Consider the following 57671-nt stretch of genomic DNA (forward strand, 5'->3'; position numbering starts at 1 on the left):
GTGCTGATGGAGCTGGACGACGGGGTGCTGATCCAGCGCCTGCTGAGCCGGGGCCGCACGGACGACAACGAGGAGGTGATCCGCCACCGGCTCGACGTCTACCGGGAACAGACCGCCCCGCTGATCGACTTCTACCGCCAGAAGGGGTTGCTGCAGTCGGTGGAGGCTGACGGCCCGGTGGAGGCGATAGCCGAGCGGATCGTCGCCCTGCTGGAGGGCTGATCGAGCCGAAGGCGTTGACTGCTGTGATACGGTGGCGGTTTGCAAATTCGGAGAGCACAACGCCCATGAAGGTGCGTGCCTCAGTCAAGAAGATGTGCGACAAGTGCCGGGTGATCCGTCGCCATGGCCGGGTGATGGTGATCTGCACCAACCCCAAGCACAAGCAGCGCCAGGGCTGATCCGCCCCACCCGGCAGGTTCACACCTCCACCGGAGTGCTGCCCACCCGCTGACCGCGGGTCTCTTGCCGGGTCCCCAACGCTTGGGGCCCGACTCCCAGCCCCCCACCGCGCGGGGGCCCACCTGACCCCTGAATCGTTTTCCCACGTGGCTCGGATTGCCGGCGTCGATATCCCTCGCGACAAGCGGGTTGAGATCGCTCTCACCTACGTCTATGGCATCGGGCTCACCCGTGCCCAGAAAATCCTCGCCAAGACCGGGGTGAGCCCTGACATCCGGGTGAAGGACCTCAGCGACGCCGACGTGCAGAAACTGCGCGGCGCTGCCGAGAGCTTCACCCTCGAAGGTGACCTGCGCCGCCAGGAGGGCATGGCCCTCAAGCGCCTGCAGGACATCGGCTGCCTGCGGGGCCGTCGCCACCGCATGGGTCTGCCCGTGCGCGGCCAGCGCACCCGCACCAACGCCCGCACCCGGCGCGGTGCCCGCAAAACCGTGGCCGGCAAGAAGAAGTAATTCTTCCTGCGGCCCTATCCCGCGGCTCACGACCCTGCCGAAGGACGGCGTCCCGTCGCACGACGACGCCAGCCTCCCTCGTCACCAGGGTCCTCCCACGTCCCCCGATCACCTCCTGCACCCGCAGGCCTCCACACCATGGCGAAGCCAGCCAAGAAGACAGGCCCCAAGAAGGCCAAGCGCAACGTCCCCAACGGCGTGGCCCACATCCAGAGCACCTTCAACAACACCATCGTGTCGATCACCGACACGGCCGGTGAGGTGATTTCCTGGAGTTCTGCCGGTGCCAGCGGCTTCAAGGGGGCCCGCAAGGGAACCCCGTTCGCCGCCCAGACCGCCGCGGAAGCGGCGGCCCGCCGGGCTCTGGAGCAGGGAATGCGCCAGATCGAGGTGCTGGTGCGAGGTCCGGGTTCCGGCCGTGAAACGGCCATCCGTGCCCTCCAGGTGGCCGGACTGGAGATCACCCTGATCCGCGATGTGACTCCCCTGCCCCACAACGGCTGCCGGCGTTCCAAGCGTCGCCGCGTCTGATTCGACGTCCCGCCCCGACGTCCGGGCCCCTCGCCATCCTTCCCACCCTTCAGACCGTGCTGCATTACCAAATCGACCGGACCGAGCACCTGGTGGCTGAAGACCGCTCCCAGACGGCGGTCTTCGTGATCGGCCCCCTCGATCGGGGCCAGGCCACCACCCTGGGCAATGCCCTTCGTCGCGTGCTGATCGGCGGCCTCGAGGGCAGCGCCATCACTGCCGTCCGCATCTCCGGTGTCAATCACGAGTACGCCACCGTTCCCGGTGTGCGGGAAGACGTGCTCGACATCCTGCTGAACTGCAAGCAGATCGCCGTCAACAGCCGCAGCCGCGAGCTCGAGATCGGCCGGCTGGTGGTCAACGGTCCCGCCACCGTCACCGCCGCCGACCTGCAGTTCTCCTCCCAGGTGCAGGTGATCGATCCGGATCGCCTGATCGCCACGGTGGCCGAAGGGCACGGCCTCGAGATGGAAGTGCACGTGGAGCGGGGCATCGGCTACCGCCCGGTGGACCGCCACACCGAGGACACCAGCGCCATCGATCTCCTCCAGATCGACGCCGTGTTCAAGCCCGTCAAGCGGGTCAACTACACCGTCGACGAGACCGCGGTGGGCGAGGGTGGATCCGCCCGGGAGCGCCTCCGGCTCGAAATCGAGACCAACGGCAGCGTCACTCCGGACGACGCCATGGCCCAGGCGGCCAACCAGCTGATCGCCCTGTTCCAGCCCCTCGCCACCCTCAGCGTGGTTGAAGAACCCGGTCTGGAACCCGAGCCCTCGGCCGAAGCCCAGATTCCCCTTGAGGAACTGAATCTCTCGGTGCGGGCCTACAACTGTCTGAAGCGCGCCCAGGTCAACTCCGTGTCCGACCTGATGGGCTTCAGCTATGAAGATCTGCTGGAGATCAAGAACTTCGGCTCCAAGTCAGCCGATGAGGTGATCGAGGCGCTCGAGCGCATCGGCATCACCCTGCCCCAAAGCCGCACCAGCGCCTGATCGGCGGCTCACGTCATTCCCCTAGGAGCACCCGCACGATGCGTCACCAATGCCGAGTCCCGATGCTGGGACGCCCCGCCGACCAACGCAAGGCCATGCTGCGTGGACTGACCACCCAGCTGATTCGCGAAGGTCGCGTCACCACCACCAAGGCCCGCGCCAAGGCCCTGCGGGACGAGGCTGAGCGGATGATCAGCCTGGCCAAGGACGGCACCCTCGCCGCCCGTCGCCGCGCCATTGGCTACATCTACGACAAGCAGCTGGTGCACGCCCTGTTCGACAAGGCCCAGGAGCGCTACGGCGATCGCCAGGGTGGCTACACCCGCATCATCCGCACCGTCCCCCGTCGCGGCGACAACGCCGAAATGGCGATCATCGAGCTGGTCTGAGCCAACCCGCTCTGCACGTCCAGCCCCCGGCTGAACCGCCTGTCCCGACCGCGGTGGATCCTTCCACCGCGGTTTTCTGCTGAGGCCCCGATGGCGACGAGGTCCCGATGAGCGGTCCCCAGCAGGCCCCCCCGGGGGTGCCCGACGCTCCAGTGCCAGCCCGGCGGCGGATCGCCCTCTGCCTCCAGTACGACGGCTCGGGCTACAGGGGATGGCAGCGCCAGAGCCATGGGCCGAGTGTGCAGGCAACCCTGGAAGGGGCGATCGCCGAGCTGCTGCCGGCTGGGCAGGGCCTGCCCCCGCCGCGAACCGTGGCGGCAGGGCGCACCGACACCGGCGTGCATGCCGCAGCCCAGGTGGTGCATTTCGATGCCGGGGGGCCCATTCCCGCCGAGCGCTGGCCCAAGGCCCTGAACGGGCGCCTGCCGTCGACCATCCGGGTGTGTGCCGCCCGGGAGGTGCCTCCCACGTGGCATGCCTGCTTCTCGGCCACCTACAGGCGCTACCGCTACACCCTCTACAACGGCCGCGTCCCCAACCTGTTTCTGGGCCCCTGGAGCTGGCACCGCTACCGGTGCCGGCTCGATGAGCTGCTGATGCGGCAGGCCCTGGAAGGAATGCTCGGCGAGCATGACTTCTCGGCCTTCCAGCGCTCCGGCAGCCGGCGCCGCCACGCCCGCACCACCCTGCAGGAGGTGCTGGTGGAGCGCGAGGGCGACCTGCTGCGCTTCGAACTGCAGGCCAGTGGCTTCCTCTACGGGATGGTGCGTCTGGTGATGGGGCAGCTGGTGGCCGTGGGCGAGGGCCGCCTGGCTCCGGAGAGCTTCGCGCAGCGCTGGCGGCACCAGCGGCGCAGCGAGGTCAAGGAGGCCGCCCCTCCGCAGGGACTCTGCCTGCTGCGGGTGGGCTACCCAGAGCCGATCTTCCCCAGAGCCGCCTGGTATGATTGCCAACCGCGGTATCAGCTGGCGACCACCGACCCTCCGGGGCTCCCAGCTGGCCAATCCGTTGTTCCGCAGGGCCCCAACCGGCCAAGCGGTATGGTCACTTGAATGCGCGGATGCCCCTCCGCCATGACGACCACCAGCCCAGCCCTCTACGGCCTGCCGGTGCCTGACCAGGCGATATGAACAAGACTCCCCTGCCCTCGATTGATTCCCTCGACCGCCAGTGGTACGTGGTCGATGCCGAGAATCAGACCCTCGGTCGCCTGGCGAGCGAAGTGGCCTCCGTGCTCCGCGGCAAGAACAAGCCCTGTTACACCCCCCACCTCGATGCCGGTGACTTCGTCATCGTCATCAACGCCGACAAGGTGCGGGTGAGCGGCAACAAGGCCACCCAGAAGATCTACCGCCGCCACTCCGGTCGCCCCGGTGGCATGAAGACCGAGACCTTCGCCCATCTCCAGGCCCGGCTCCCCGAGCGGATCGTCGAAAAGGCCATCAAGGGGATGCTCCCCCACAACGCCCTGGGCCGTCAGCTGTTCCGCAAGCTCAAGGTCTACAAGGGCACGGAGCACCCGCACGCCGCCCAGAAACCCCAGCCCCTCGCCCTCGATCCCGCCGCCGCCGCCCAATGAGCACCTCCAAAGTCGTCTACTGGGGAACCGGTCGCCGCAAGACCGCCGTGGCCCGTGTCCGCGTTGTTCCCGGCAGTGGCACGGTCACGATCAACGGCCGTCCGGGCGACAACTACCTCAACTACAACCCCGTCTATCTGGCTGCCGTCAAGGCTCCCCTCAACACCCTGGGCCTGGCCACCGAGTACGACCTGCTCGTCAATGTTCGCGGGGGTGGTCTGACCGGTCAGGCCGACGCCATCAAGCAGGGTGCTGCGCGCGCCCTCTGTGAGCTGTCACCCGACAACCGCAAGCCGCTCAAGACCGAAGGGCACCTGAGCCGGGATCCCCGCGCCAAGGAGCGCCGCAAGTACGGCCTCAAGAAAGCCCGGAAGGCTCCCCAGTTCTCCAAGCGCTGATCGCGAAGCGCTCTTCCCTCTGTCCACCCGCCGACCGATCCCGCCATGCCGAAGGCCGACATCCATCCCACCTGGTATCCCGATGCCAAGGTGATCTGCAATGGAGAGGTGGTGATGACCACCGGATCCACCTCACCCGAAATCCACGTGGATGTGTGGAGTGGCAACCACCCCTTCTACACCGGTACCCAGAAGATCCTCGACACCGAGGGCCGCGTGGATCGTTTCATGCGCAAGTACGGCATGGGCGGCGCCGATTCCGCCTCCGGAGCCAAGACAGCGGCCAAGGCGGACGCTCCTGCCGAAGCCGAGGCCTCAGCCTGATTGGCTGCTCAGCCCTCCCAATCTGACGACCAGAGCCGGGTGCTGTTGGCATCCGGCTTTTTGTTGTCCGCTCTGACCCGTTCTGACGGCCCGGGGCCGTCCGGCTGATGGATCCCTCCCTGTTGCACGAGCGCCTGGAAGCGGCCCGGCGAACCTTTGAGACGCTGGAGCGGCAGCTGGCCGATCCCGCCGTGGCCGGCAACCCCAGCCAACTGCAGGCCATCGCCCGGGAGCGCGCCCGCCTCGAGCCCCTGGTGCTGGATCAGCAGCGCCTCCGCACGCTGCAGGATCAGGAGGCCGAAGCCCGCGAACTGCTGCGGGAGTCGCGGGGGGATGCGGCGATGGAGGAGCTGGCCAACGATGAACTGGCGCGCCTGGCCTCAGAGATCAGCGACCTGCGCCAGGCGCTCACCGTGGCCCTGCTGCCCCGCGATCCCCGCGACGAGCGGAGCGTGATGCTGGAGATCAGGGCCGGCGCCGGTGGGGATGAAGCGGCCATCTGGGCCGGTGACCTGGCCCGGATGTACGACCGCTACGCCCAGAGCGTCGGCTGGAAGGTCGAACCCGTCAGCGCCTCCGAGGCCGAACTGGGGGGCTACAAGGAACTGATCCTGGCGATCCGGGGCGAGGGGGTGTATAGCCAGCTCAAGTTCGAAGCCGGGGTGCACCGGGTGCAGCGGGTGCCGGCCACCGAGTCGCAGGGCCGGGTGCACACCTCCACCGCCACGGTGGCCGTGATGCCCGAAGCGGACCCGGTGGAGGTGCAGATCGATCCCGGCGATGTGGAGATCAGCACGGCCCGCTCCGGGGGAGCCGGGGGCCAGAACGTGAACAAGGTGGAGACCGCGGTGGATCTGGTGCACAGACCCACCGGAATACGGGTGTTCTGCACCCAGGAGCGCTCCCAGCTGCAGAACCGGGAGCGGGCGATGGAGATCCTGCGGGCCAAGCTCTATGAGCGGGAGCTGGCCGACGCCAATGCCAAGGAGCGCTCAGCCCGCCTGGCCCAGGTGGGCAGCGGCGACCGCAGTGAAAAGATCCGCACCTACAACTACAAGGACAACCGCGCCACGGATCACCGGCTGGGCCGGAACTTTTCGCTCGAGCCGGTGCTGAACGGCCAGCTGCAGGAGGTGATCGGCGCCTGCATCGCGGCCGATCAAAGCCGTCGACTCGACGAGCTCGCCGCGGAGGTGAGCGCCTGAAGACCACCCTCTGAAGACCACCCTCTGAAGAGCACGCCCCGCCCGGGAGACCTCGGCTCAGGCGACCATCTCCAGACCGATCAGGTACTTGGCCCATTCGTGGTGACGGCCGGCGCGGATGTGGCGGGTCGCCTCGTAGCGCAGGCCGCTGCTGGGGCGGTGGGGCTGGCGGAACAGCACCATGCCCGCCTCGCGTGGGGTGCGGTTGCCCTTGCGCACGTTGCAGGGCAGACAGGCCGTGGTGACGTTCTCCCAGGCATCGCTGCCGCCCCGGCTGCGGGGCACCACGTGATCGACGGAGAGCTTGTCGCCGCTGTAGCCGCAGTACTGGCAGCGGTGGCCATCCCGGTGGAACAGGTTGCGCCGGGTGAGTGGAAGCTGCCGGTAGGGCACCCGGACAAACTGGGTGAGGCGGATGACCGAGGGCAGGAGCAGATCCGGCCGGATTGAACGGTTTTCGTCGTGTTCCAGTCCCTCGGCCTTGCCCTTGAGCAGCATCACCATCGCCCGCTTCCAGGTGGTGATGTTCAGCGGTTCGTAGGACGCATTGAGGACAAGAACGAGCCCCATCGCGACAACCGGGAACGTCAGAATGCTAACGAGGCCGACCGATGGGGTCGGTGTCGTCCACGACCGGGCATGCCGCCGCGACGCCCCGCCCCATGAGCCTTCCCACCCCCCGAGAGCTGGTCGCCCTGCTGGACGGCGAGCTGCGGGGATCACCGGCCGAGCAGCCCCTGCGGGCAGTGGCGATCGACTCGCGGCGGGTGCTGCCGGGCGACCTGTTCGTTGCCCTGGGCGGCCGCCACTGCGACGGCCACGACTTCGTGGAGGCGGCCGAAGCCGCCGGGGCGTCGCTGGTGGTGCTGCGTCGTGACCGCAGCCCCGCCTCCGTTCCGAGCCGGCCGGGCTGTGCCCGCCTGCTGGTGGCCGATCCGCTGCTGGCCCTGCAGCAGCTCGCCGCCTGGTACCGCCGCACCCACATCCGCCGGGTGGTGGCGATCACCGGCAGCAACGGCAAGACCGTGGTCAAGACCGCCCTGACGGCTCTGTTGGCCGGCCGCTTCCGTGTGGCCGCCAGCCCAGGCAGCTGGAACAGCCAGGTGGGCGTGCCCCTGGCGGTGCTCACGGCTCCGCCGGGCACCGAACTGGGGGTGTTCGAGGCCGGCATCTCGGCACCGGGCGAGATGGAGCGGCTGGCGGCGATCCTGGCGCCCGACCATGGCGTGCTGGTGAATGTGGGCCTGGCTCATCTGGGCAGCTTCGGCAGTCGCGAGGTGACGGCCCGCGAGAAGATGCGGCTGTTCCAGACCATCGCGGAGCCGGGCTGGGTGATCGCCCCGGACGACCCGCTGGTGAACGCGCTGCCGCTGCCCTGCCCCCGCATCCATCCCGGTTCCGGGCCGCCGCGGCTGCTGGACCAACGCCCCCAGGGCAGCGGGATGCTGCTGCAGCTCGATCTGGGCGGCAGCCAGGCCCAGGTGGCGGTCCGCACCCGCTCCCAGCCCCTCATCGAGGACCTGGTGATTGCCATGACCGCCGCCCAGCGGCTGGGGGTCCCCGCCGAGGAGATGGTGGCAGTACTGCAGGACTACACCTTCGGACCCACCCGCATGGAGACCTGGCGGACTCCGGAGGGCATCACCATCGTCAACGACACCGCCAGCGACGACCCGCTCTCGGTGCAGACCGCCCTGGCCACGGTGGCCTCCTCCCCCGAGGGCGGCCGGCGCCTGTTTGTGTTCGGCGGGATGGCGGATCTGGGCTCCGGCGAACGGCGGGAACACGAGCTGATCGGGCGGATGGCGGCCGAGCGGGGCTTCGCGGAGCTGCTGCTGCTGCCCCACCCGGCCCGCAGCCACACCGCCGCGGCCTGGAATGCCCGCCATCCAGGCCGCGCAGCCCGGGAACTGGGCGGCACCGCCGCCCTGCGCGCCACGATCCGTCAGCTCGCCGAACCCGGCGACACCGTGCTGCTCAAGGGTGCCGCCCGCCAGGAGCTGAGCGGCGCGGCCCGGGCGATCTGGGAATCGATGGCGCCGCGCCGCCTGCTGGTGGATCTCGACGCCATCCGCGACAACGTCGCCCGCTTCCGCGCCCTCTGCGGCCCCGGGGTGGCGATGCTGGCGGTGCTGAAGGCCTGGGCCTACGGCACCGACCTGCCGCGGCTGGCGGCGGCGCTGCAGGACAGCGGCATCGACTGGATCGGTGTCTCCGCCGCCGACGAGGGTGCCGCCATCCGCCGGGCCGGCGTGCACCGACCGGTGCTGGTGATGCTGATGGACACCGACGAGGTGGACAAGGCGGTGCGCTGGCGGCTGACGCCGGTGGTCTATTCCCTGCCGTTCGCCCGCGCCCTGGTGGCGACGCTGCGGGCGATGGGGGCCTGCCTCGAGGTCCACCTCGAGATCGAGACGGGCATGGGCCGTCTCGGCGTGGCACCGGAGGAGGCCCTGGCCGCCGCCCGGCTGCTGCGTGATTCCGGCGTCGTGACCGTGAGCGGCGTGATGACCCATCTGGCCGGCGCCGATGATCCCGCCGCCGATGGCGACACCACCGCCCAGCTGCGGAGGTTCGAGGCGGTGGTGGACGGGCTGCGCCGAGAGCTGGGCACGCCCCTGCTGGTGCATGCGGCCGCCACCTCCGGCGCCGTGCGCTTCCCCGCGTCCCGATACGACATGGTGCGGCTGGGTCTGGGACTGTTCGGCCTGCATCCCTCGCCGGCCGTGGCCGCCGCGATCGAGCTGGAGCTGGCGGTGGCGTTCATCAGCCGCCTGGTGCAGGTGCGCCACTGCAGCAAGGGCCAGCGCATCGGTTACAACGGCACGTACCAGGTGAGCGCCGAACGTCAGCGCATCGGCATCGTGGCCGCCGGCTACAACGACGGCGTGCCCTGGCGGTTCAGCAACCGCGGCGAGGTGATGATGCAGGGCCGGCGCCTGGCGGTGCTGGGCCGGGTGTCGATGGACTCGATGGCGATCGATCTGGAGCCGCTGCCGGAGGCGGCGGTGGGCGATGAGGTGCTGATCTTCGGGGCGCACGAGGGCCAGGTGCTGCGTCCGGAGCAGGCGGCCATCCAGGCGGGCACGATCCCCTACGACCTGCTGGTGCAGGTCGACGGCCGGCGCGTGCAGCGCATCTTCCGGGGGGGCTGAAGCGGAAGCGCGTGCGCCGCCCCGAAGGGACCGGAGTGTTCAGGTAAGCTCCTGTTGCCGCTGGAGAGGTGGCTGAGTGGTTGAAAGCGGCTCCCTGCTAAGGAGTTACAGGAGGCAACTTCTGTCGAGGGTTCGAATCCCTCCCTCTCCGTTCCAGAGCCCAGGCTGACCGGCCTCCGCCAGTCCCTGGAGCGCTGCGGCCTTCGGGCCATGTGTCCGGGCTGTGTTTCGGGCTGTGTTTCCTGCCCCAGCCCACGTTGCGTGGCCGGGATCAGCGGTGGCAGGCCTCGCACAGCCGCGCGGCGATCTCCGGCAGCAGGCGCGTGTCCTGGGCCGGCTCCTTCCCCTCACTGAACACCACCAGCAGAAAGGGATCGTGGTCCGGCGCCTCGACGTAGGCGGCATCATGCCGGGCCTGGCTCATCCAGCCCGCCTTGCTCCACAGGCTGCTGCCCAGGGGCAGCCCCTCCCCCAGAAAGCCATCCACCTGGTTCTCCGGATCGGCCGCCCGCTCGGCCGGATCGAGGCTGCGCGCCAGCAGCTCGCGCATCCGGGCGGCGGCAGGCGGGGACACCAGGGCTGAAGCCATCACCGCCAGCAGAAGCCTCGCGGTGGCATCGGTGCTCAGCCGGTTGCGGTTCTCCAGGGCAGGGCCGTAGAAGACGCGCTCCCGCCCGTAGGGCCCGTCACCCCAGGTTTTCTGGCAGGCATTGCAGCCGTTGAGTTCCGGCCAGCCCAGCCGGTCGAGCCACTGGTTGACCAGCTGGCGCTGGGCGATCCAAGTCTCCATCCGCTGGGCGGGCAAGGCGGGACCAGCGGTGGTGCCGCTGAGCAGGTCGACCACCAGGGCCGTCGCGTCGTTGCTCGAATCGCGGATCATGTCCGCCAGAGCGCGGCGGAGTTCTGGATCCTCCTCCAGCAGTCCCTCCTGCAGCCAGGCCTCTGCGGCCATCAGGTACACCAGCTTCACCACGCTGGCCGGATAGCGCAGACGGTCCCCCCCCCAGCTGCCCCCGCTCCAGCGCCGCATCCAGAAGGCCGCGGCCTGGCCTTCGGCCGCCTGCGCGACCGGAGCGGCGTCGAACCGCAGCCAGGTGATCGACACCTGCTGGGCCAGTCCCGGACGATCCTCCAGCTCCAGCGCCCTGACCAGGTCCGCCAGCACCTGGTCCATGCCTGGTTCAGGGCTGTAGAACGCCATCACTGCCGGCACACGCTGTGGCGACCTTAGGAACCCCTCCCCAGCCGTTCCTGCCCCCTGGCCAGCCGGCCGCTCCGGAATGGCTGCGGCCGGGCTCGATCTGGCGCCTGGAGGGCGAACTGGACCTCTACAGCAGCCCGCGGGGGGCCGGTCTCGCCACCCAGGCCGCCGGGGGTCGCTGCCTGCAGCTCCTGGAGAGCCCCGGGCAGCCCCGCCTGCGGGTGCGTCTGCTGGAGGACGGCTATCCGGGCTGGATCGCCCCTGAGCAGCTGCTCGGCCGGGCCATCACCGCCAGCCGGCCATCACCACGGCTGCTGGACCGCAGCGCGATCCAGTCCCGCCTGGCGGCGGTGCTGGCGTTCGCCCTGGCGGCCAGCCGCCAGCCGAATGTCTACCTGTGGGGCGGCACCCTGGGGCCCGACTTCGACTGTTCGGGCCTGGTCCAGACCGCCTTCGCCAGCACGGGGATCTGGCTGCCCCGGGACGCCTATCTGCAGGAGCGCTTCTGCCAGCCGGTGGCGGTGCGGCCCGGGGAGACCGACCGCCTGGAACCGGGCGATCTGCTGTTCTTCGGGGCGCCCCGGCGCTGCACCCACGTGGGTCTGCATCTGGGCCAGGGCCGCTACCTGCACAGCTCGGGCCAGGAGCATGGCCGCAACGGCATCGGCGTCGACGACCTCAACCCCCGCAACCGCGACCCGGTGGCGGTGCACTACCGATCCGAACTGCGCGGCGCCGGCCGGGTGATGCGCTGCCATGACGGCAGTCCCCTGCCCGCCTAGGTTCGCCGGCACCGGTGAGGTGACGATGGATCTGTCGGTGGTGGTGCCGCTCTTCAACGAGGAGGAGAGCGTGGCCTTGCTGGTGGAGAAGGTCCTGGCTGCTGTGCGCCCCCTGGGTTTGAGCCATGAGCTGGTGATCGTCGACGACGGCTCCACCGACGGCACCGCCGCGGTGCTGGCCCCGCTGGTGCGGGAGATACCGGAACTGGTGCTGGTCCGGCTGCGGCGCAACTACGGCCAGACCGCCGCGATGGCGGCCGGCTTCGATGCCAGCTGCGGCAAGGTGATCGTGACCCTCGACGGCGACCTGCAGAACGATCCCGCCGACATCCCCCTGCTGCTCGAGCGGCTGAACGAGGGCTACGACCTGGTGAGCGGCTGGCGCCATCAGCGCCAGGATCACGCCCTGGTCCGCCTGCTGCCCAGCCGCATCGCCAACCGGCTGATCGCCCGGGTGACGGGCGTGCGCCTGCACGATTACGGCTGCTCCCTCAAGGCCTATCGCCGCGAGGTGGTGGAGGACCTCAACCTCTACGGCGAGCTGCACCGCTTCCTGCCGGCCCTCGCCTTCATCGAAGGGGCACGGATCAGCGAGGTGATCGTCAACCACCATGCCCGCCGCTACGGCACGAGCAAGTACGGGCTGGATCGCACCTTCCGGGTGCTGATGGACCTGCTGACGGTCTGGTTCATGAAGCGGTTCCTGACCCGCCCCATGCACGTGTTCGGCTTCGGGGGCCTGGCCGCGATCGGTTTCGGCCTGCTGGTCAGCCTGTGGCTGCTGGGCGAGAAGCTGGTGCTGGGAGCCAACATCGGCGACCGACCGCTGCTGCTGGTGGCCCTGATCAGCGTGCTGGCGGGGGTGCAGCTGTTCTGCTTCGGCCTGCTGGCCGAGTTGCAGATGCGCACCTACCACGAAAGCCAGGGCCGGCCGATCTACAGGGTGCGGGAGACGTTGCGGGGCAGGGGGGCGGTGACCGGCGTGGTCGGTTGAGCGTCAGCCAGGCCAGGGCAGCGCCCCCGGAAGCGCTCCAACCCCAGCGCGGCCTCCCGCACCACCGCCAGGTCGGGATCCCGCAGGCCCCGGTGCAGCAGGGGCAGCACCGCCGGATCGCCCCACCGCCGCGCCATGCGCATGGCCTCCAGCCGGGATGGCCCATCACCGGCCAGCTGCTGGCGCAGGCCGGCCAGAAGCACCGTCCGCTGCCGCTGACCCAGGCTGGCCGGCAGAGGACTGACGGCGGTCTCCGGAGCGGCCGGAGCCATCGCCCCCGCCGCCGGATCCGCCACGGGGTCGGGCCCCAGGGCTGCCGCCACGAGCTGGGAGCGGTTCAGGGCCGCCACCGCGCTGGCATCGGTGGAACTGAGCACCACCACGGGGCGACGGCGCCGCAGCCACCAGAGCAGAAGCGCCAGAACCGCCGCTGCGGCACCAAGGGTGGAAGGAGGCATGGATTGAACTTTTATGTCGCCACCAACAGCCCAAGAAAGCTGTCGCGGGAACGATCCTTACAGTACCGGCGGTTGCTACTGGCCTGGCCATGACTGGAGAATTCGCTGCCGCCTGGATGCCCTCGGTGTTCGTACCCCTCGTGGGGATCCTCGGCCCAGCCGTGGCGATGGCCCTGCTGTTCAACGTGATCGAAGCCCGCGACTGAGGCTCCACGGCCCGGAGCCCGGCCAGCCCATTCATCACCATCCCACCCCTACCCATGACCGTGACCCCCGTCGCCGACCCCTGTGTCGGCAATCTGGCCACCCCCGTCAACAGCAGCTACTTCACCAAGGCGTTCCTGAATGCCCTGCCGGCCTACCGGCCGGCCCTGTCCCCGAACCGGCGGGGGCTGGAGGTGGGCATGGCCCATGGCTTCTTCCTGTACGGCCCGTTTGCGATCACCGGTCCCCTGCGCACCACCGACTACGCCACCACCGCCGGCCTTCTGGCCACCATCGGGCTGGTCTCGATCCTGACGGTGTGCCTGTCGATCTACGGCACGGCCGGCAACGGACCGAACGTTCAGCCTGCCGACGCCACGATCGACAACCCCCCCGCCGACCTGTTCACCAAGGCGGGCTGGGCCGAATTCGCCAGCGGCTTCTGGCTGGGCGGCTGCGGCGGTGCCGCCTTCGCCTGGTTCCTGGCGGGAACGGCCGTGGTGGCCCCTCTGGTGAACATTGCCGGTGGTGTGTGGAGCGTCGGCTGAATCCTGCCGATCCATCACCCCGCTCAACCACCGCGTTCAACCCGATCCACCCCGCCTGGCGCGGGGTTTTTTCATGCGCGGCGGTGGGGCAACCTCGCGCCACCGCCATTTCAGCCGCGAGGATCCCGGCCGCGAGGAGCCCAGTTGCGAGGAGAAGATGGAGGCACCGCTGCCCTCAAGCCGATGCGCACCACCTTCAGGACGGCAGGTTGCCCCTCTGCCACCGGCGGCACCCTCGTCCGCAGCCTCGTCCGCACGCTGGCGATCCTGATGGCTGTGCTGCTGGGGAGTTGCGCCAACCGGCCGGGCAGCCAGCCACCTCCGCCCGCAGCACCCTCGCTGCCTCAGAGCGGATCGGGTGGAGCCCAGTCCAGCCTGCCCAAGAGCGGCGCAGGGGCGCAGACGGCCCTGGCCGAGGGAAGCAGCCGCGGGCTGGAGCAGGGCCACAGCGCCACCGTGGACTGTCTGCATGGCGAGCGCGCCCAGACCGACGGCAACGAACTGCGCTGCGAAGACTGGACCTACGTGCAGCAGAACTACCTGCAGGCCCGCTGAACGGGGAGCAGGCTGCGATCAGGGGCGACTGCCCCTCCAGAGGATGGAGCCGAGCCAGGCCCCCAGGGCCACCAGAAGCAGGCCAGCGAGGAGACTCACCAGCAGGATTGCGGCCGACCCCAGCAGATCGCCTGCCGCCAGGCGGCGGGCCAGGACGAGCATCCAGGTGGAAAAGGTGGTGAGACTGCCGCAGAAGCCGATCCCGCCAAGCACATAGAACCTGGCACGACGCGGCGGCAGCACGATCAGCAGGCCGATCAGCAGGCAGCCGCTGAGATTGGCCAGCAGCGAGGCCTGCAGAAGCGGGGCCCAGAACCCGCTCTGGCCCTGGGCCCACGCATCCAGACGCCAGCGCAGCAGAGCTCCGGGGATGGCGCCGGTCGCCAGAAGGGCAAGGTCGGACAGTTCGCGGCGCAGGGAGGCTCTCAAGCGAGACCTCCGATCAGCAGTCCCAGCTGGGCAGCGACCAGGCCCCCCACAACGGAGCCGACAGACAGCAGCCCGGCCTCGAGCCAGTGGCCAGCCCGCAACACGACATAGAGCTCCGCCACCAGGGACGAAAAGGTGCTGAAGCCACCAAGAAAGCCCGTGCCGAGCAACAGCATGGTGCGCTGTCCACCTCCGCCACAGCTCTCCTGAATCGCGGCCAGCAGCCCCAGGGCGAAACAGGCGGCCACGTTGACCCCGAAGGTGCCCCAGTGCTTGCGCGGCAGCATGGGCTCAAGGTGGTTGACCACGCGGAAGCGCAGCCAGGCCCCCGGCAGAACGCCGAGCCCCACCAGGAGAGACGCCGTCGAGGCCGGGATAGGGGTCATGGCGGAGAGGCGGTGCGCTGGGGGCAACCTGGCCGTTGTAGACGGGACAGCCGTCCAGGCAAGAAAAAAACCCCGGCACAGGCCGGGGTTGTGAAGGGGTCCCTCGAGTGAGGCGGGGTTCAGCTGGTCAGCCGAACTTCCCTGAAGTGGAGGCGATCAGGAAGGCCGCATAGGTGAGGAAGTAACCCACGGTGAAGTGAGCCAGACCAACCACACGGGCCTGAACGATCGAGAGAGCCACGGGCTTGTCGCGCCAGCCCACCAGGTTGGCGAGCGGGGTGCGCTGATGGGCCCAGACGATGGTCTCGATCAGTTCCTGCCAGTAACCACGCCAGGAGATCAGGAACATGAAGCCGGTGGCCCAGATCAGGTGACCGAACAGGAACATCCACGACCAGACAGCCAGGTTGTTGGAGCCGGCCGGGTTGTAGCCGTTGATCAGCTGGGAGCTGTTGAGCCAGAGGTAGTCGCGGAACCAGCCCATGAGATAGGTGCTGGACTCGTTGAACTGGGCCACGTTCCCCTGCCAGATGGCGAGGTGCTTCCAGTGCCAGTAGAAGGTGAGCCAACCGACGGTGTTCAGGGCCCAGAAGACAGCCAGATAGAAGGCGTCCCAGGCGCTGATGTCGCAGGTACCACCACGGCCGGGGCCGTCGCAGGGGAAGGAATAGCCGAAGTCCTTCTTGTCGGGCATCAGCTTGGAACCCCGGGCGTCCAGGGCACCCTTCACCAGGATGAGGGTGGTGGTGTGCAGACCCAGAGCGATGGCGTGGTGAACGAGGAAGTCACCAGGGCCGATCTGCAGGAACAGGGAGTTGTCGCCGGCGTTGATGCCATCGAGCCAGCCAGGCAGCCAGACGGCACCGGGACCGGGGGCATTGCTCACCAGGCTGTCGGGGTTGGCCAGCAGCACATTCATGCCGTAGATGGCCTTGCCGCTTGCCGCCTGAACGAACTGGGCGAACACGGGCTCCACCAGGATCTGCTTCTCGGGAGTGCCGAACGCCACGACCACGTCGTTGTGGACGTAGAGGCCGAGGGTGTGGAAACCGAGGAACAGGGAGACCCAGCTCAGGTGGCTGATGATCGCTTCCTTGTGCTCGAGCATCCGGGCCAGAACGTTGTTCTTGTTGGCCTCGGGGTCGTAGTCACGGATGAAGAAGATCGCACCGTGGGCGAAGGCACCGCACATCAGGAAGATGGCGATGTACTGGTGGTGGGTGTAAAGGGCAGCCTGCGTCGTGTAGTCCTTGGCGATGAACGCGTAGGACGGCATCGAATACATGTGCTGCGCCACCAGGCTCGTCACCACACCGAGGGAGGCCAGGGCCAGACCCAGCTGGAAGTGGAGCGAGTTGTTGATGGTGTCGTAGAGGCCCTTGTGGCCGGCACCCAGGTCACCCGGGGTTCCCGGAGGGGGGTTGTGGGCTTCGAGGATCTCGCGGATCGAGTGGCCGATACCGAAGTTCGTCCGGTACATGTGGCCCGCGATCACGAACAGGCAGCCGATCGCCAGATGGTGATGGGCGATGTCGGTGAGCCACAGGGCTTCACTCTGGGGATGGAAACCACCGAGGAAGGTGAGGATCGCCGTGCCTGAACCCTCGGCCGTGCCGAACACCTGGTAGGTGGTGTCGGGATTCTGGGCATAGACCCCCCAGTTGCCGGTGAAGAACGGAGCCAGACCGGCGGGATGGGGCATCACCGAGAGGAAGTTGTCCCAGCCGACGTGCTGTCCCCGGGACTCGGGAATGGCGACGTGGACCAGGTGACCGGTCCAGGCGATGGAGCTGAAGCCGAACAGGACCGCCAGGTGGTGGTTCAGACGGGATTCAGCGTTCTTGAACCAGGCCAGGGAAGGCCGGAACTTGGGCTGGAGATGCAGCCAGCCAGCGAACAGTGCCCAGGCCGAGAGGATCATCATGAAGATGGCCCCTTGGTACAGCTCGGCGTTGGTGCGCATGCCGATCGTGTACCACCAGTGGTACAGACCGGAATAGGCGATGTTCACCGGGGAGGAGGCACCGGCCTGGGTGAAGGCCGCGATGGCCCCCTGGCCGAAGTGGGGATCCCAGATCGCGTGAGCGATGGGACGGATGTGCAGCGGATCGGTGACCCACTGCTCGAAGTTGCCCTGCCAGGCGATATGGAACAGGTTGCCCGAAACCCAGAGGCCAATGATGGCCAGGTGACCGAAGTGGGTGGAGAACAGCTTTTGGTAAAGCCGCTCCTCGGTCATGCCGTCGTGGCTCTCGAAATCGTGAGCCGTGGCGATGCCGTACCAGATACGGCGGGTTGTCGGGTCCTGTGCCAGACCCTGGCTGAACGAAGGAAATTTCGTTGCCATTGGGAAAGGTCAGGAAAGGTCAGCCGACCGCAATGATGCGAGCCAGGAAGAAGGACCAGGTGGTCGCGATGCCGCCCAGCAGGTAATGGGCGACACCCACGGCACGGCCCTGGGTGATGGAGAGAGCGCGCGGCTGGATGGCCGGCGCCACCTTCAGCTTGTTGTGAGCCCAGACGATGGACTCGATGAGCTCCTGCCAGTAGCCGCGGCCGCTGAACAGGAACATCAGGCTGAAGGCCCAGATGAAGTGGGCACCCAGGAACATCAGGCCATAGGCACTGGAGCTCGAGCCATAGCTGTTGATCACCTGCGCGGCCTGAGCCCACAGGAAGTCACGCAGCCAACCATTGATGGTGATGGCGCTCTGGGCAAAGTTGCCGTTGGTGATGTGCTGGACGGTGCCGTCGGCGTTGACGGTGCCCCACACGTCGCTCTGCATCTTCCAGGAGAAGTGGAAGATCACGATCGACAGGGAGTTGTACATCCAGAACAGGCCAAGGAACACGTGGTCCCAGGCCGACACCTGGCAGGTACCGCCACGGCCGGGGCCGTCGCAGGGGAAGCGGAAACCGAGGTTCGCCTTATCAGGGACAAGGCGGGAGCTGCGGGAATACAGCACACCCTTCAGCAGGATCAGCACGGTGACGTGGATCGTGAAGGCGTGGATGTGGTGCACCATGAAGTCCGCCGTTCCCAGGGGGATCGGCGCCGCGGCGACCTTGCCACCCACGGCCACGACGGCACCGTTGAACACTTCGCTCACACCCGCGAGGGCGTTGGGAGCGGTGGTGCCAGCGGCAGCGGCATGGAGACCCTGGATCCACTGCGCGAAGACGGGCTTCAGGGCAATGGCGGAGTCGCTGAACATGTCCTGGGGACGGCCCAGGGCACGCATGGTGTCGTTGTGGATGTAGAGGCCGAAGCTGTGGAAGCCGAGCCAGATGCACACCCAGTTGAGGTGGCTGATCAGGGCATCGCGAGCCTTCAGCACCCGATCGAGCACGTTGTCGATGTGCTTGGCGGGGTCGTAGTCACGCACCATGGCGATGGCGGCGTGAGCACCAGCACCCACGATCAGGAAGCCACCGATCCACATGTGGTGGGTGAACAGTGACAGCTGGGTGGGGTAATCAATCCCGATGTAGGGATAGGGCGGCATCGCATACATGTGATGCGCCACGATGATGGTCAACGAGCCGAGCAGAGCCAGGTTGACACCGAGCTGAGCGTGCCAGCTGGTGGTCATGAACTCGAACAGACCGTCGTGACCCTTGGGAGCCGGGAAGAGCAGGGGGTCGCCCTTCTGACCTTCGAGGATCTCCTTGATGCTGTGGCCGATGCCCCAGTTGGTCCGGTACATGTGACCGGCCACGATGAAGAGCACCGCAATCGCCAGATGGTGATGGGCGATGTCCGTCATCCAGAGGCTGCCGGTCACAGGATTCAGACCACCCTTGAAGGTGAGGAAATCGCTGTAGGCCGCCCAGTTCCCGGAGAAGAAGGCTGAGATGCCAGCGCCGAATCCCGGGAAGATCTGCGCCAGCAGGTCCTGGTTCAGGAACTCGTGGGGCAGGGGGATGTCGGCGTAGGTGGCGATGGTCTTGCCGTTGAGGGCCAGCGGCTGGCCGGCATCAATGGCATCCATCAGGGCCGTGGTGGGCAGGGACACATGCAGGAGGTGACCTGTCCAGGACAGCGAGCCCAGACCAAGCAGACCGGCCAGATGGTGGTTGAGCATCGACTCAACGTTCTGGAACCACTCGAGCTTGGGGGCTGCCTTGTGGTAGTGGAAGACGCCGGCATTGAGCATCAGGCCGGCCATCACCAGCGCGCCGATGGCGGTGGCGAGCAGCTGGGTCTCACTGGTGAAACCCCAGGCCCGCCAGACATGGAAGAGGCCGGAGGTGATCTGAATGCCGTGGAAGCCGGCACCCACATCGCCATTGAGAATTTCCTGGCCGAACACGGGCCAGACCACCTGAGCGGAAGGCTTGACATGCAGGGGGTCTGCCAGCCAGCCGGTGTAGTTGGAGAAGCGGGCGCCGTGGAAGAAGGCACCGCTCAGCCAGATGAAGATGACGGCCAGATGGCCGAAGTGAGCCGAGAAGATCTTGCGAGAAACCTCTTCGAGGTCACTCGTGTGGCTGTCGAAATCGTGAGCGTTGGCGTGGAGGTTCCAAACCCAGGTGGTGGTTTTGGGACCCTTGGCCAGGCTGCGGTCGAAATGCCCGGGCTTTTCGAAAAGCTCGAACGTGGCCGGAACGGGGTTCCGGTCGACCATGGCCTTGGCCTTTTCCCCACGCCCTGGTGGGCTGATGGTCATCGAGACGTTCCTCGAGGGACGGGGTCGAGGTGGTGGTCCACCCCTGTGGGCGAGCTGACGTGCCGAGGCATGCCGGACTCACCGATGGGCCCCATGACCGCCCGGACCGAGGCCCGGAGGGTCATGGGCTCCAGCCGGGACGAGGGAACCGCGAAACCGCGAAACCCCCTGCCATGGCTGGGGCTTTGGGCCCCAGATAGGGGACCGCTCGCGGCACTATAAGGGCCAAAATGAAGCCGTTCGGGGCCCCAGTTACAAAGGTTCAATCCGCTGGCTTCCCAGGCCAGCACTGGCGTCTGCACAGCAGTTAGAGATACACCCCTGGGCGATCTTTTTGCCATTTCAGTACATCTTGATTCCTTAAAGAATCCTGCCGATGAGCCCGGGATCCCAACGTCCCGCCGTGCCAGCAGAATGCGCTGATGGAACCAGGGAGCACGGGCAGGGTGACGGCGGGTCACGCCACGGATCCTCAGGCCAGGTCGGCTCGACTCAGCGGCCGTGCGGGGTGGGCCGGCCCGCTGCGCCGCACGGCTGCCTGGATCGCGCTGCTGCTGCTGGTGCTCATGCCGGCAGGGTGCGGCAGATCATCGCCACGCTCCTCGGCACCGCCAGCGCTGCTGCAGGCCACCGCACCGGCCGGCAGCCTCCAGGAAGTGCCCCCACCCCCGGCCGTACGCCAGCTGGGGGAGGCCCTGAGCCAGCACCACCCCCGCGTGAAGATCCTGGCGCCCGCGCCCGAGAGTCCGCTGCCAGCCGGCCCCTGGAGCATCCGGATCAGCGTGGCCGACTGGCCCCTGGCCGATGCCGGCCCGCTGGGCCTGGGCGCCCACCTGGTGCTGCAGATCGACGACCAGCCCCCCCTCCGGCTGGCAGGCCCCCCTCCCGATCGCCCGCAGGGCGCGATGGCGGCTGAGCGCACAGCGAAGCGCACGGCTGAACTCACCGCCGAGCTCACGGCGGAACTGCCGGAACTCTCCCCCGGCAGCCACCGGATCACCGCCTATGCCGCCCGCCCCTGGGGCGAGGCGGTCAAGGAGCCTGCGGCCCACGACCAGATCCGGGTGCACCGGGTGGCCGCCAACCCCCTGGCCCTGCCGGCCCCGGGGACGCCCCAGCTGATCCCGGTGAGTCCGGCCGGGCTGAGCTCGGCCCAACCGGTGCTGATCGACTGGCTGCTGCTCGATGCCCCCCTGCAGGGCCTGCGGGAAGGGGATGGCAGCTGGCGCCTGCGCCTCACCGTCAACAGCGACAGCTTTCTGGTGGACCAGCAGGAGCCCCTCTGGCTCAAGGGTTGGCGTGACGGCGCGAACAGTGTGGTGATGGAGCTCGTGGATGGGCGGGGCGAACCGCTCAACCCGCCGTTCAACAGCCTGGTGCGTGACGTGACGATCACCCCGGCCGCCCCCGCCCCGCCCTGGCAGGGCCGGGACCTGAGCACGCAGGCCCTGTCCCGTCTGCTGGGCCAGTCCACAGGCCCCGATGAGGCCGAAGAGCCCTCCCTCGATGCAGGAGAACCGGAGGAGCGGGCAGAACCTTCGTCATCGGAACCTGAGCCGGTGAGCTCCCCGCCGGCGCTCCAGGGAGACGAACCACTGGAAGACGAACCACAGGGGGACCAAGAAGAGGGGGACGCAGAACCCGCTCAACCCGAGTCGCCAGAACAGCCCGCAGCGCCCAACGCAGCCCCTCAGGCCGCACAGACCGCACAGCCCCCCCTGGAATCGGAGGCGCCAGAGCCCGCCGAACCGGCCGCTTCAGAGGACCTGCCTGCCGACGCGCCGCCGGCGAGCGGGTCGGTGGAGGAGCCAGCCCGGGAGGAGATCCCAGCACCGCAGGCAGCTTCGCCTCCCCCCCAGGTTCCCGCCGTCCCTGAACGCCTGGCCCCCACCAGCCCCCGGGAGGGTTCCGCCCGGGACCAGGTCCGTGAGGATGGATCCCTGATCCAGCCCAGGGCCGAGGGTCCCCTGGCCAGGCTGCGCCAGCGCTTCGCGCCGTGAGCGTCTCCCCGCCCTGCGGCATCTGGGGCCTGAGTTTCAGTCCGGCGGGTGATCGGCTGATCCAGCAGCTCCTGGCGGCCGGCGGCCTGGACGAGGTGGTCTGCAGCGGTGCCAGCCCGGCGGCCCAGGAGGTGCTGCGCACCCAATGGGGCCAGGCCGAGGGCTTCGTGGTGGCGGGTGCCTGCGGCCTGGTGGTCCGGCTGCTGGCTCCGCTGCTCACGGAGAAAGGGCGGGATCCGGCGGTGGTGGTGATCGATCCGGAGGGACGCTTCGCCGTGCCGCTGCTGGGGGCCCATGCCGCCGGGGGCGACGCCCTCGCCCAGCGCATGGCGGCCCTGCTGGGGGCCCAGGTCGTGGCGACCGGTGCCAGCAGCGCCCGCGGCAGCCTGGCCCTGGACCGCTTCGGCCAGGCCTGGGGCTGGCGCCGCGGGCCGCAGGGCGACTGGAACGCGCTGATGCGGCAGGCGGCGCGGGATCCGCAGCGGCTGAGGATCCACCAGAGCCACGGCACCAGCCGCTGGCAGGAACTCCAGGCCAGCCAGCAGCTGGGCCAGGCCGGAATCACCAGCGGCGCCCAGGCTGCCGCGGGGGCCATGGCGGACCTGGTCATCACGGCGGAGCGGGGTCCGGGCTGCCGCTGGCATCCCCCCTGCCTGTGGCTCGGCCTCGGCTGTGAACGCCACACAAGCCTGTCGCTGCTGGAGCGGCTGGTAGACAGCCGCCTGGAGGAACTGGGCCTGGCCCCTGAAGCCGTGGCGGGCCTGGCCAGCATCGACCGCAAGGCCGACGAGCCGGCCCTGCTGCAGCTGGCCGAGCAGCGGAACTGGCCGGTGCGCTGGCTGACCGCCGACGAGCTGCAGACGGTGGAGGTCCCCAACCCCTCGGCGCTGGTGGCCGCCGCGATGGGCACCGCCAGCGTGGCCGAGGCGGCCGCCCTGGTGGCCGCCGGAGCGGGGAGCAGCCTCCTGGCCGCGAAGACGATCGAACGCGCCGGAGGAGAGGAACGGGGCGCCGCCACCCTGGCGATCGCCGAGGCGGCCGAGCAGTGGGCACCGCGGCGGGGCCAGCTCCACCTGGTGGGCAGCGGCCCGGGCCGGCTGGACCTGCTCACGCCCGAAGCCCGCCGCGCCCTGGCGGACGCGACGGTGTGGGTCGGCTACGGCCTCTACCTGGATCTGCTCGAGCCGTTGCGGCGGCCCGACCAGTTGCGCTGCGACGGCCAGCTCACCGAGGAGAGAGCCCGCTGCAGCCTGGCGCTGGAGCTGGCGAACCAGGGCCTCAACGTGGCGCTGGTGTCCTCGGGGGACAGCGGCATCTACGCCATGGCCGGCCTGGCGCTGGAGCTCTGGCTCAGCCAGCCGCAGCAGGCCCGGCCTGCGTTCTGCGTGCATCCGGGCATCTCGGCGCTGCAGCTGGCGGCGGCGCGGGCCGGGGCGCCGCTGATGCACGATTTCTGCACGGTCAGCCTCAGCGACCGCCTCACCCCCTGGAGCGTGATCGAACGACGCCTGACGGCGGCGGCGGCGGGTGATTTCGTGGTGGCGCTCTACAACCCGCGATCGCGGGATCGTCACTGGCAGCTGGCACGCGCCCGCGAGATCCTGCTGAGCGGCAGGCCAGCGGAGACCCCCGTGGTGATCGCCCGCCAGCTGGGACGCGCCGAAGAGAGCGTGAGCCTCCACACCCTGGGGGATCTGCCGGTGGAGCAGGTGGACATGCTCACGCTGGTGCTGGTGGGGAACAGCAGCAGCCGGGTGCAGGACGGCCGGATGGTCACCCCACGGGGCTATCCGGGGGCCGAACTGAGCTGAAAGTCGGGATGACAGGATTCGAACCTGCGGCCCCTTCGTCCCGAACGAAGTGCGCTACCAAGCTGCGCTACATCCCGATGGGCTGACTGTAGGGGATGGAGGTGGGGCCGCGTTCCAGCCCAGACGGCCCGGGACGCAGCTTTCCACACGCGGCTTTCTACAGTCCTCTTTCCACTGCCTGGCCTGCACGAGCCAGCCCCTGCCGTGCTCAAACCCGACTGGCTGCGCGTCAAGGCTCCCCAGCGGGAACGGATCGGCGAGGTGGCCGACCTGCTGGTGGATCTCAGGCTGAACACCGTCTGCCAGGAGGCCAGCTGCCCCAACATCGGCGAATGCTTCGCCGGCGGAACGGCCACCTTCCTGATCATGGGGCCGGGCTGCACCCGGGCCTGTCCCTACTGCGACATCGACTTCGACAAAAGCGTGCGGGCCCTGGACCCGACCGAGCCGGAACGGCTGGGGGAAGCGGTGGCCCGGCTGGGGCTGAACCACGTGGTGATCACCTCGGTGAACCGTGACGACCTGGCCGACGGCGGCGCCAGCCAGTTCGTGGCCTGCATGGAGCAGGTACGGAAACGCTCCCCGGACACCACGATCGAGCTGCTGATCCCGGATTTCTGCGGCAACTGGGAGGCCCTCGCCAGCGTGATGGCAGGGGCGCCCGATGTGCTGAACCACAACATCGAGACCGTGCCGCGGCTCTACCGCAAGGCCCGCCCCCAGGGGGTTTACTCCCGCTCGCTCGAGCTGCTGCGGCGGGTGCGGGAGGGCTGGCCCCGGACCTACACCAAATCAGGACTGATGGTGGGACTGGGGGAGACGGATGCCGAGGTGCTCGAGGTGATGGCCGACCTGCGCCGGCACGCCGTGGACATCGTGACGATCGGCCAGTACCTCTCGCCGAGCCCGAAGCACCTGCCGGTGGATCGGTTCGTGACACCCGAGCAGTTCGAGACCTTTCGCCGCCATGGCGAGCGGCAGCTGGGGTTTCTGCAGGTGGTGAGCAGCCCGCTGACGCGGAGCAGCTACCACGCGGGCGAGGTGCGGCGGCTGATGCGGGAGCACCCGAAGAGTTTAATGATAGAATGACAGTGTTATTATAGTGGGTTGTTAGCAGTCGCGCCGCCAGGAGCCACCTTTACTCAAGGGATCAACCCTCCAAGCGAAAGCAAGGCTCATCAATCTCAGCCCCCCCCCGAATGCTCGGCAGCAACAGAGCCAGTCAGATCCGTCCGCTTAAAGCCTGGCTTGAAGGGTCCATTTTGGCCATCGAGGCCGTGGACGTCGGAGACCCAACGACAAATGACAGATTGTATGCGCGAAAAGGAACAGCGCTCATTCCATTGATTCCAAGGAGAAAGAGCTGGAAGAGGTTTGAAAATATCACGTCACACAGACAGGTGATTGACCTGATCACGCGAGCAAGCCAAGTCATCAGCATCAACGAGCCAAGCAGGTCAGACACAATTAGCGATGGCAAGATATTAAGAGCCGGCTTGCTTCAAAAGCACGAGCAGCAACTCCGTCATGCCCTGACGATCAAAGTGGAAGTAGGCGGAGGGACCAGCCAATTTCAGACTGACATCTGCCATGTAGCATCTGTTCAAGGCATCACGGGCGACCATATCTTCGAAGCACTCCTGGGGTGCAACGGTAGCGGAGGAACGCTTGAGATCTCAATCTCCACCATCAAACCCTTCCATCGCCACAGGGTGTACAGCGTTTCGTTTGACACATCCTCCCGAGGCGGCCCCGAACTCTCGGATCATCAGCGCGTCCGCATACCGCTGAACATCAACGCAGAAGAAGCAAGCGTCACCCTTCGCGTCCGGGACAACCGCCAAAGTCGAGCCAGCCAAGGCACAGAGACAAATGTTCTCCTGATTTCCAATCCTGTACTCAGGCAGGCCAGGGGCAAGCGAACAGGCGCAACCATCACCATGCCACGGGAAGCGAAGCTGAAGGACAGCAACGGTGCGCCAAGGGATACAGTATTTTTCACAGGAACAGTACCTCCCTTTAGCTCCTCAGAGGATGAGCCACTGTTATTGGAATTGCAAAATACACGGCCATTAGAGTTATTTGCCCCCGACCAGTCAAGTATCACCTTACTGGAAAACTGGCAGCACTCATTCACGGCCAAGGCCAACCGGGACAACCGCTTTAGCCTCTTTGTGAATGGTGAAGCGTGCCAGCTGCTCGAACTTGGCCCAGAACCCAACACGATCAACCTGCCGACTAGGTGGCTGCGAGGCGAGCCTGTGGAGGCGCAGGTGCGGGATCTCTCGGGTAGTCAGATCTATTTATCCTTGCCGATGCTGGCTCCAAGGAGCCTGACCCCTGAAGACGTGCTGCTGCATGAGATTCGACGTCCCTTCCCAACAGATCTCACGGTCCGGGCCAATCATCGGTATCAGGCCTTAAGAGAACATCTCAGACGTCCCATTGCCGGTATCACGCCAGCGATGCTGACACAGGCGCTGGAGACTCTCGACGGCGACTACAGCACAGTTGAGCTGCTTCCCCTGGCCTTCCCCTTCGTGGCTGAACCCGATGTTTCGGTGGTCATCCCCGCCCACGACAAGGTGGAGGTGACGTACTACTCCCTCTGTTCGCTACTGCTCGCTCACAACGCAGCAAGCTTTGAAGTGATCCTCGTGGATGACGGATCTACCGATGAAACCGCAGCCGTGGAAGAGATTGTGAGCGGAATCACCGTCATCCACAACGAAAAGCCAGAGCGATTCATCAAAGCCTGCAACCGAGGAGTGAGAGAAGCGCGAGGTCGTTTCGTGGTGCTGCTCAACAACGACACCGAGGTGACAATGGGGTGGCTGGATGCCCTGGTTGATGCCTTCAGCCGCTTTGAGCGCGTGGGAGCCGTGGGATCCAAGCTGGTGTATCCGGATGGAACGCTTCAAGATGCGGGCGGGATCGTCTGGGGCTCAGGGAATCCATGGAATTACGGCAATGGACATAATCCATGGGATCCACGTTTTTCCTATGCAAGGCAGGCAGACTACTTATCCGGCGCCGCCTTGATGACAACCAAGGAGATCTGGGCAGAGGTAGGTGGACTATCAAGCTACCTGGAGCCAATGTATTTTGAAGACACAGATTTTTCCTTCAAAGTACGCGCGGCAGGTTACAAGACATACTTTGTGCCTGCGTCTGTGGTGTACCACTTTGAAGGAACGACGAGCGGTACCGACAGCTCATCAGGTTTCAAGCAATATCAGGAGGTGAATCGACCGAAATTCAAGCGGCGCTGGGCCAAGGCCTTCGCCAGTCACGGCAAGGAAGGCGAATTCCCTGATCTCGAAAAAGACCGGGGGATTGCGGGAAGAGTTCTTTTCATTGACTACACCACACCTCAAGAAGACAAGGACGCGGGATCCTATGCCGCGATTCGCGAGATCGAACTGGTGCAGGCACTTGGCTACAAGGTGACTTTTCTGCCCCAAAACCTGGCATATTTCGGCCCCTACACCGAGGAGCTGCAACGCAAGGGTGTGGAAGTGATTGTTGCACCATTCCATCGGTCCCTATCCGACTACCTCAAAAAACATGCCAGAGAGTTCGACGCCGTCTACATAACCCGGTATTTTGTGGCTGCCGACACGGTGCATCTGATTCGCGACTACTCGCCGAACACGCGCATCATCCTTAACAATGCAGATTTGCACTTCCTGCGTGAGCTCAGAGCGGCATTGAGCGGAAACGACGAAGCCCGTATGGAAGCGATGCGAGACATCCGCAACGAGGAGCTGGCAATGATGCAGAAGGTGGATCTGGTTCTGAGCTACAACGAAGTTGAGCATACGGTGATCAGCTCCCACACCGATGGCAGGGTGAAGGTGATGACCTGCCCATGGGTAGCGGACAGCCCCCGTGAGGTTGCCCCACTGGTGGGTCGGGAGGGTCTGTCCTTCCTGGGGAGCTTCCGGCACCACCCCAATGCCGAGGGGGTGCAGTGGTTCTGCAGGGAAGTCATGCCACGGCTGGAGCAACAGCAGCTGAAGCTGTCGATCTACGGCTCTGGCATGGTCGACGACATCAAGGCCCTTGCCAGCGACTGGGTCGACCCTGTGGGCTACATCGACGCTGTTGCAGACGCCTACCAGAGGCATCGGGTGTTTGTAGCCCCGCTGCTCAGCGGTGCTGGGATCAAGGGAAAAGTGCTGAATGCCCTGGCCTATGGCATTCCCACGGTGTTGACACCAACAGCAGCCGAGGGCATTGGCCTCCGCCATGGGCATGACTGCCTGATTGCCAAAACCCCTGACGAGTGGGTGGAGGCCATTAGGAAGTTGAATTCCGATGATGATCTGTGGAGCGACATCTCAAGGGCTGCCCGCAGCTATGCCAGCAGCCAGTTTTCGTTTGCGGCGGGGAAGGACAAGATGAAAGCGGCATTTGAGTCTGTGGACCTGTTCAGTCATCTTGACGGATAACTTTCTCCCAAAAGTCTCCCTAGCACAGCGCAGATGAGCTTCTGCGCCCCGGAATCAGAGACACAAAAGAATCTCCAGCAGATTGACGACTACCACCTTTCTAGAAACAGATAGCTGAATGAGCCAGAGACTTTTCTTGCTGCGGTGCCTAGAGACATTGGCAGAACGTAGCAGACACGCGCCGCCACGCACAAGCTTCTCAAGTTTTTATAGTTCGAGCGATCACAACAAAAGGTGCTACTGCCAGAAGTCAGTAAGGTTGAACCCCCGCCCCTCAACCAAATTAAATTGCCGTCAAACACGCTACTGGCAGAGACGCGGTGTGGCAATACACAAGACCTGTCGACACTGGCAAGGACTGCATCCGCTTCACGCTGATGTGGCTCAGGACGCACAAGGCGATGGCGTCCGCTATAAACCCAGCAGAATTGAGCTAGGCGCATTGACCCGAATTCCATTGGCAACAAACTCCTAGACGAACGCAAGGCTGTTTAACAGTTCAACCTCAGTGGCCCTCTCGGCCCAGGATAGAGAGCCACCATCAGCTAGCATAATGCAGATGCAATTGCCAGACTTGAAGCGGACTTGCCTGTGAAGACAGCAGCAGTTATTGGAAATTGCCAAGCCAGAGCCATTGCAGACTATCTTTCCATTCGCTTCCACGATGTATCTTTCGAGACTTTCGGGATTCACCTAATCCCACCGAAGGAAATTCAACGAAAAAGCATAGAATTCTTTGATCGCGCCAGATCATGCTTTAACTTTGTAATCACGGCACCGCTATCTCCCCTTTATGGCGCTCTATTCATAGAAAACCAGGAGGCCGTGCTTGGCCAAGACAAACTGATAAGAATCCCAAGCATCTATTTTTCTGGCCTTCATCCAGACTTGACCTATCTTGGTGGGCCTGGAGGAAGGACCCTCGGCCCACTTGGTGACTACCACAGCAAATTAGCGCTTATCGGATTTCTGTCCGGATATTCCACGCTTGAAACCATTAGATTATTCAATATGGATACATACCTTAAGATGGAATATCACCTTGAGGCAGAGACGTCATTACATCAGCTAAAGCATCGCGAACAGAAGGTTGATGTTCCCGTCTCAAGGATTATTGAAGAGAACTTTCAAAGAGTGCCATGCTTTATGACGGTAAATCATCCAACTTCATTTCTATTCACTGAATACACGGACTCATTGGTCGAGTACATTACATCACGAGGGATTGCTAAGCCTTCTGCTCCAAGCCTAAATTACCACTTTCGACCAAATCCACTTAGCGGGGCAGCAATTTTTCCAATGTATCCCGAGATCGCCGAGATCAACAAGACCGAATACAAAGGAGGGTATCACTTTAAATCGCCAGAACACAAGGGCAAGTCAAGAGTTTTTTCTTTGGAGGAGTTTATAGAAAGCGAGTTTAAGGCCTTCGAAAAGGTTGGCATTGACTACCTTCAATCTGATCCAAAAGCCAAGACTGTCTTTGGTCAATGGAAGTTATTCATGGGAGGCTAAGCCTGTGATAAAAGTATATTTTGGTCTAGGCATCGGATGTCATAGTAGATTTTCATTTATTGATCACAATGAAATTGAGATCAATATTCTGACGCTGTGCCGCCACTCAGCGCCATATTCAGCTGTGGCAAGGAGCGTTATTGCCGAAGTCAAGTCTATTGGCCAATCTCGCAGACTTCCAATTGTTTTTAATCGAAGCTATGAGAGAATTGCAATGCAAGTAAACAAGAATATTTCCGCTTTATCGCTGGAGTTTTCCGACGCATTCAATATCGTACTTGCAGAGCTTGTTGTTGCGTGCAGAGATGAGAGTTATATAGACTATGACACGCCTTGGCAAACTACTTTCTCCAAAAGCGATAAGCGCCATCGAGTGAGATTTGGCTGTGTTGAAATGAGAGTAATCGATTCTTACTTGAGATGTCGAGACAAACTCTTTTCTGTGCTCGAGGATATTTTCAATGCAAAGGATGTACCTGCTCAGGTCCACAGAGATTCAAGGTCAATGTCGTTTCTTAGTTGTGATGATATTGAGTGGTCTTTATTTAGGCTCATGACGAATGCTGGATTCTATTTCTCTTTCGATTCGATCGACGCTGCCAAGAACGACCTTACTAGGTGGTGCAATAGATATCTCTCTAGCATGCTTCGCGGCCACGTAGTGTCGGCTCCCATTGCCTTTCCATTTCTTTTTGGTTGTCAAGTAGCACTATGGAAGTCCAGTGCGCATGCTTTTTCATTGTGCACTTATCCCACATTCGATGAAATATATTCGCTATTCCGTGGGCAAAGCGTGTTTATTGTTTCACCTTTGGCGGATCTAATAAACATGCAAGCCTCTTCGGGGAATCACTTGCGGCTCTTTAATGACTATACAATTCCGGACTATGAGCTACGAGCGCTTAATGCTCCAGTCTCAATATGGCCTAATCGGCCAAGCAATGGCTGGACTGCCTCATTCGAAAAAATCCGAGCAAGGATTGACGCCTATATCTCAGAGCATCATCCTGGTGTTTTTGTGGCGTCCTGTGGCTGCTACGGATTGCCCATATGTGATTATGTTTCGGAACATTATGGATTAAACGTTCTTTACATTGGCAATGCAATCCACGCATTTATGGGCATTCGACAATCCGCTACCAATGGCTTCATGCTTGGACGACGGAATGAAGCTGCGTGGCTCGACAACAATCTAGGCTGCTATCAGAATATTCAGCTTATCGATGGCGGCCGGTATGTGTAGCATTTTATCTTTGTGAGACAAGCATAAAGACCCCTGGGTAGTCACGAGAAACTAGGCCACTTTTTCTGGAGCTAAGAAGCACCATCTCAGTGCTATGCCAAGACTCTTCCTGAAAGGTGTCAAGTATTTCCCATGCAGGAATCTGAAACACAAGTGATCCGCTCTTCGGGTCTACCGGATTACCATGATACTCAGCTTCCATCAAGTACTCAATCTCGCCTTTTGCCGTCAAGCGGGACTTTATAACACTCTCATTTCGGTTCTGAAGAAATGGGAAGGTGCTGAGGAGGACCCCACGAGGGGTAAGTACTCTTCGCAGCTCCGCTATTGACGCGCTTAGATTGGGTAAGTGCTCAAAAACATCGTTGGTGATGCAGATGTCAAAGCTCTCGTCTGGGTAGGTTAGAGCAGCAAGATCTTGATGTTCCACCGGCGCGATGCGAGCTTTTTGTTCGGTAGTCGGAGCGAATTCGCTACCGACAAAGAAAGGAAACCGGTCCTGCAGTTCACATGCGAATGGGGTGATCCCTTCAGCTGCAAAAATCCGCACCTCATGTTCTCGGCCTCGTGTCAATGTAACTAGGGTTTCGAGCACAGCTCTCTGTCTAGGATTGAATCCATTACCTCTTAGGGACTCCCGATAATTCTGACTAGTGCAGGTGACTCTGCCCGATTGAATACGACCAAACCATCTGCTTGAGATACCATTTGCCAAACAGTGTTCTGCAATCTCCCTCTGGGCACCGTGAAACCCAAACCATGGGTTCATGGCCCTCCAGCGTCGCCACTCGTCGAAGGTCCTAAAACTGTAGACGCCAATCTCAAGTGAGGGATCAAACGTTTCTGATTGGATTAGCACAAAAACCCTCAAGGAAGTGATAAATGCGAATAACCGAAGGCCTTGAAGTCTTCAGCATAATAATCATTGATCTTCTCTACAAGGGCATCAGACAATCCAAAGCCTTCAAAAGGAAGGCTTTCAGATATGTTGGCGCAGGGAAGCGTAGCTGGAAGGAGGCTGGCATCGGCCCCACGCAGTATCAGTTCATGCCGAAGTATCTTGATCGCCTTGGCCGCATCCTCAATCCGGAAACAGTGCATGCTGGATGAAGGTTTTCCATCGACCATGATCCAATTGCATTGCGGCAGGAACATATTACTGGGACCAGGATAATGCATGAATATCTCCGACGCCACGAATTCTCGGAAGTCAGCAAAAGACTTTAGCAAGCGGAGCAACTCAGGATTGTAACTTTCCCATTTGCGAAGGAAAGAGAAGATCGATGAAAGACGCGCATATGGGTTGCGCACAAAGGTGAAGACGAACATCTCCCTAGGTGCGCGAGTCATGTTTATAACCCTCTGAGCATCTGCAAGCGTCGAATGCTTTTCTAGCCCATGGCGCTGGATGTAAGCGGCTTGGATTTGCTCTCCAAAAAGGGTGCCGCCAATTTCAAGATCCAGCGGGCCATTGAGTGGTGAGAGGTATTGCATCAAACTAGTCCCGGCCGACTTCGGGATATGAATAAATGCAAAGCCGATCGACTGGTTAATTATCATACCTAAATAGGCTTCGGCATCTGTGGGCAGATTGCCCTCCTATAATGATAGCCTGGCCTGATTCTTGGGAGCCACGCCCGAGTGAATGAGCCCTCGGCGGGCCAGCCTGGGGGCATCCTGGCGAGTGGGGTCATTCCCGAGACGAGACCATGCCCATCTCTGGTTCTGCCACCAGTGAGCTGGCTTGACTGCTTGGCAGAGGTACTGCTGGGGAGTTGATCCCTGAATTGATGCGCCAAGGCTTTAGGAGACTACTGAAAAACTCCCCATGCTCCTGCTCGCGGCACGCGGAAAACCAAGGGAGGAGCGATTTCAACTCGGCCAGGCATTTTGTGAACCTGCGCTTCAGGTGCCAGAACTGTCTGATTCTCAGGATCTCACGCAGGCAACTTGGGCCTGTACAGAGTTTTTCAGCGGCCACTTAGGTGGTTCTCCGGTGGTTTTCCGGCAGCCACTCCACCGGTGAATGCGGCCGCAGTAGGGGCTGCTCGGGGTTCCAAGGACAGAAAGACTTGGGCTTGAGAATGCCCCATCGTCACGCCCAGAACCATTGTAATAACTAGGAACTGGGCGGATTCTGGGGCGTCTAGGCGGTCGCGGCCAGCCGAGGGAGCAAGTTATCGAGAGATAGGAACCGCCTTGCATTCCCAAAGATTAATGCCGAAGCAGAATGTCAGGAATCGCTGAACAGCCTAGGGCTTGAAGGGGTGAAAGCTGGGCGCAGCAAATGAAATAGTTGATTGCGACGCTGAATCCGCTCCTCCGGATCCGCCACCGTGCGGTTCACCTCCAGCAGGGCCTTCAGCACCGGCTCGCTCATCGAGATGTTGGTCCACGGCATCTTGTCGGGCAGTTCTTCCTGATGGGCCCCAGCAGCCATCAACACACGCTGCACCAGATTCTCGGCGGGCTCGTAGGACAGCACATCCACAGCCGTGACGGCAGACCGCAGCTCCGCCTGGATCGGCTCGAAACGCAGGCTGGTGGCCTCCTCCGACAGCCACGCATCGGGGCTGCGGGTTTCGCCCACATAGGGATCCTTCACGGCCTGGTTGTAGAGGGAAGCCGCCCGGCTGAGCAGATCGCGCTCCACGAGCAGCGCCCGGATTCCATCCGGGTCGGCCAGGCCATGCCCCACCAACCACTCCACCAGCCTTGCGGCGCAACCGGTGCTGAGAAACTCGCTGCTGATCAGGAACGCCTGTTGCTGCACATCGGCCAGCTCGCGCTGCAGCTGCTCCAGCAGATCGGCCGCATCCAGCACCTCAGCATCTCCTCGCCTCAGCTCCGGCACCAGGCTAAACACCAGGTTGTGGTGGGAACCATCAGGCCATTGGCCAGTCTTCGGATAGTGAAAGGCGGAAAACACATGATCGCGCAGCACCGCCTGGATCGAACTGGTGCCCGTCTTGTGCGGACCCGCATGCAGGATCAGTCGGCGGGGCTTCATCCAGCCACCACAGCCTCCCGATCCACCAGCCCCACCGTCTCCTTCTCGCTCGACGGCACCAGCACGCGGAAGCGGGCCTTCCAGCTCGGCCAGTCGGCCAGGATCGCGGCGGCCCTGCTGCTGCCTGTGTGCTCCAGATGGGCCTCCAGCAGGGGCTTGAGCAGCCCTTCCTGCTCCGGTGTGGTGAGCTCGCACAGGGCCACCGTCTCGGGATTGAGGCGATCGGCCAGGTTGCCCGCCTCATCGAGCAGGAAGGCCACGCCGCCGGTCATGCCGGCCGCCACGTTGCGGCCTGTGGAGCCCAGCACCACCACCACGCCACCGGTCATGTACTCGCAGCAGTGATCACCGGCACCCTCCACCACGGTGCGGGCGCCGCTGTTGCGCACCGCGAAGCGCTCGCCGGCGCGGCCGAGGGCGAACAGCTCACCACCGGTCGCCCCGTACAGGCAGGTGTTGCCGAGGATCACCTGGCTGCCGGGATCATGGCCACCGGCCGGCGGCACCACGGTGATGCGACCGCCGTTGATGCCCTTGCCCACGTAGTCGTTGGCGTCACCCACCAGCCGCACGTTCATCCCCTGGAGCAGGAAGGCGCCGAAACTCTGGCCGGCGGCCCCTTCGAAGCTGAGGTCCAGCTGGCCCTGGAAACCGGTGTTGCCATGCCGGGCCGCGATCTCGCCGGAGATCCGCGCGCCCACGCTGCGGTCGGTGTTGAGGATCGGCACCGTGCGGGCCAGGCAGCCGTGCGCCTCGATGGCCGCCATCAGGTCGGCATCGGCCAGCAGCTGATCCTCGAGCACCACGCCGTTGCTGTGGGCCTGGGCCTCATGCTGGAGCCAGCTGCGGTCCGCCGCCGCGGGGATCGGGTCGATCAGGCAGGAGAGATCGAGCGTTGGGGTCTTGGCGAGGGGCACCGAGCGGGGACGCAGCAGCTCGGTGCGACCGATCAGCTGATCGAGCCGGGCCACCCCCAGCACGCTCAGCAGCTGCCGCACTTCCTCGGCCACGAACAGGAAGAAGTTCACCACATGCTCGGGAATCCCGGTGAAGCGCTTGCGCAGGGCCTCCTTCTGGGTGGCGACCCCGACCGGGCAGTTGTTGGTGTGACAGACCCGGGCCATGATGCAGCCCTCGGCGATCATCGCCACCGAGCCGAAGCCGTATTCCTCGGCGCCGAGCAGGGCGGCGATGATCACGTCCCAGCCGGTCTTGAGGCCGCCGTCGGCCCGCAGCAGCACCCGGTGGCGCAGGCCGTTGTCCAGCAGGGACCGGTGCACCTCGGTGAGGCCGAGCTCCCAGGGGGTGCCGGCGTGCTTGATCGAGCTCAGCGGTGAGGCGCCGGTGCCGCCGTCGTGCCCGGAGATCTGGATCACGTCGGCATTGGCCTTGGCCACCCCCGCCGCGATCGTGCCGATGCCGATCTCGGCCACCAACTTCACGCTCACCTTGGCGGCGGGATGCACCTGGTGCAGGTCGTGAATCAGCTGGGCCAGGTCCTCGATCGAATAGATGTCGTGGTGCGGCGGCGGCGAGATCAGGGCCACGCCGGCCTTGCTGTTGCGCAGCCAGGCGATGTACGGATCCACCTTCGGGCCGGGCAGCTGGCCGCCCTCGCCGGGCTTGGCCCCCTGGGCCACCTTGATCTCCAGCTGCTTGCCGCTGCGCAGGTATTCGGGCGTCACCCCGAAGCGCCCCGAGGCGATCTGCTTGATGGCGGAGCAGGCGGTGTCACCATTGCGAAGGCCGCCGATGGTGGGCAGGGTGGCGGAACGGCCCTCTCCATCCACATCGTTGAGCACGTGGAATCGGGCCGGATCCTCGCCGCCCTCGCCGCTGTTGCTCTTGCCGCCGATGCGGTTCATCGCCACGGCCAGCACCTCGTGGGCCTCACGGGAGAGGGCCCCCAGGCTCATGCCGCCCGTGCAGAACCGGCTGCAGATGCTCTCCACGCTCTCCACCTGATCCAGCGGCAGGGGCGTGGCGGCGGGGGTGAGCTCGAGCAGATCCCGCAGCGCCGTGACCGGGCGGTTCTCGAGCAGGGTCTTGTAGGTGGCGAAATGGTCGTAGCCGGGGCCGGCCGCGACGGCGGCATGGAGGGCCTTGGCCATCTCCGGGCTGTTGAGGTGGAACTCGCCGCCGGTGCGGTACTGCACGAAGCCCATGAACTCGAGCTTGGTGCGGTTCAGTTCGGGGAAGGCCTTGGCGTGGAAACTGAGCGTTTCGCTGGCCAGATCGGCCAGGCTCAGCCCCGCCACCCGGCTGGTGGTGCCCCGGAAGGCCAGCGCGATCAGGTCGGCGCCGATGCCGATCGCCTCGAAGATCTGGGCGCCGTGGTAACTGGCCAGCAGCGAAATCCCGATCTTGGAGAGGATCTTGCGCAGGCCGTCCTCCAGGGCCTTGCGCACATTGGCCTGCACCAGCTCCGGCGTGAGGGGCGGCAGCTTGCCCCGCTCGATCAGCGACTGGGTCTTGGGCTGGGCCAGCCAGTGGCGGGTGGTCTCCCAGGTGAGCCAGGGACAGACCGCACTGGCGCCGTAGCCGATCAGACAGGCCAGGTGGTGGGTGCTCCAGCACTGGGCCGTGTCCACCACCAGGGAGGTCTGCAGCCGCAGCCCGAGGTTCAGCAGGTGATGGTGCACCGCTCCCACGGCCAGCAGGGGCGGGATGTAGGTGGTGGTGGCGTTGATGCCCCGGTCGGAGAGCACCAGAATCTGGCTGCCTGCGCGCACCGCGGCCTCGGCGTCGCTGCGCAGCCGGGTGATGGCCGCCTCCAGATCGCCTGGCCCCGCGGCGATCGCCACCAGCGTCGACAGTGTGGTGGTGGACAGGCCCTGGCGACCGACCGCCTCCAGCTCCGCCTCATTGAGGATCGGGCTGCTCAGATGCAGCACCGCCGCCGAGGCGGGCTCGGGCCGCAGCGGCGAGCCGCGCTTGCCCAGATGCATCTCCAGGCTCATCACGAGCTTTTCCCGCAGCGGATCGATCGGTGGATTGGTGACCTGGGCGAACCGCTGCTTGAAGTAGTCGTAGAGGAGGTGCGGCTTGGAGGAGAGCACCGCCAGGGGGATGTCGTCCCCCATGCAGTAGGTGGGTTCCTTGGCCGCCCCGGCCATGTCCTCGATCACCAGATCGAAGTCCTCGGCCGTGAAGCCGAAGGCCGTCTGCTGCTGGAGCAGCTCGAGGTCTCCGAGCTGGCGCTCCTGCGTCCAGGGCTGGCTGCCCAGGCTGCGGCGGTGTTCGGCCAGCCAGGCCCCGTAGGGATGGCGCGAGGCCACCTCCTGCTTGACATCCCAGTTGTGCAGCAGGCGGCCGTTCTCGAGATCCACGGCGAGCATCTGGCCGGGACCGAGCCGCCCCTTCTCGAGGATGAGACTCTCCTCGAGTTCCACCACCCCCGTTTCCGAACCCATCACCACGAAGCCATCGCTGGTGATGCAGTAACGGGCCGGGCGCAGGCCGTTGCGGTCCAGGGTCGCGCCGACGCTGCGGCCATCGGCGAACACCAGCAGCGCCGGACCGTCCCAGGGCTCCTGGGTGCAGGCGGAGTACTCGTAGAAGGCCTGGATCTCGGGCCTCTCGGCCAGGTCGGGCTGGTCACGGAAGGCCTCCGGAACCAGGGTAAGCAGGCTTTCGGTGATCGGCCGGCCGCTGCGCACCAGCAGCTCGAGCGTGGCGTCCAGGTTGGCCGAGTCACTGAAGGCCGGATTCACCACCGGGCGCAGGTCGCTGGCGGCTTCCCCCCACACGGCTTCGAGGTTGACCTCGGCGGCCCGGGCCCAGTTGATGTTGCCCAGCAGGGTGTTGATCTCGCCGTTGTGACCCAGCAGGCGCATCGGCTGGGCCAGGGGCCAGCGCGGCAGGGTGTTGGTGCTGAAGCGGCGGTGGTAGACCGCGAAGCTCACCGCGAAACGCTCATCGCGCAGGTCGGCGTAGAAGGCGGCGAGCACCTCCGAGCGCACCATGCCCTTGTAGACGACCGTGCGGTTGCTCAGCGAGGCGAAGTAGAGGTCGGTGGGACCGGGCCCCCACAGGTCGCGGGCCCGGTCGCCGCAGCGGCGGCGCAGGCGGAACAGCAGCCCCTCCAGGGCATCGCCATCCCCATCGGCCCCGAGCAGCCACTGCTCGATGCATGGGGCCGTGGAGCGGGCCATCGGGCCGAGCACGGCCGGGTCCACGGGCACCGTGCGCCACCCCAGCGGGCGCAGCCCGAGGTTGAGGGCCTCCTCGTCGCAGAAGCGACGGGCCGCCTCCCGGCGCTCCGGGTCGGGAGGCAGAAAGACCATGCCCAGCCCGCGGGGGGCGTCACCGGCAGCTGCGGCCGCGGGCCAGACCGCCTCGAGATAGCCCCAGGGAATGCCGCAGAGCACGCCGGCGCCGTCGCCGGAGTCACCGTCGCCGCCGCAGCCGCCGCGATGCTCCATGCAGCCCAGTCCCCGCAGGGACTGCTGCAGCACCCAGTGGCTGGCCTCCCCCTTCAGCGAGGCCAGAAAGCCGACCCCGCAGGCGTCCTTCTCGCCCGCCACGGCAGCCGGCGCGGGGCTGTCGCAATGGGGCCAAACGGGGCGGGTCGGTCGTGGCATAGCCCGATGGTTTCCGGCGATGGTGGTCTGGCAGGCCGGTTCGGTGGCAAACCGGTGGTGCAGAGCCGCGAAGCAGCGTCACCAGGGACAGCTGCAGCCGCAGAACCTCCAATCCTAGAGATCGGGATTCCCTGGGGGTACCGCTAGCGTCAGCGCGCACGCACTGGCGGGATGGCCTTCGTGAGAACGTCCGCCCCCACAACCCTGCCGCGCCGCACTGGGCGGCGGGTGGCGGCCCTGCTGCCGGCAGCCCTCCTGCCAGCCGCCCTGCTCGGCCTGGCGCTGGAGACCGGGGCCTCGGCAGCCCCGCGGCTGCCGCTGCCGGCACCGCCACCGCCTCCACCGGCCGTGCCGGCCCCCAGGACCACGGGCGGCTCGGACCAGGGCAGCTACCACCAGGGCGACCGGATCGTGATCAACGGCCAGAGCCAGCAGGCCCTGTGGCGGTGGCTGGGCCCGCTCGGGAGCCGCCCACGGGAACTGTGGCTGCCGCTCGAGGTCCTGCAGAACCAGCTGGGCGTGAGCAGCCGCAGCCGACCGGACGGCAGCCTCGACCTGGAATGGTTCGGCCGGCCCCTGCTGGTTCCGCCGAACCGCCAGCGCAGCCTTGACGACGAGGTGGCCCTCGATGCCCTGCCGCTGCTGGAGGCCGTCGGGGTGGGCCTTCAGCCCAGCGAACGCAGCCTCAGCCTCACCCTGCCCGAAGCCCGGCTGCTGGGGGTGCGGAGCGCAGCCCAGCCCGCGGCCCAGCGGGTGGTGCTCGATCTCGCGGCACCGGCTCTGGTGCGGAGCAGCGGCTCCGCACTCGTGCTCAACCTCGACGCCAGGCCCGATCAGCTCGCCCAGCTGACCAGCCTGGGGCTGGTCGTGAGCCGGGATCCGGCTGGGCTGGCGCTGCGCCCGCGCAGCGGCCCGGTCAGCCGGATGTTCACGCTGGGGGAGCCCAACCGGGTGGTGATCGACATCCCCGGAGGGGGTGCGACCACCGGACCCAGCGCCGAACCCGGGCCGATCGACCCGGCCGTTCAGGCCCTGATCGGGCGCACCCTCCGCTGGGACCGGCTGACCCGCCAGGGGGTGCGCATCAACGCGGTGCGGATGGATCCCCGCACCGCCCCCCTGCAGCTGCGGCCGCTGGTGCGCCCGGGGGGCATGGAAGGGCTCAACTCCCTGGTGCAGCTGGCCGCCCAGACGAACGCCCGGGTGGCGATCAACGGGGGGTACTTCAACCGGGTGCGGCGTCTCCCCCTCGGCGCCCTCAAGCTGGACGGCCGCTGGATGTCGGGCCCGATCCTCAACCGGGGGGTGGCGGCCTGGAGCGGCCGGGAGCTGCCCCGCTTCGGGCGCCTGAGGCTGGAGGAATGGGTGGCTGGGCCCGACGGTCGGCGCTTCCCGATCGTGGTGAGCAACAGCGGCTACGTGCAGCGGGGCATCAGCCTCTACACCGCGGCCTGGGGGCCGAGCTACCGCGCCCTCAGTGGCTCGGAGACGGCCCTGGTGGTGGAGGCGGACGGCCAGGTGAGCCGTGGCTTCGGCAGCCTGGAGCTGGAGCGCGGGGTGCCCCTGGGCGCCGGCCAGACCCTGCTGGTGGGGCGTGGCGGCGTGCAGCTCCCCTGGCCCAGCGGCAGCCGCCTGCAGCTCACCAGCCGCCCCAGCGACCCCCTCGGCCAGGAACTCCAGGTGATCGGCGGCGGGCCCCTGCTGCTTCAGAACGGCCGCATCGCCCTCAACGGCAGCGCCGAGAACTTCAGCGCCAGTTTCCTGCGGCAGGGTGCCCCCCGCACGGTGCTCGGCAGCGATGGCCGTGAGGTGTGGCTGATCACCCTGGAGGGCACCACGGACAGCGGCCCGACGCTCTCCCAGACGGCCCAGCTGCTGCTGCAGCTGGGGCTGCGGGATGCGCTGAACCTCGACGGTGGCAGCTCCACCGGGCTGGTGCTGGGAGGCAGCCATCAGGTCAAGGGGCGCGGCGTGGCCGGCTCCGTGCACAACGGGGTCGGACTGGTGCCCTGAGGCACTGCCAGAGTGGAGGTCCTTCGTGATGGCCCACCCCCGATGCCCAAGGGCCAGAGCCTGCGCCTGACGGCGGCAGCTGCAGCGGAACTGGGTCGCCAGGCGGCCGTGGCCGGCACCCCCGGGCTGGTTCATCTCGAGCTGGTGGAAGGGGGCTGCGAGCAGTGGACGATCCGGGTGCGGCCCGGGCACCTGGCGGGCCAGCCCATGGCCCGGGCCGACGGCATCACCCTCTACGCGCCCGCCGGGCAGCAGGAGCTGCTCCATGGCCTGACCCTCGACTACCGCGGCGACCTCAGTGGCGGAGGCTTCCTGGTGCGGGCCTCCGAAGGGGTCGTGAGCTGTGCCTGCGGCGCCGCCTTCAGCCGAGGCCGGGGTGGTCGGCAGGCGACCCAGTAAGGTGGCGGATTGTCGAAATCGGTCGGACGTCCGACCTGTGCTCTCCGGCCCTCGATGCCCACTATCCAGCAGCTGATCCGAACTGAACGGCAACGTCTGACACGCAAGACGAAGTCGCCCGCCCTGCGCGCCTGCCCCGAACGCCGAGGGGTGTGCACCCGGGTGTACACCTCCACCCCGAAGAAGCCCAACTCGGCGCTGCGGAAGGTGGCCCGTGTGCGGCTGACCTCCGGCTTCGAGGTGACCGCCTACATCCCCGGCATCGGCCACAACCTCCAGGAGCACTCGGTGGTGCTGATCCGCGGCGGACGGGTGAAGGACCTGCCCGGTGTCCGCTATCACATCATCCGCGGCACCCTCGACACCGCCGGTGTCAAGGACCGTCGCCAGGCTCGCTCCAAGTACGGCGCCAAGACCCCCAAGGCCTGATCGCACCGGGCTGAGGACGCTGTCCCGGCCCTTCCCGGTCTGCCGTCCCGATGCCAAGGGGCCCTTACCTTCCCAAGAACCTCGCAACCACCATGTCCCGCCGCAACGCTGCTGAGAAGCGTCCGATCCTTCCTGATCCGCAGTTCAACAGCCGCCTCGCCTCGATGATCGTGGCCCGGCTGATGAAGCACGGCAAGAAGTCCACCGCCCAGCGCATCCTTTCGGACGCCTTTGCCCTCATCAACGAGCGCACCGGCTCCGACCCGCTGGAGCTCTTCGAGACGGCGGTCCGCAATGCGACCCCGCTGGTGGAAGTGCGGGCCCGCCGCGTCGGTGGTGCCACCTACCAGGTCCCGATGGAAGTCCGCCAGGAGCGCGGCACGGCCATGGCCCTGCGTTGGCTGGTGAACTTCTCCCGCGCCCGCAACGGCCGCAGCATGGCCCAGAAACTGGCTGGCGAACTCATGGATGCCGCCAACGAGGCCGGCAGCGCGGTTCGCAAACGGGAGGAGACCCACAAGATGGCTGAAGCCAACAAGGCATTCGCCCACTACCGCTACTGAGCCCGGCGGCTCAGGTCACCTGCAGGCCCATCTGTAGAGTGACGTCCGTTTTTTTGTAGACCTTTCGGAGACATCCCCCGTGGCCCGCGCCTTTCCACTGGAACGCGTCAGAAATATCGGCATCGCCGCCCATATCGACGCGGGTAAAACCACCACGACCGAACGCATCCTCTTTTATTCCGGCGTGGTTCACAAGATCGGCGAGGTGCACGACGGCGCCGCCGTCACCGACTGGATGGCCCAGGAACGGGAGCGTGGGATCACGATCACCGCGGCCGCCATCTCCACGAGCTGGAAGGATCATCGGATCAACATCATCGACACCCCCGGGCACGTCGACTTCACCATTGAAGTGGAGCGCTCGATGCGGGTGCTCGATGGTGTGATTGCGGTGTTCTGTGCCGTGGGCGGCGTTCAACCCCAGTCGGAGACCGTCTGGCGCCAGGCCGATCGGTACAAGGTGCCCCGCATGGTGTTCGTCAACAAGATGGACCGAACCGGGGCTGATTTCCTCAAGGTCTACGGCCAGATCAAGGATCGCCTCAAGGCGAACGCCGCCCCCATTCAGCTGCCGATCGGCGCCGAGGGTGAGCTGAGCGGGATCGTCGATCTGGTCAAGAACCGGGCCTTCATCTACAAGGATGAGCTCGGCAAGGACATCGAGGAGACCGAGATTCCCGCCTCCATGGCTGAGGAGGCCGCCGAATGGCGCAACAAGCTGATGGAATCGGTGGCCGAAACCGATGAGGACCTGGTGGAGGTCTTCCTCGAAACCGGCGAACTGAGCGAAGAGCAGCTCCGCAACGGCATCCGCACCGGCGTGCTCAAGCACGGTCTGGTGCCGATGCTCTGTGGCTCTGCCTTCAAGAACAAGGGGGTGCAGCTGCTGCTCGATGCGGTGGTGGACTATCTCCCGGCCCCGGTGGATGTGCCCCCGATTCAGGGTCTCCTGCCGGATGGCAGCGAGGCCATGCGGCCCGCCGAGGACAACGCCCCCTTCAGTGCCCTGGCCTTCAAGGTGATGGCCGATCCCTTCGGCAAGCTCACCTTCGTGCGCATCTACTCGGGTGTGCTCCAGAAGGGCAGCTATGTCCTCAATTCCACCAAGGACAAGAAGGAACGGATCTCCCGCCTGATCGTGCTCAAGGCGGACGACCGCGAGGAAGTCGACGAACTGCGTGCCGGCGACCTCGGCGCTGTGCTCGGCCTCAAGGACACCACCACCGGGGACACCCTCTGTGTCGATTCGGATCCCATCATCCTGGAATCGCTCTACATCCCCGAGCCCGTGATCTCGGTGGCCGTCGAGCCGAAGACCAAGGGCGACATGGACAAGCTGTCCAAGGCACTCCAGTCACTCTCCGAGGAAGATCCCACCTTCCGGGTCTCCACCGATCCGGAAACCAACCAGACCGTGATCGCAGGGATGGGTGAGCTTCACCTTGAGATCCTTGTCGACCGCATGCTCCGCGAGTTCAAGGTTGAAGCCAACATCGGCGCTCCGCAGGTGTCCTACCGCGAGACCATCCGCGCCAGCGCCAAAGGCGAGGGTAAATTCGCCCGTCAGACCGGTGGCAAAGGGCAGTACGGCCATGTGGTGATCGAGATGGAGCCCGGTGAGCCGGGTTCAGGGTTCGAATTCGTCAACAAGATCGTTGGCGGTGTCGTACCCAAGGAGTACATCGGTCCTGCCGAAGCCGGCATGAAGGAGACCTGCGAATCCGGCGTGATCGCGGGTTATCCGATGATCGATGTCCGGGTCACCATGGTCGACGGCTCTTACCACGACGTCGACTCTTCGGAGATGGCGTTCAAGATCGCCGGCTCCATGGCCTTCAAGGACGGCGTCAAGAAGTGCAATCCCGTACTGCTTGAGCCGATGATGAAGGTCGAAGTCGAGATCCCCGAGGATTTCCTCGGTTCGGTGATCGGCGACCTTTCCTCGCGCCGCGGTCAGGTCGAGGGCCAGTCCATCGACGATGGGCAGTCCAAGGTCCAGGCCAAGGTGCCTCTGGCCGAGATGTTCGGCTACGCCACCCAACTCCGATCCATGACCCAGGGTCGGGGTATCTTCTCGATGGAATTCAGCCACTACGAGGAAGTTCCTCGCAACGTGGCCGAGGCCATCATCTCCAAGAATCAGGGCAAGTCCTGATCTTCACCATACCCATTAACCCCCCGATTCTTTTCTCCCATGGCTCGCGAGAAGTTCGAAAGGAACAAGCCCCACGTCAACATCGGCACCATCGGCCACGTTGATCACGGCAAGACCACCCTCACCGCCGCCATCACCAACGTGCTGGCCAAGAAGGGTATGGCGAAGGCCCAGGCCTATGACCAGATCGACGGTGCTCCCGAGGAGCGTGAGCGCGGCATCACCATCAACACGGCCCACGTCGAGTACGAAACCAACAACCGGCACTACGCCCACGTGGACTGCCCCGGCCACGCGGACTACGTGAAGAACATGATCACCGGTGCCGCCCAGATGGACGGCGCGATCCTGGTGGTGGCCGCCACCGATGGCCCCATGGCCCAGACCAAGGAGCACATCCTGCTGGCCAAGCAGGTGGGTGTTCCGGCACTGGTCGTCGCACTGAACAAGTGCGACATGGTGGATGACGAGGAGATCCTCGAGCTGGTCGAACTGGAAGTGCGTGAACTGCTCAGCAGCTACGACTTCCCCGGCGATGACATCCCCGTCATCCAGGTCTCGGGTCTCAAGGCCCTTGAGGGCGATGCCGAATGGGAAGCCAAGATCGGCGACCTGATGGATGCCGTGGATTCCGCCATCCCCGAGCCCGAGCGTGAAATCGACAAGCCGTTCCTGATGGCCGTCGAGGACGTGTTCTCGATCACCGGTCGCGGCACCGTCGCCACCGGCCGGATCGAGCGCGGCAAGGTGAAGGTCGGCGAAGAGATCGAGATCGTCGGCATCAAGGACACCCGCAAGAGCACCGTCACCGGTGTGGAAATGTTCCGCAAGCTGCTCGACGAGGGCATGGCTGGCGACAACGTCGGTCTGCTGCTCCGCGGCATCCAGAAGGAGGACATCGAGCGCGGCATGGTGCTGGTGAAGCCCGGCTCGATCACCCCCCACACCAAGTTCGAGGGAGAGGTGTACGTGCTCAAGAAAGAGGAGGGTGGTCGTCACACCCCCTTCTTCGCCGGCTATCGCCCGCAGTTCTACATCCGCACGACGGATGTGACCGGCCAGATCACCGCCTTCACCGCCGACGACGGCTCCAACGTGGAAATGGTGATGCCCGGAGACCGCATCAAGATGACCGGTGAGCTGATCTGCCCCGTGGCCATCGAGCAGGGCATGCGCTTCGCCATCCGTGAAGGCGGCCGCACCATCGGTGCGGGCGTGGTCTCCAAGATCCTCGCCTGATCGACTGGACGAGGGGCAGGGCGTGACAGCTCATCCCAGCCGTCACGCCCTGCCCTAAATTGCCCGTTGGGTGCCCTGGGGCACCCAACGGGCAATTTAGGGCCCCGTACCTCGACAATCCGGCACTGCCGTGACCGCATCTCTGCGGTCTGCCCGGGCCTTCGCTCCCCAGCGCATCCGCCCAAGTCCATTTCTTCCGCGCCAGCGCCCCGCCGCCAGCTCCCATGTCCACCGCCATCGCCCAGCAGAAGATCCGCATCCGCCTCAAGGCGTTCGATCGCCGCATGCTCGATCTCTCCTGCGAAAAAATCATCGAGACCGCCGACCACACCGCTGCCACGGCGATCGGTCCGATCCCCCTGCCCACCAAGCGCAAGATCTACTGCGTGCTCCGCTCCCCCCACGTGGACAAGGACTCCCGTGAGCACTTCGAGACCCGCACCCACCGCCGGATCATCGACATCTACAGCCCCTCGGCCAAGACCATCGACGCCCTGATGAAGCTGGACCTGCCCAGTGGCGTGGACATCGAGGTGAAGCTCTGAGCATCCGGCGACAACCATCCCTGGCGCTGCGCGACCCGGGGATGGTGTTCCTAGGATCACCGGGCAACTCCTGCTGAAGCCATGGGTGAACTGGCCGTAAGGGAGCTGCCCCTATTCCCCTTGCCCGACGTCGTGCTCTTCCCCCAGGAAGTGCTGCCGTTGCACATCTTCGAACCCCGCTATCGGATGCTGCTCCGCACCGTGATGGCGGAGGATCGACGCTTCGGTGTGGTGCGCTGGGATCCCAAGTCCAAGCAGATGGCCTCGGTGGGCTGTTGTGCCGAGATCATTCACTGCCAGACCCAGGACGACGACCGCAGCAACATCGTCACGATGGGGCAGCAGCGCTTCAGGGTGCTCGACATCGTCCGGGAAGCGCCCTTCCGCGTCGGCCTGGTGAGCTGGATCGAGGACGATGCCCAGAGCCCTGCCGATGATCTGGAGGCCCTGGCCACCGAGGTGAACCAGGCCCTGCGGGACGTCGTCGAACTGACCGCCAAACTGATCGGCAAACCCGCTGCCCTGCCCAGCGATCTGCCGGACCTGCCGCGGGAACTGTCCTTCTGGATCGGTGCCCATCTGGGCGGGCCGGTGGCCGACCACCAGCAGGGCCTGCTGGAAATCACCGACACCGCAGAACGGCTGCGCCAGGAATTCGACCTGCTCGATCAGACCCGCCGGCAGCTGGCCGCCCGCACCGTGCTGAAGGACACCTTCCAACCCCAGTAAGCCCGCCATGATTCCGATCAGCTGGCCGGTGGCCGTTGTGCTGGCGACGGCCGTGCTGCTCGTGGCGGCCGCTGTCGTGTGGCTGCGCCGCAACCGTCGCTACCAGGACGCCACGAGTGTGGCGGCTGCCTACGACCGCTGGACCCAGGACGCACTGCTTGAACGCCTCTGGGGCGACCACATCCACCTGGGGCACTACGGCGAGCCTCCCGTCGGCCCCGGCGGTCGGGATTTCCGCCGGGCGAAGGAGGACTTCGTGCATGAACTGGTGCGCTGGAGCGGCTTGGATCAGCTCCCGCCCGGCAGCCGCGTGCTGGATGTCGGTTGCGGCATCGGCGGCAGCGCCCGGATCCTGGCCCGGGACTACGGCCTGGATGTGCTGGGGATCAGCATCAGCCCCCTGCAGATCGCCAGGGCCCGGGAGCTCACGCCCGGCCCCCTGGCCGCCCACTGCCGCTTCGCCGTGATGGACGCCCTCGCCCTCGATCTGCCGGATGGCCGCTTCGACGCGGTGTGGAGTGTGGAGGCCTCTCCCCACATGCCGGACAAACAGCGCTATGCCGATGAACTTCTGCGGGTGCTCCGGCCGGGCGGACGGCTGGCGGTGGCGGACTGGAACCGGCGGGATCCCAGCGATGGTGCCCTCAGCCGGCGGGAACGCTGGGTGATGCGGCAGCTGCTCGAACAGTGGGCCCATCCCGAGTTCGCCAGCATCCGCTCCCTCCAGGCCAACCTGAGCTCCAGCCCCTGGGGGGCCGCCATCCCCATCGACACCGCCGACTGGACCGCCCCCACCCTGCCCTCCTGGATCGATTCGATCCTGGAAGGGGCCAGGCGACCGGCCGCCATCCTCGGTCTCGGCCCGGGGGCCCTGCTCCAGGCCCTGAGGGAGACCCCCACGATCCTGCTGATGCACTGGGCCTTCGCCCATGGCCTGATGCAGTTCGGCGTGTTCCGGGGCCAGAAGCCCGCCTAGACCTTGCTGGCGATCAGGGCCTGGTGGTGATCAGGGCTGGTTGGTGATCGGGTAGGCACCGAACAGGGCGAGATGTTCACACAGGGGCCCAAGCTCTTCGAGCGCCCCTTCGAGCACACCCGCCGCCTGGGGGAGCTCCAGATCCACGAAGAAGATGTATTCCCCCATCTCCCGCTTGGAGGGCCGCGACTCGATGCGGCTCATGTTGAGGCCGCGGCGGGCGAAGCAGCCCAGGGCCTCGAGCAGGGCACCGGGCTGGTTGGAGTGGAGCGAGAACGCCAGGCTGGCCAGCGGCCCCTCGTGGGCGCGGGGCCCACGCCGCAGCAGCAGGAAGCGGGTGCAGTTCCCCGGCACGTCATTGACCGGGTAGGCCAGCACCTGCAGGCCGTGCTCCACGGCAGCCTGGCGGGAGGCGATGGCGCCACGGAAGCGGCTGCCGGCGACCATCCGGGCCGCGTCGGCCGTGGAACTGGTGGGAAGCTGCAGGGCCCGCGGCAGGTGCTCCGCCAGCCACTGGCTGCACTGGGCCAGGGCCTGGGGGTGGGACAGCACCTCGCTGATGCCCTCGAGCGACCCTGATCCCACCAGCGCATGGCGCACGGGCAGCACCAGGGCGCGGACCACCGCGAGATCGGGGTGCTCCCACAGAGCATCGAGGCAGGCGGTCACCCCGCCCTCCACGGAGTTCTCCACCGGCACCACGGCGGCATCGCAATCGCCGCGGGCCAGGGCCTGCACAACCGCCCGGATGCCGAGCTGGGGCACTAGCACGGCATCCCCCCAACCCTCCAGCGCGATGAGCTGCAGCGCCGCCTGCTCGCCATAGGTACCCACCGGGCCAAGAAAGGCAACGCGCATCACAACCGCCGACGAAACTGGGCCCCCGGGGGAGGCCGATAGGATCATGCCGCGCCGGCCTGCTGGCCATGCCCCTGGCCTTCAGCGCCAGTCAGCAACTGCAACTCGCCGTCGACGACCGGCAGCAGCAGCTCGCTGCCTACCTGGCCGATGAGGACCGGGTGGTGAAGGCCCTGCTCGATCCAACCCAGCTGGAACGGCTGGGGCCGGGCCGCTACCGCTACGCCGTCACCCACCTGCAGGTGTTCCAGCTTCAGATCCACCCGGTGGTGGAACTGTGCACCCATGTCCAGCCCGGGCGGCTCGAGCTGGAAGCGAGCGACTGCCAGCTGGAGGGGCTGGGCCTGGTGGATGACTTCCAGCTCACCCTGGGCTCCTGGCTCGCCGCCGGCGAGGAGGGCCTGGAGGGCGAAGCCACGCTGGCGGTGCAGGTGAGCCAGCCACCCCTGCTGCGGCTGATCCCGGCCAGGGTGCTCGAGAGCACCGGCAAGACCCTGCTGGCCGGGATCCTCGGGGGCATCAAGCACAGGGTGGGGCAGCAGCTGGTGGACGACTTCCAGTGCTGGTGCGCAGAGCACGACCGCGGCGGCTCTAGGAGCGAGGCCCCCCTCTCGACAGGTTGCGCAGAAAGCTGAGGCGGTGCAGCGGCGTGGGGCCGAGGGAGCGCAAGGCCTCCCGGTGCTGCGAGGTGCCATAGCCGGCATGCCGTTCCAGCCCGTAGCCCGGGAAGCGCCCAGCCAGCCGGACGATCAGCTCGTCCCGCGCCACCTTCGCCAGCACGCTGGCGGCGGCGATGGCGGCACAGCGGCTATCGCCGCGCACCAGAGTGGTCTGCTCCCCGGACCAGCCGCGCAGGGGCAGCACGCCATCGACCAGAACGAGCCCCGGCAGCTGCGGCAGCTTCGCCAGAGCCCGGCGCATGGCCTGTTCGGTGGCGGCCCGGATGCCGAACCGATCGATTTCGCTGGCGGACGCCTGACCCAGGGCCCAGGCCACGGCCCGCTGCCGGATCAGCGGCACGAGGGCCGCCCGGCGACGCGCACTGAGCCGCTTGCTGTCGGTGAGGCCATCGTCCAGCAGGGCCTGAACCGCTGGGGCGGGGAGAACCACCGCGCCGGCCAGAACCGGACCGAACAGACAGCCCCGCCCGACTTCGTCGATCCCGGCGCAGTCGGCGGGATCCATCCCCTGCCAGGCATCGGGGTCCAACCGTGGGGTCAGACCACCGCCGAGGATCGCCGGCGGCGCCGGCGGGGTTCGGCGCTGTCATCCCCTGCCGGTTCCGCCACGGCTGCCTGTGCCACGGCTGCCTGTGCCACGGCTGCCTGTGCCACGGCCACAGGCTCCAGCACAGGCTCCTCGCGCGACCGGGTGGGCACGGAGACCGTCACGACAGTCTCGGGGCTGCTCTGGAGCGGCAGCGGGGTGATCTCCACGGAGGCGGGAGCGGCGGACGCAGCGGCGGCCGGGGTGGCTTCGCCGGAGGGGCTGGCCTGGGCAGCACCGCTGCGTCCGCCGCGGCCCCGTCGGCGGCGGGAACCACTGGCCACCAGCTGCTGGCGGGTCTGTTCCACCACCGCCTCGGCGTCATCGCCCGGGCGGACCACCCGGACCACCACGTTGTCGGCGGCGGGCGGCGGATCGAGCAGCAGGGCGGGGCTGAGGCCGAGCCATCCGTAGACCTCCTCCTGGGTGTCGTCCATGGGCACTGCCACCACTTCGGGCTCCGGGCGCCGGCTGGCGCCATCCCCGGCCGACGGCCTGGGGGCCTCGCTGGGAACGCTCTCCAGCAGGGGAGCCACAGGAACGAACACCGTGGTGGAATCGGCGGATTCGGTGGTCTGCAGACGGCCACCGCGACCGCCGCGGCGGCGGCGACCGGCCCCGTTGCTCTCCGCAGCGGCAGCCGGGGCCAGAGCCTCGGCCCGGGCGGCCGGGACGGTGCGCACCAGCCCGCCCGCACTGGCCAGGGGCTGGAGGGTGTCCTTGCCGGGGAGCACGGCCACATGGCCCAGCCCACCGCAACTGGGACAGGCCCTGCCGAACAGTTCGTAGATGTTCTGTCCCTGGCGCTTGCGGGTGAGCTCCACCAGGCCCAGCTCGGTCAGTTGAGCGATCTGGGGGCGGGCCGTATCGTCACGCACGGCCTGGGTGAAGTGCTCCAGCAGCTGGAGCTGGTCGCGGCGCGACTCCATGTCGATGAAGTCAACCACCACCACACCCCCGATGTTGCGCAGCTTCAGCTGTCGGGCAATTTCGACAGCGGCCTCACAGTTGGTCCACAGCACCGTCTCGCGGGCGTTGGCGGAGCGGGTGAAGGAGCCGGAGTTGACATCGATCACCGTGAGGGCCTCGGTGGGCTCGATGATCACGTAGCCCCCGGAGGGCAGATCCACCCGCGGCTTCAGGGCATCGTGGATGGCGGCGTTGACCCGGAACGCCTCGAGGATCTCGGTGGGCTCGGCATGGGCTTCGACGAGCACGTTGGTGTGGTCGTGGCCCAGGAAGGCATTGGCTCGGGCCACGCCCTCGGCGCTGTCGACGACCACCCGCACCAGATCAGGGCTGTAGAGATCCCGCAGCACGCGATGGATGAAGTCTTCATCGCGGTTCAGCAGCACCGGAGGGTTGGCCCCCTCGGCAGCGGTCTGGATCGCTTCCCACTGCCGCAGCAGCGACTCGAGATCGTCGATCAGCAGCTCCTCGCTGACACCCTCCGCCTCGGTGCGGATCAGCAGGCCGGCACCGGGAGGCTTGATCAGAACCCCCAGGGCGCGCAGCCGGTTGCGCTCGTTGTCGCCATTGACGCGTCTGGAGATGTTGACCCCCTGGCCGTGGGGCTGCAGCACCAGGAAACGGCCCGGCAGGGTGAGGTTGCCGGTGAGCCGGGGGCCCTTGCTGCCCGTGGGCTCCTTCATCACCTGAACGAGCACCTTCTGCTTCGGCTCGAGCAGCTCGGTGATGCCCGCGGCCCCCTTCTTCAGCCGGAGCGGACCCAGATCCGTGACGTGGATGAAACCGTTCTTCTCACTCTCTCCGATGTTGACGAACGCGGCATCGATGCCGGGCAGAACGTTCTCGACCGTGCCGAGGTAGACGTCACCGATCTGGTAGCGGCCCTGGGCCACGATCAACTCATCAACACGTTCGTCGTTGAGAACCGCGGCGATCCGCAGTTGCTCGGCAATGACGATCTGCTGGGGCATGGGGGAAGGGGTTAGGCCCGTACGGGGCCTGGCCGTGGGTTAAGCGAAGCGGCAGACCACAGGCCGGTCCGCGTTGCTGGGTGGCGAGGAGGGAACGGCGTCGGCGCGGGGATGACCCGGCGCCACAACGATGCTGCAAAGGCTGCTCAAAAATCACCGCGCATCGGGGCCGCGGAGCGCTTTCAGAACGGTTGGGACGTGAAAGCGGTGGGGCGAGAGTCCAAGAGTGGTCACTCAGGGCAGGGCCGCCAACGGAGGTGACGGACTGCTGCTGGTTGCGCTGAAAAAGCTTGTGGCGCTGCGGGAAGGCGGCGGGAAGCTTGCAGGCAGACAGCCTGATCGCCTTGGGAGGAAATTAGCACGCGCCTCCCTCAGCCCCTCGGGGAGGTGCCCGCCCCCTCGCCTGCGGCGGATTCCTCGCGCAGGATCAGGGCTGTGCGGCGAAGACGGCCGGGCTCCAGGGGCACGCCAAGCCGCTGCGAGAGCCAGTGGGCCAGCTGCTCAGGCCGCAGGCTGCGGCCCGCCGGATCCACCGCGGCCTCCAGTTCCAGCACCACCGGCCCGGCCGGGACGTCACCCGGCGGCAGGTCGGCGGACCAGCGCAGGGCCAGCAGGGCGCCGCGGCACTCGCGGCTGCGGGGCCGGCCCTTCTTGTCGGTGTCCTCCCAGGGGAGGGAGGTGGAGGCCAGCAGGGCGGCGATGGCCTCCCGCCAGCGGCCCGCCGTGGGAAGCGCGACGCCCGCAGGCGTCGCCAGGGCGATCGACCAGTGGGCCGCCTCCAGCTCCTGGGAGAGGCTGGGGCCGAAGGTCTCCACCTGGCCGGCCGACAGCAGCTGCAGCTCCGGCGGCAGGGTGGCCTGCCAACGGCTCCGCACCTCGGCGGGGGGGAGCGCCTCGGTGAGCTCCAGGTCGAGCCACTCGCCGCTCCCCTCCACGCCGAGGGGCAGGGGCAGAGCCAGCTGCAGCCGGGGCAGGGGATGGAAGCCCCCGGTGAAACTCACCGGCAGACCACTGCGGCGCAGGGTGCGCTCCAGCAGGCGCAGCGTGTCGAGGTGGCTGATCAGGGCCAGGGCACCGGTCTTGGCGAAGCCGAGGCGCAGGCGCTGCACCCGCTCGCTGGCCGGGGCCCCCTGGGGCTGCTGGGACGGAATCGGCGGCGCCGGAATCACCACGTTGTGGCCCAGCTCCGGGCCACAGACCCCGCAGCTGCTGCACCCCTCGAAGGAGCAGTCGGGCACCACGACCGCCGCCAGAGCCCGCTGCAGATCCTCCGCCAGCCAGCGCTTGTCGAGCCCGGAATCGATGTGGTCCCAGGGCAGGCTCTGGCGGCAGAAGGCCTCCAGGTCAGCGCCACTGAGCGCCTCGGCGGCACTCCAGGCCCCCATCTCCAGCGCCCGGTAGCGCCCCCCGAGGCCAGCGGCCGCGATCGCTCCGGTCCAGGCGGCATAGGTGCGCTCCGCCGACTCGAACCAGGCATCCAGCCCGGCCCCGGCCCGCCAGGCGGCCTCGATCACCGGGGCGAGGCGCCGGTCCCCCCGGCCGACGAAATCCTCCACCGCCGAGAGCCGCACGTCGGTGAAGTTGGTCTTGAGGCCCCGCAGCTGGCGCAGGGCCCCGCGCAGCAGCTGCTGGCGCCGCCGGAACTCCTCGGTGCTGACGCTGTGCCACTGGAACGGGGTGTGGGGCTTGGGCGTGAAGTTGCTGATCGTGAGGTTCAGCTCCAGCCGGCCCAGGTCGCGGCACTGCTGCTGCAGCTCGCGGCAGGTGTCGGCGATGCCCAGCACATCCGCATCGGTCTCGCCGGGCAGGCCGATCATGAAATAGAGCTTGATCCTGCGGTAGCCGGACGCCATCGCCGTGCGGATGCCCCGCAGCAGTTCGGCGTCGGTGAGTCCCTTGTTGACGATGTCGCGCAGCCGCTGGGTGCCGGCTTCCGGCGCGAAGGTGAGCCCGGCCCTGCGGGTGCCGCCGAGGATGTGGGCGATGTTGTCGTCAAAGCGATCCACCCGCTGGCTGGGCAGCGTGAGGCTCACGTTCCGTTCGGCCAGGCGGTTCCGCAGCTCCACGCCGACGGCGGGCAGGGCCAGGTAGTCGGAGCAGCTCAGGGACAGCAGCGAGAAATCGCTGTAGCCGGTGCGGCGCATCCCCTCCTCCACCGCCTCGATCACCGCCTCCGGTTCCACGTCCCGGGCCGGGCGGGTGAGCATGCCCGGCTGGCAGAAGCGGCAGCCCCGCGTGCAGCCGCGACGGATCTCCACCGTCAGACGGTCATGGACCGTCTCGATGTGGGGCACCAGACCCATGGCGTAGTGGGGCATGGGCGTGGCCGTGCGGCGCAGGATGCGACGGGGCAACCCGGGCTCCAGCGGCTCGATCGTCACCCCGTCGGCGCCGGGGCCGTAGAGGCCGGGCACGTAGACGCCGGGCACCTGGGCCAGATCGCGCAGGGTGTCGCGACGGCTCAGTCCGGCCCGCTTGGCCTCGGCCACCACCAGGCCGATTTCGGGCAGCAGCTCCTCGCCATCGCCGAGGGCGATGAAGTCGAAGAAGGGCGCGAAGGGCTCCGGGTTGCTCGTGGCGGTCGGCCCGCCGGCAAAGATCAGGGGCGGCGCCTGGGGGTGATCCAGCGGCAGATCGCCGCGGTCGGCGGCCCGGAGGGGCACCCGGGCCAGCTCCAGCATCTCCAGGATGTTGGTGCCGCCGAGCTCGTAGCTGAGGCTGAAGCCGAGGATGTCGAAGGCCGGCAGCGGCCGTCGGCTCTCCACCCCGAACAGGGCGAGCTGGCGCTGCCGCAACCGCGCCGCGAGATCGGCAGCCGGCAGGTAGGCCCGGTCGCAGAGCTGCCCCGGCAGGGCGTTGAGAATGGAATAGAGAATGATGTGGCCGAGGTTGCTGGCCCCCACCTCGTAGACCTCGGGGTAGGTCAGGGCCCAGCGCACGTCCGCCGCGTCCCACGGGCGCGGCTCAACCCCCAGCTCATGGCCGATGTAGCGGGCGGGTTTGCTGATCGTCCGGTCGATCAGATCGTCCAGATCGATCGGCTGGGCAGCCGCGGCCTCAGGGACGGGAGCAACGGTCAAGGTGGAGGCGGCAGGCCTGCCCTCGATCGTATGCAGCCTCCCGGCCGGGAGCGCAGCGGGCAGGGCTCAGGCGTCCTCCGCTCAGGCCGGCGGCCATAGCAAGATGCCGCCAGCAATTCGCGCAGCCACCTGTGGTGCAGGTCAACGGCAACTACCTCAAGCTCAAGGCGGGCTACCTGTTCCCCGAGATCGCCCGGCGGGTGAAGGCCTTCAGCGAGGCCAACCCCGAAGCCGCGATCATCCGCCTGGGCATCGGCGATGTGACCGAACCGCTGCCTGAGGCCTGCCGCACCGCCATGAAGGCCGCCATCGATGCGATGGGCACCCGCGAGGGCTTCCACGGCTACGGGCCGGAGCAGGGCTACCCGTGGCTGCGCGAGGCGATCGCCGCCCACGACTTCCAGGCCCGCGGCTGCGACATCTCCGCCGAGGAGATCTTCGTGTCGGACGGCAGCAAGTGCGACAGCAGCAACATTCTCGACATCCTGGGTGAGGGCAACCGCATCGCCGTGACCGATCCGGTGTACCCGGTGTACGTGGACAGCAACGTGATGGCCGGCCGCACCGGCGAGGCCGATGCATCGGGTCAGTACGGCGGCCTCACCTACCTGCCGATCAATGCGGAGAACGGCTTCACCGCCCAGATCCCCACCGAACCGGTGGATCTGATCTACCTCTGCTTCCCCAACAACCCCACCGGGGCGGTCGCCAGCCGGGCGCAGCTCGAGGCCTGGGTGGACTACGCCCGCGCCCACGACGCCCTGATCCTGTTCGATGCCGCCTACGAGGCCTTCATCCAGGACCCCTCCCTGCCCCACTCGATCTACGAGATCGAGGGGGCCCGCGAGTGCGCGATCGAATTCCGTTCGTTCTCGAAGAACGCCGGCTTCACCGGCACCCGCTGTGCCCTCACCGTGGTGCCCCGGGGCCTGAAGGGCACGGCGGCCAACGGCGAGAAGGTGGAACTCTGGGCCCTGTGGAACCGCCGCCAGAGCACCAAGTTCAACGGGGTGAGCTACATCGTGCAGCGCGGTGCCGAGGCGGTCTACTCCCCGGAAGGTCAGGCCCAGGTGAAGGCGCTGATCGGCTTCTACATGGAGAACGCCGCGATCATCCGGCGGGAGCTCTCGGCGGCTGGCCTGCAGGTGTACGGGGGCGAGCAGGCTCCCTACGTGTGGCTGCGAACCCCCCAGGGCCTCGATTCCTGGGGCTTCTTCGACCATCTGCTCGGCCGGGCCCATGTGGTGGGCACCCCGGGCAGCGGCTTCGGCGCCGCCGGAGAGGGCTACTTCCGCCTCTCGGCCTTCAACAGCCGCGCGAACGTGGAGGAGGCGATGCGCCGCATCCGGGCGCTCTGACGCCTGCGCTCCACCCTCCGCCACCGTCACGGCCCAACCGTCACGGCCCCACGGTCACGCCCCCGCCGTCACGGCCCCGCCATCCCGCCCTTTAATAAGCAGGTCGTCATGACAGCTGCCGCCATGACCACAGTGCCCCAGGCCACCCAGACCCCCAGCCGTGAGACCGGCGGAGCAGCGGTGATGGAGAAGGCGCCCGAGCGGGTGCGCAAACCCTCGCCGCGCTACAAGGTGCTGCTCCACAACGACCCCGTCAACTCGATGGAGTACGTGGTCACCACCCTTCGCCAGGTCGTGCCCTCCCTGAGTGAGCAGGACGCGATCGCCGTGATGCTCGAGGCGCACAACACCGGCGTGGGCCTGGTGATCGTGTGTGATCTGGAACCCGCCGAGTTCTACTGCGAAACCCTCAAGGCCAAGGGACTGACCAGCACCCTCGAACCCGAGACCTGATGCCCCCCGCCGGCCGTGCTCGGCCCGTCGCCCGGCCGCACTGGTGGGGCACCGCGGCCTATGTGCCGCTGCTCTACGCCCTGGGGTTCGCCCTTTCCCGACCCCTGGGCTGGCTGAGGCCCGAATGGCGGGCCGACCAGGTGGATCTCGCCGGGGTGGCCATCGCCTTTGGGCTGCTGCTGGCCACCCTGCCCTGGAGGATCCGCCGGGCGTGGGGGTCCCGCACCCCCTGGCAGAGCCTCGGTCTGGCGGCCCCCCCGGGCAGCGCCCTGGTCCAGGTGCTGGGCGGGTTGCTCCAGGCGGTCGTTCTGCTGGGTCTCACCGCCTCGGCCCTGCTGCTGGGCGCCCAGGCGCAGTGGTCCGGACGTCTGGCGCCGGATCTGGTGGCCAATGCCCTGCTGCTGGGGCTCGGGGTGGGACTGGCGGAGGAGGTGCTGTTCCGGGGCTGGCTCTGGGGTGAGCTGAACCTCCAGATCGGCAGGCGTCGGGCCCTGGTGCTCCAGGCGGCGATCTTCGCCCTGGTGCACCCCTGGTACCGGGCGCCCGGTCTGCAGGGGATCGTCCTGCTGGGCGGGTTGCTGCTGCTGGGCCTGGCGCTGGGGCTGCGCAAGCTGGCCGATGGCGGGGCTCTGTGGGGAGCCGTGGCTCTCCATGGCGGGCTGGTGGGGGGCTGGTTCCTGGTGCAGAAGGGCCTGCTGACCATCGCTCCTGCGGCGCCTGCCTGGTGGGCCGGCGCCGGTTCCGCCGGCGACGTGAACCCGATCGGCGGCCTGGTGGGCTGGCTGGGGCTGCTTGTGCTCCTCTGGTGGCTGAGGCGGCAGACCTGAGGATGCCCTCACACACCCCGCCCCCCTTCAGCGCCGGGCGGTCGCCAGGGCCTTCCGGCCCTCCACCGGCGCATGCAGGGCCTCCTCCAGCGGGGCCAGGCCGTAGTCACGCTCGAGCAGATCCATCACGGTTCGGCCGAAGTCTGCAGGGTTTCGGTCAAAGGCCTCCAGGCAGATCCTCCCGAAGGTGCTGCCCATCGGTTCGGGATTCCAGAGCATCTTGCGGGCTGTCCAGGGCAGCATGCTCATGGGGTTGTAACCGGGCCGGATCAAACCCTGCTCGAAGCCGTACTGCTCCAGGTGGGTGTGGGGCTGCAGCCCGATGAAGAAGATGGCGGGCTCGACCTTGTCGGCCCCGAAGATCCTCTCCAGCTCCCGGTGATAGGCCACCGTCTGGCGGATCGTTTCGGGCCGTTCGTCGATCACATTGAACGAATAGTTGACGGAGACCTGCTCGCGGAACCCTGCCCGCGCCAGCAGGCGGCAGTTCTCCAGCACGGTGCGCAGG

General features: G+C 66.3%; 52 protein-coding genes and 2 tRNA genes (2 of these 54 cut by a window edge). 37 read left to right on the top strand and 17 right to left on the bottom strand.

The genetic code is table 11. The features are described from left to right. The 11 genes from ACLNEE_RS09575 to prfA form a co-directional block, all read left to right on the top strand. A protein-coding gene (locus ACLNEE_RS09575; protein WP_411423270.1) for an adenylate kinase crosses the window boundary here: on the top strand, positions 1–222 show its final stretch. It extends 342 nt beyond the left edge of the window; 222 of the gene's 564 nt are visible here — the last part of the coding sequence; its start codon lies off the left edge, out of view; the stop codon is at positions 220–222. A 65-nt stretch (positions 223–287) separates the two neighbouring features. Continuing rightward, positions 288–401, top strand: a complete 114-nt coding sequence (rpmJ, locus tag ACLNEE_RS09580) for a 50S ribosomal protein L36 (protein WP_006173336.1) — start codon at positions 288–290, stop codon at positions 399–401. 147 nt (positions 402–548) lie between these two features. After that, the gene (gene rpsM, locus ACLNEE_RS09585; RefSeq protein ID WP_411423269.1) at positions 549–914 is read left to right on the top strand and encodes a 30S ribosomal protein S13; all 366 of its coding nucleotides are present in this window, start codon (positions 549–551) and stop codon (positions 912–914) included. Positions 915–1052: 138 nt separating this feature from the next. Beyond that, positions 1053–1445 (top strand): 30S ribosomal protein S11, encoded by a 393-nt coding sequence (rpsK, locus tag ACLNEE_RS09590; RefSeq protein ID WP_006910768.1) that lies wholly within the window; start codon positions 1053–1055, stop codon positions 1443–1445. Between the two features lie 56 nt (positions 1446–1501). Further along, positions 1502–2440 (top strand): DNA-directed RNA polymerase subunit alpha, encoded by a 939-nt coding sequence (locus ACLNEE_RS09595; RefSeq protein ID WP_411423268.1) that lies wholly within the window; start codon positions 1502–1504, stop codon positions 2438–2440. A gap of 38 nt (positions 2441–2478) precedes the next feature. Next, the gene (rplQ, locus tag ACLNEE_RS09600; protein WP_411423267.1) at positions 2479–2829 is read left to right on the top strand and encodes a 50S ribosomal protein L17; all 351 of its coding nucleotides are present in this window, start codon (positions 2479–2481) and stop codon (positions 2827–2829) included. A 107-nt stretch (positions 2830–2936) separates the two neighbouring features. Then, complete coding sequence (truA, locus tag ACLNEE_RS09605; protein WP_411423266.1) at positions 2937–3881, top strand: tRNA pseudouridine(38-40) synthase TruA; 945 nt, start codon at positions 2937–2939, stop codon at positions 3879–3881. A 74-nt stretch (positions 3882–3955) separates the two neighbouring features. After that, a complete protein-coding gene (gene rplM / locus ACLNEE_RS09610) occupies positions 3956–4408 on the top strand; it encodes a 50S ribosomal protein L13 (protein ID WP_411423265.1) in 453 nt (150 codons plus the stop codon). Continuing rightward, the gene (rpsI, locus tag ACLNEE_RS09615) at positions 4405–4806 is read left to right on the top strand and encodes a 30S ribosomal protein S9 (protein ID WP_411423264.1); all 402 of its coding nucleotides are present in this window, start codon (positions 4405–4407) and stop codon (positions 4804–4806) included. The genes rplM and rpsI overlap by 4 nt, the downstream gene beginning before the upstream one ends. Before the next feature lie 45 nt (positions 4807–4851). Beyond that, a complete protein-coding gene (rpmE, locus tag ACLNEE_RS09620; protein WP_411423263.1) occupies positions 4852–5130 on the top strand; it encodes a 50S ribosomal protein L31 in 279 nt (92 codons plus the stop codon). A gap of 107 nt (positions 5131–5237) precedes the next feature. Next, complete coding sequence (gene prfA / locus ACLNEE_RS09625) at positions 5238–6335, top strand: peptide chain release factor 1 (RefSeq protein WP_411423262.1); 1098 nt, start codon at positions 5238–5240, stop codon at positions 6333–6335. Between the two features lie 57 nt (positions 6336–6392). Here the strand turns inward: prfA and ACLNEE_RS09630 are convergent, their stop codons facing one another. Beyond that, positions 6393–6905, bottom strand: coding sequence for an HNH endonuclease (locus tag ACLNEE_RS09630; RefSeq protein WP_411423261.1), 513 nt, complete (start codon positions 6903–6905; stop codon positions 6393–6395). Positions 6906–6997: 92 nt separating this feature from the next. Here ACLNEE_RS09630 and alr point away from each other — a divergent pair, with 92 nt between their 5' ends. Together alr and ACLNEE_RS09640 are read left to right on the top strand one after the other, a co-directional pair. After that, entirely contained in the window at positions 6998–9490 is a 2493-nt protein-coding gene (gene alr / locus ACLNEE_RS09635) for an alanine racemase (protein ID WP_411423260.1), read from the top strand. A 62-nt stretch (positions 9491–9552) separates the two neighbouring features. Further along, positions 9553–9641: transfer RNA gene (locus ACLNEE_RS09640), tRNA-Ser, on the top strand. A gap of 120 nt (positions 9642–9761) precedes the next feature. Here the strand turns inward: ACLNEE_RS09640 and ACLNEE_RS09645 are convergent. Next, the gene (locus tag ACLNEE_RS09645; RefSeq protein ID WP_412007030.1) at positions 9762–10691 is read right to left on the bottom strand and encodes a serine hydrolase; all 930 of its coding nucleotides are present in this window, start codon (positions 10689–10691) and stop codon (positions 9762–9764) included. Positions 10692–10708: 17 nt separating this feature from the next. Here ACLNEE_RS09645 and ACLNEE_RS09650 point away from each other — a divergent pair, with 17 nt between their 5' ends. Together ACLNEE_RS09650 and ACLNEE_RS09655 are read left to right on the top strand one after the other, a co-directional pair. Beyond that, a complete protein-coding gene (locus ACLNEE_RS09650) occupies positions 10709–11473 on the top strand; it encodes a C40 family peptidase (protein WP_411424401.1) in 765 nt (254 codons plus the stop codon). Next, a complete protein-coding gene (locus ACLNEE_RS09655) occupies positions 11448–12467 on the top strand; it encodes a glycosyltransferase family 2 protein (RefSeq protein ID WP_412007031.1) in 1020 nt (339 codons plus the stop codon). Before ACLNEE_RS09650 ends, ACLNEE_RS09655 begins: the two co-directional genes overlap by 26 nt. Here the strand turns inward: ACLNEE_RS09655 and ACLNEE_RS09660 are convergent. After that, positions 12410–12925 carry a HEAT repeat domain-containing protein gene (locus tag ACLNEE_RS09660; RefSeq protein ID WP_411424403.1) on the bottom strand — a complete coding sequence of 172 codons (516 nt, stop codon included), beginning with the start codon at positions 12923–12925 and terminating at the stop codon, positions 12410–12412. The genes ACLNEE_RS09655 and ACLNEE_RS09660 overlap by 58 nt on opposite strands. Positions 12926–13014: 89 nt before the next feature. On the opposite strand from ACLNEE_RS09660, the gene ACLNEE_RS09665 reads away from it, so the two are divergent. The 3 genes from ACLNEE_RS09665 (at position 13015) to ACLNEE_RS09675 (ending at position 14232) form a co-directional block, all read left to right on the top strand. Further along, on the top strand, positions 13015–13131 hold the full coding sequence (locus ACLNEE_RS09665) for a photosystem I reaction center subunit VIII (protein ID WP_006910603.1): 117 nt from the start codon (positions 13015–13017) through the stop codon (positions 13129–13131). 54 nt (positions 13132–13185) lie between these two features. Beyond that, a complete protein-coding gene (locus ACLNEE_RS09670; RefSeq protein ID WP_411424400.1) occupies positions 13186–13677 on the top strand; it encodes a photosystem I reaction center subunit XI in 492 nt (163 codons plus the stop codon). A gap of 183 nt (positions 13678–13860) precedes the next feature. Beyond that, positions 13861–14232 (top strand): hypothetical protein, encoded by a 372-nt coding sequence (locus ACLNEE_RS09675; protein ID WP_411424399.1) that lies wholly within the window; start codon positions 13861–13863, stop codon positions 14230–14232. Between the two features lie 18 nt (positions 14233–14250). Here the strand turns inward: ACLNEE_RS09675 and ACLNEE_RS09680 are convergent, their stop codons facing one another. From ACLNEE_RS09680 to psaA, 4 genes are all read right to left on the bottom strand, one after another. Next, a complete protein-coding gene (locus tag ACLNEE_RS09680; protein WP_411424398.1) occupies positions 14251–14661 on the bottom strand; it encodes a fluoride efflux transporter FluC in 411 nt (136 codons plus the stop codon). Then, positions 14658–15047, bottom strand: a complete 390-nt coding sequence (locus tag ACLNEE_RS09685; RefSeq protein WP_411424397.1) for a fluoride efflux transporter FluC — start codon at positions 15045–15047, stop codon at positions 14658–14660. The genes ACLNEE_RS09680 and ACLNEE_RS09685 overlap by 4 nt, the downstream gene beginning before the upstream one ends. 127 nt (positions 15048–15174) lie before the next feature. Continuing rightward, complete coding sequence (gene psaB / locus ACLNEE_RS09690; protein WP_411424396.1) at positions 15175–17394, bottom strand: photosystem I core protein PsaB; 2220 nt, start codon at positions 17392–17394, stop codon at positions 15175–15177. 19 nt (positions 17395–17413) lie between these two features. Continuing rightward, positions 17414–19717, bottom strand: coding sequence for a photosystem I core protein PsaA (psaA, locus tag ACLNEE_RS09695; protein ID WP_411424395.1), 2304 nt, complete (start codon positions 19715–19717; stop codon positions 17414–17416). 446 nt (positions 19718–20163) lie between these two features. Here psaA and ACLNEE_RS09700 point away from each other — a divergent pair, with 446 nt between their 5' ends. Together ACLNEE_RS09700 and cobJ are read left to right on the top strand one after the other, a co-directional pair. Beyond that, positions 20164–21717 carry a hypothetical protein gene (locus ACLNEE_RS09700; RefSeq protein ID WP_412007032.1) on the top strand — a complete coding sequence of 518 codons (1554 nt, stop codon included), beginning with the start codon at positions 20164–20166 and terminating at the stop codon, positions 21715–21717. Continuing rightward, positions 21714–23528, top strand: coding sequence for a precorrin-3B C(17)-methyltransferase (gene cobJ / locus ACLNEE_RS09705; RefSeq protein ID WP_411424577.1), 1815 nt, complete (start codon positions 21714–21716; stop codon positions 23526–23528). The genes ACLNEE_RS09700 and cobJ overlap by 4 nt, the downstream gene beginning before the upstream one ends. 3 nt (positions 23529–23531) lie before the next feature. Here cobJ and ACLNEE_RS09710 read toward each other — a convergent pair. Then, positions 23532–23605 (bottom strand) — tRNA-Pro (locus ACLNEE_RS09710). A 127-nt stretch (positions 23606–23732) separates the two neighbouring features. Here ACLNEE_RS09710 and lipA point away from each other — a divergent pair. The 4 genes from lipA (at position 23733) to ACLNEE_RS09730 (ending at position 30740) form a co-directional block, all read left to right on the top strand. Further along, a complete protein-coding gene (gene lipA / locus ACLNEE_RS09715) occupies positions 23733–24617 on the top strand; it encodes a lipoyl synthase (protein ID WP_411424578.1) in 885 nt (294 codons plus the stop codon). 188 nt (positions 24618–24805) lie between these two features. After that, positions 24806–27982 (top strand): glycosyltransferase, encoded by a 3177-nt coding sequence (locus tag ACLNEE_RS09720; RefSeq protein WP_411424579.1) that lies wholly within the window; start codon positions 24806–24808, stop codon positions 27980–27982. 591 nt (positions 27983–28573) lie between these two features. Then, positions 28574–29497, top strand: coding sequence for a WcbI family polysaccharide biosynthesis putative acetyltransferase (locus tag ACLNEE_RS09725; RefSeq protein WP_411424716.1), 924 nt, complete (start codon positions 28574–28576; stop codon positions 29495–29497). Beyond that, positions 29421–30740 (top strand): hypothetical protein, encoded by a 1320-nt coding sequence (locus tag ACLNEE_RS09730; protein WP_411424717.1) that lies wholly within the window; start codon positions 29421–29423, stop codon positions 30738–30740. The genes ACLNEE_RS09725 and ACLNEE_RS09730 overlap by 77 nt, the downstream gene beginning before the upstream one ends. 4 nt (positions 30741–30744) lie before the next feature. On the opposite strand, the gene ACLNEE_RS09735 is transcribed toward ACLNEE_RS09730, so the two are convergent. The 4 genes from ACLNEE_RS09735 to gltB form a co-directional block, all read right to left on the bottom strand. After that, on the bottom strand, positions 30745–31290 hold the full coding sequence (locus ACLNEE_RS09735; protein ID WP_412007033.1) for a class I SAM-dependent methyltransferase: 546 nt from the start codon (positions 31288–31290) through the stop codon (positions 30745–30747). 317 nt (positions 31291–31607) lie between these two features. After that, positions 31608–32300: a sulfotransferase family 2 domain-containing protein gene (locus tag ACLNEE_RS09740; protein ID WP_411424316.1), complete on the bottom strand. Its 693-nt coding sequence runs from the start codon at positions 32298–32300 to the stop codon at positions 31608–31610. 673 nt (positions 32301–32973) lie between these two features. After that, complete coding sequence (locus ACLNEE_RS09745) at positions 32974–33750, bottom strand: hypothetical protein (RefSeq protein WP_411424317.1); 777 nt, start codon at positions 33748–33750, stop codon at positions 32974–32976. Next, positions 33747–38333, bottom strand: a complete 4587-nt coding sequence (gltB, locus tag ACLNEE_RS09750; RefSeq protein ID WP_411424318.1) for a glutamate synthase large subunit — start codon at positions 38331–38333, stop codon at positions 33747–33749. The genes ACLNEE_RS09745 and gltB overlap by 4 nt, the downstream gene beginning before the upstream one ends. A 180-nt stretch (positions 38334–38513) precedes the next feature. Here gltB and ACLNEE_RS09755 point away from each other — a divergent pair, with 180 nt between their 5' ends. The 9 genes from ACLNEE_RS09755 (at position 38514) to ACLNEE_RS09795 (ending at position 47381) form a co-directional block, all read left to right on the top strand. Then, the gene (locus ACLNEE_RS09755; protein WP_411424319.1) at positions 38514–40346 is read left to right on the top strand and encodes a phosphodiester glycosidase family protein; all 1833 of its coding nucleotides are present in this window, start codon (positions 38514–38516) and stop codon (positions 40344–40346) included. A 42-nt stretch (positions 40347–40388) separates the two neighbouring features. Then, positions 40389–40745: a hypothetical protein gene (locus ACLNEE_RS09760; RefSeq protein ID WP_412007034.1), complete on the top strand. Its 357-nt coding sequence runs from the start codon at positions 40389–40391 to the stop codon at positions 40743–40745. A gap of 54 nt (positions 40746–40799) precedes the next feature. Next, entirely contained in the window at positions 40800–41174 is a 375-nt protein-coding gene (gene rpsL / locus ACLNEE_RS09765) for a 30S ribosomal protein S12 (protein WP_411424321.1), read from the top strand. Between the two features lie 92 nt (positions 41175–41266). Further along, a complete protein-coding gene (rpsG, locus tag ACLNEE_RS09770; protein WP_006911809.1) occupies positions 41267–41737 on the top strand; it encodes a 30S ribosomal protein S7 in 471 nt (156 codons plus the stop codon). Between the two features lie 79 nt (positions 41738–41816). Continuing rightward, a complete protein-coding gene (gene fusA / locus ACLNEE_RS09775) occupies positions 41817–43892 on the top strand; it encodes an elongation factor G (RefSeq protein WP_412007035.1) in 2076 nt (691 codons plus the stop codon). 39 nt (positions 43893–43931) lie between these two features. After that, the gene (tuf, locus tag ACLNEE_RS09780; RefSeq protein WP_411424362.1) at positions 43932–45131 is read left to right on the top strand and encodes an elongation factor Tu; all 1200 of its coding nucleotides are present in this window, start codon (positions 43932–43934) and stop codon (positions 45129–45131) included. Between the two features lie 224 nt (positions 45132–45355). Then, positions 45356–45676 carry a 30S ribosomal protein S10 gene (rpsJ, locus tag ACLNEE_RS09785; RefSeq protein WP_006910513.1) on the top strand — a complete coding sequence of 107 codons (321 nt, stop codon included), beginning with the start codon at positions 45356–45358 and terminating at the stop codon, positions 45674–45676. An 81-nt stretch (positions 45677–45757) separates the two neighbouring features. After that, on the top strand, positions 45758–46405 hold the full coding sequence (locus ACLNEE_RS09790) for an LON peptidase substrate-binding domain-containing protein (RefSeq protein WP_411424363.1): 648 nt from the start codon (positions 45758–45760) through the stop codon (positions 46403–46405). Between the two features lie 7 nt (positions 46406–46412). Then, positions 46413–47381, top strand: a complete 969-nt coding sequence (locus tag ACLNEE_RS09795) for a methyltransferase domain-containing protein (protein ID WP_411424364.1) — start codon at positions 46413–46415, stop codon at positions 47379–47381. A gap of 30 nt (positions 47382–47411) precedes the next feature. Here ACLNEE_RS09795 and pheA read toward each other — a convergent pair whose 3' ends face one another. After that, entirely contained in the window at positions 47412–48239 is an 828-nt protein-coding gene (gene pheA / locus ACLNEE_RS09800) for a prephenate dehydratase (protein ID WP_411424365.1), read from the bottom strand. A gap of 68 nt (positions 48240–48307) precedes the next feature. Here pheA and ACLNEE_RS09805 point away from each other — a divergent pair, with 68 nt between their 5' ends. Then, complete coding sequence (locus ACLNEE_RS09805) at positions 48308–48874, top strand: DUF1997 domain-containing protein (RefSeq protein ID WP_411424366.1); 567 nt, start codon at positions 48308–48310, stop codon at positions 48872–48874. On the opposite strand, the gene ACLNEE_RS09810 is transcribed toward ACLNEE_RS09805, so the two are convergent. The 3 genes from ACLNEE_RS09810 to ACLNEE_RS09820 form a co-directional block, all read right to left on the bottom strand. After that, positions 48831–49424, bottom strand: a complete 594-nt coding sequence (locus tag ACLNEE_RS09810) for a ribonuclease HII (protein ID WP_411424367.1) — start codon at positions 49422–49424, stop codon at positions 48831–48833. The genes ACLNEE_RS09805 and ACLNEE_RS09810 overlap by 44 nt on opposite strands. A gap of 32 nt (positions 49425–49456) precedes the next feature. Beyond that, entirely contained in the window at positions 49457–51445 is a 1989-nt protein-coding gene (locus ACLNEE_RS09815; RefSeq protein WP_411424368.1) for an Rne/Rng family ribonuclease, read from the bottom strand. A 371-nt stretch (positions 51446–51816) separates the two neighbouring features. Continuing rightward, positions 51817–54525: a TIGR03960 family B12-binding radical SAM protein gene (locus ACLNEE_RS09820; protein ID WP_411424369.1), complete on the bottom strand. Its 2709-nt coding sequence runs from the start codon at positions 54523–54525 to the stop codon at positions 51817–51819. A 131-nt stretch (positions 54526–54656) separates the two neighbouring features. On the opposite strand from ACLNEE_RS09820, the gene ACLNEE_RS09825 reads away from it, so the two are divergent. The 3 genes from ACLNEE_RS09825 (at position 54657) to ACLNEE_RS09835 (ending at position 57163) form a co-directional block, all read left to right on the top strand. Then, positions 54657–55883: an LL-diaminopimelate aminotransferase gene (locus ACLNEE_RS09825; protein WP_412007036.1), complete on the top strand. Its 1227-nt coding sequence runs from the start codon at positions 54657–54659 to the stop codon at positions 55881–55883. Positions 55884–56066: 183 nt separating this feature from the next. Beyond that, positions 56067–56336, top strand: a complete 270-nt coding sequence (gene clpS, locus ACLNEE_RS09830; RefSeq protein WP_411424643.1) for an ATP-dependent Clp protease adapter ClpS — start codon at positions 56067–56069, stop codon at positions 56334–56336. Then, a complete protein-coding gene (locus ACLNEE_RS09835) occupies positions 56336–57163 on the top strand; it encodes a CPBP family glutamic-type intramembrane protease (protein ID WP_411424640.1) in 828 nt (275 codons plus the stop codon). Before clpS ends, ACLNEE_RS09835 begins: the two co-directional genes overlap by 1 nt. Positions 57164–57190: 27 nt before the next feature. On the opposite strand, the gene ACLNEE_RS09840 is transcribed toward ACLNEE_RS09835, so the two are convergent. Next, positions 57191–57671, bottom strand: partial view of a photosystem II high light acclimation radical SAM protein gene (locus ACLNEE_RS09840; protein WP_412007037.1) — the end only. The gene runs 1115 nt beyond the window's last position; the window shows 481 of its 1596 coding nt (coding positions 1116–1596); its start codon lies beyond the right edge, outside the window; it ends in the stop codon at positions 57191–57193.

Origin of the sequence: Aphanothece stagnina RSMan2012 (genome assembly GCF_046764815.1) — a bacterium.
In the GTDB taxonomy this organism is placed as follows: Bacteria; Cyanobacteriota; Cyanobacteriia; order PCC-6307; family Cyanobiaceae; genus NIES-981.

Coding starts and splice junctions, on each gene's coding strand:
- rpmJ (WP_006173336.1), top strand. CDS start 288: ATGAAGGTGCGTGCCTCAGTCAAGAAGATGTGCGACAAGTGCCGGGTG.
- rpsK (WP_006910768.1), top strand. CDS start 1,053: ATGGCGAAGCCAGCCAAGAAGACAGGCCCCAAGAAGGCCAAGCGCAAC.
- rplQ (WP_411423267.1), top strand. CDS start 2,479: ATGCGTCACCAATGCCGAGTCCCGATGCTGGGACGCCCCGCCGACCAA.
- truA (WP_411423266.1), top strand. CDS start 2,937: ATGAGCGGTCCCCAGCAGGCCCCCCCGGGGGTGCCCGACGCTCCAGTG.
- rplM (WP_411423265.1), top strand. CDS start 3,956: ATGAACAAGACTCCCCTGCCCTCGATTGATTCCCTCGACCGCCAGTGG.
- rpsI (WP_411423264.1), top strand. CDS start 4,405: ATGAGCACCTCCAAAGTCGTCTACTGGGGAACCGGTCGCCGCAAGACC.
- rpmE (WP_411423263.1), top strand. CDS start 4,852: ATGCCGAAGGCCGACATCCATCCCACCTGGTATCCCGATGCCAAGGTG.
- prfA (WP_411423262.1), top strand. CDS start 5,238: ATGGATCCCTCCCTGTTGCACGAGCGCCTGGAAGCGGCCCGGCGAACC.
- ACLNEE_RS09630 (WP_411423261.1), bottom strand. CDS start 6,905: ATGGGGCTCGTTCTTGTCCTCAATGCGTCCTACGAACCGCTGAACATC.
- alr (WP_411423260.1), top strand. CDS start 6,998: ATGAGCCTTCCCACCCCCCGAGAGCTGGTCGCCCTGCTGGACGGCGAG.
- ACLNEE_RS09645 (WP_412007030.1), bottom strand. CDS start 10,691: ATGGCGTTCTACAGCCCTGAACCAGGCATGGACCAGGTGCTGGCGGAC.
- ACLNEE_RS09655 (WP_412007031.1), top strand. CDS start 11,448: ATGACGGCAGTCCCCTGCCCGCCTAGGTTCGCCGGCACCGGTGAGGTG.
- ACLNEE_RS09660 (WP_411424403.1), bottom strand. CDS start 12,925: ATGCCTCCTTCCACCCTTGGTGCCGCAGCGGCGGTTCTGGCGCTTCTG.
- ACLNEE_RS09665 (WP_006910603.1), top strand. CDS start 13,015: ATGACTGGAGAATTCGCTGCCGCCTGGATGCCCTCGGTGTTCGTACCC.
- ACLNEE_RS09670 (WP_411424400.1), top strand. CDS start 13,186: ATGACCGTGACCCCCGTCGCCGACCCCTGTGTCGGCAATCTGGCCACC.
- ACLNEE_RS09675 (WP_411424399.1), top strand. CDS start 13,861: ATGCGCACCACCTTCAGGACGGCAGGTTGCCCCTCTGCCACCGGCGGC.
- ACLNEE_RS09685 (WP_411424397.1), bottom strand. CDS start 15,047: ATGACCCCTATCCCGGCCTCGACGGCGTCTCTCCTGGTGGGGCTCGGC.
- psaB (WP_411424396.1), bottom strand. CDS start 17,394: ATGGCAACGAAATTTCCTTCGTTCAGCCAGGGTCTGGCACAGGACCCG.
- psaA (WP_411424395.1), bottom strand. CDS start 19,717: ATGACCATCAGCCCACCAGGGCGTGGGGAAAAGGCCAAGGCCATGGTC.
- ACLNEE_RS09740 (WP_411424316.1), bottom strand. CDS start 32,300: ATGATAATTAACCAGTCGATCGGCTTTGCATTTATTCATATCCCGAAG.
- ACLNEE_RS09745 (WP_411424317.1), bottom strand. CDS start 33,750: ATGAAGCCCCGCCGACTGATCCTGCATGCGGGTCCGCACAAGACGGGC.
- gltB (WP_411424318.1), bottom strand. CDS start 38,333: ATGCCACGACCGACCCGCCCCGTTTGGCCCCATTGCGACAGCCCCGCG.
- ACLNEE_RS09760 (WP_412007034.1), top strand. CDS start 40,389: ATGCCCAAGGGCCAGAGCCTGCGCCTGACGGCGGCAGCTGCAGCGGAA.
- rpsL (WP_411424321.1), top strand. CDS start 40,800: ATGCCCACTATCCAGCAGCTGATCCGAACTGAACGGCAACGTCTGACA.
- rpsG (WP_006911809.1), top strand. CDS start 41,267: ATGTCCCGCCGCAACGCTGCTGAGAAGCGTCCGATCCTTCCTGATCCG.
- tuf (WP_411424362.1), top strand. CDS start 43,932: ATGGCTCGCGAGAAGTTCGAAAGGAACAAGCCCCACGTCAACATCGGC.
- rpsJ (WP_006910513.1), top strand. CDS start 45,356: ATGTCCACCGCCATCGCCCAGCAGAAGATCCGCATCCGCCTCAAGGCG.
- ACLNEE_RS09790 (WP_411424363.1), top strand. CDS start 45,758: ATGGGTGAACTGGCCGTAAGGGAGCTGCCCCTATTCCCCTTGCCCGAC.
- ACLNEE_RS09795 (WP_411424364.1), top strand. CDS start 46,413: ATGATTCCGATCAGCTGGCCGGTGGCCGTTGTGCTGGCGACGGCCGTG.
- pheA (WP_411424365.1), bottom strand. CDS start 48,239: ATGCGCGTTGCCTTTCTTGGCCCGGTGGGTACCTATGGCGAGCAGGCG.
- ACLNEE_RS09805 (WP_411424366.1), top strand. CDS start 48,308: ATGCCCCTGGCCTTCAGCGCCAGTCAGCAACTGCAACTCGCCGTCGAC.
- ACLNEE_RS09810 (WP_411424367.1), bottom strand. CDS start 49,424: ATGGATCCCGCCGACTGCGCCGGGATCGACGAAGTCGGGCGGGGCTGT.
- ACLNEE_RS09815 (WP_411424368.1), bottom strand. CDS start 51,445: ATGCCCCAGCAGATCGTCATTGCCGAGCAACTGCGGATCGCCGCGGTT.
- clpS (WP_411424643.1), top strand. CDS start 56,067: ATGGAGAAGGCGCCCGAGCGGGTGCGCAAACCCTCGCCGCGCTACAAG.
- ACLNEE_RS09835 (WP_411424640.1), top strand. CDS start 56,336: ATGCCCCCCGCCGGCCGTGCTCGGCCCGTCGCCCGGCCGCACTGGTGG.